This window comes from Nonomuraea sp. NPDC003560 (assembly GCF_042878785.1).
Classification (GTDB): Bacteria; Actinomycetota; Actinomycetes; order Streptosporangiales; family Streptosporangiaceae; genus Nonomuraea.
Genome location: NZ_JBIAOF010000004.1, coordinates 1 through 57138 on the forward strand (window position 1 = coordinate 1; position 57138 = coordinate 57138).

General features: G+C 74.5%; 49 protein-coding genes (1 of these 49 only partly in view). 35 read left to right on the forward strand and 14 right to left on the reverse strand.

Annotation, left to right across the window (positions count from 1 at the left end):
- Positions 1-129 precede the first annotated feature (129 nt).
- Together ACFYUV_RS16295 and ACFYUV_RS16300 are read right to left on the reverse strand one after the other, a co-directional pair.
- Positions 130-507 (reverse strand): hypothetical protein, encoded by a 378-nt coding sequence (locus tag ACFYUV_RS16295; RefSeq protein WP_387669290.1) that lies wholly within the window; start codon positions 505-507, stop codon positions 130-132.
- 58 nt (positions 508-565) lie between these two features.
- The gene (locus tag ACFYUV_RS16300; RefSeq protein ID WP_358286443.1) at positions 566-1525 is read right to left on the reverse strand and encodes a Ppx/GppA phosphatase family protein; all 960 of its coding nucleotides are present in this window, start codon (positions 1523-1525) and stop codon (positions 566-568) included.
- Positions 1526-1723: 198 nt separating this feature from the next.
- Between ACFYUV_RS16300 and ACFYUV_RS16305 the strand changes: the two genes are divergently transcribed.
- The gene (locus ACFYUV_RS16305; RefSeq protein WP_387669292.1) at positions 1724-2998 is read left to right on the forward strand and encodes a glycosyltransferase; all 1275 of its coding nucleotides are present in this window, start codon (positions 1724-1726) and stop codon (positions 2996-2998) included.
- On the opposite strand, the gene ACFYUV_RS16310 is transcribed toward ACFYUV_RS16305, so the two are convergent.
- The 3 genes from ACFYUV_RS16310 to ACFYUV_RS16320 form a co-directional block, all read right to left on the reverse strand.
- A complete protein-coding gene (locus ACFYUV_RS16310; RefSeq protein ID WP_387669293.1) occupies positions 2968-3867 on the reverse strand; it encodes a hypothetical protein in 900 nt (299 codons plus the stop codon). The two genes, ACFYUV_RS16305 and ACFYUV_RS16310, sit on opposite strands and share 31 nt — an antisense overlap.
- A 61-nt stretch (positions 3868-3928) precedes the next feature.
- Positions 3929-4816: a hypothetical protein gene (locus ACFYUV_RS16315; protein WP_387669295.1), complete on the reverse strand. Its 888-nt coding sequence runs from the start codon at positions 4814-4816 to the stop codon at positions 3929-3931.
- Between the two features lie 49 nt (positions 4817-4865).
- Entirely contained in the window at positions 4866-6368 is a 1503-nt protein-coding gene (locus tag ACFYUV_RS16320; protein WP_387669296.1) for a phospholipid carrier-dependent glycosyltransferase, read from the reverse strand.
- Positions 6369-6523: 155 nt separating this feature from the next.
- On the opposite strand from ACFYUV_RS16320, the gene ACFYUV_RS16325 reads away from it, so the two are divergent.
- Positions 6524-7180: a response regulator transcription factor gene (locus ACFYUV_RS16325; protein ID WP_387669298.1), complete on the forward strand. Its 657-nt coding sequence runs from the start codon at positions 6524-6526 to the stop codon at positions 7178-7180.
- The gene (locus tag ACFYUV_RS16330; protein ID WP_387669300.1) at positions 7177-8316 is read left to right on the forward strand and encodes a sensor histidine kinase; all 1140 of its coding nucleotides are present in this window, start codon (positions 7177-7179) and stop codon (positions 8314-8316) included. The genes ACFYUV_RS16325 and ACFYUV_RS16330 overlap by 4 nt, the downstream gene beginning before the upstream one ends.
- Positions 8317-8423: 107 nt before the next feature.
- Here ACFYUV_RS16330 and ACFYUV_RS16335 read toward each other — a convergent pair whose 3' ends face one another.
- Complete coding sequence (locus ACFYUV_RS16335; RefSeq protein ID WP_387669301.1) at positions 8424-11240, reverse strand: NACHT domain-containing protein; 2817 nt, start codon at positions 11238-11240, stop codon at positions 8424-8426.
- 76 nt (positions 11241-11316) lie between these two features.
- The gene (locus ACFYUV_RS16340) at positions 11317-13182 is read right to left on the reverse strand and encodes a propionyl-CoA synthetase (RefSeq protein WP_387669303.1); all 1866 of its coding nucleotides are present in this window, start codon (positions 13180-13182) and stop codon (positions 11317-11319) included.
- A 57-nt stretch (positions 13183-13239) separates the two neighbouring features.
- On the opposite strand from ACFYUV_RS16340, the gene ACFYUV_RS16345 reads away from it, so the two are divergent.
- Complete coding sequence (locus tag ACFYUV_RS16345; RefSeq protein WP_387669304.1) at positions 13240-13878, forward strand: DNA polymerase beta superfamily protein; 639 nt, start codon at positions 13240-13242, stop codon at positions 13876-13878.
- Positions 13875-14633 (forward strand): DNA polymerase beta superfamily protein, encoded by a 759-nt coding sequence (locus tag ACFYUV_RS16350; RefSeq protein ID WP_387669305.1) that lies wholly within the window; start codon positions 13875-13877, stop codon positions 14631-14633. Before ACFYUV_RS16345 ends, ACFYUV_RS16350 begins: the two co-directional genes overlap by 4 nt.
- Before the next feature lie 33 nt (positions 14634-14666).
- Here ACFYUV_RS16350 and ACFYUV_RS16355 read toward each other — a convergent pair whose 3' ends face one another.
- Positions 14667-15602 carry a GNAT family N-acetyltransferase gene (locus ACFYUV_RS16355; protein ID WP_387669307.1) on the reverse strand — a complete coding sequence of 312 codons (936 nt, stop codon included), beginning with the start codon at positions 15600-15602 and terminating at the stop codon, positions 14667-14669.
- Positions 15603-15856: 254 nt separating this feature from the next.
- On the opposite strand from ACFYUV_RS16355, the gene ACFYUV_RS16360 reads away from it, so the two are divergent.
- Positions 15857-16870, forward strand: a complete 1014-nt coding sequence (locus tag ACFYUV_RS16360; RefSeq protein WP_387669309.1) for a hypothetical protein — start codon at positions 15857-15859, stop codon at positions 16868-16870.
- A 135-nt stretch (positions 16871-17005) separates the two neighbouring features.
- The gene (locus ACFYUV_RS16365) at positions 17006-17521 is read left to right on the forward strand and encodes a hypothetical protein (protein WP_358286420.1); all 516 of its coding nucleotides are present in this window, start codon (positions 17006-17008) and stop codon (positions 17519-17521) included.
- 52 nt (positions 17522-17573) lie between these two features.
- Here the strand turns inward: ACFYUV_RS16365 and ACFYUV_RS16370 are convergent, their stop codons facing one another.
- The gene (locus ACFYUV_RS16370; RefSeq protein ID WP_387669311.1) at positions 17574-18368 is read right to left on the reverse strand and encodes a class I SAM-dependent methyltransferase; all 795 of its coding nucleotides are present in this window, start codon (positions 18366-18368) and stop codon (positions 17574-17576) included.
- 124 nt (positions 18369-18492) lie between these two features.
- Here ACFYUV_RS16370 and def point away from each other — a divergent pair, with 124 nt between their 5' ends.
- The 20 genes from def to ACFYUV_RS16470 all read left to right on the forward strand — a co-directional run bounded on the left by def (position 18493) and on the right by ACFYUV_RS16470 (position 45410).
- Positions 18493-19059, forward strand: coding sequence for a peptide deformylase (def, locus tag ACFYUV_RS16375; protein WP_387669312.1), 567 nt, complete (start codon positions 18493-18495; stop codon positions 19057-19059).
- Between the two features lie 7 nt (positions 19060-19066).
- Complete coding sequence (locus ACFYUV_RS16380; RefSeq protein ID WP_364337438.1) at positions 19067-19687, forward strand: XRE family transcriptional regulator; 621 nt, start codon at positions 19067-19069, stop codon at positions 19685-19687.
- Positions 19680-21092 (forward strand): pyridoxal phosphate-dependent decarboxylase family protein, encoded by a 1413-nt coding sequence (locus ACFYUV_RS16385; protein WP_387669313.1) that lies wholly within the window; start codon positions 19680-19682, stop codon positions 21090-21092. Before ACFYUV_RS16380 ends, ACFYUV_RS16385 begins: the two co-directional genes overlap by 8 nt.
- 131 nt (positions 21093-21223) lie before the next feature.
- The gene (locus ACFYUV_RS16390) at positions 21224-21640 is read left to right on the forward strand and encodes a CBS domain-containing protein (protein WP_358286410.1); all 417 of its coding nucleotides are present in this window, start codon (positions 21224-21226) and stop codon (positions 21638-21640) included.
- Between the two features lie 9 nt (positions 21641-21649).
- Positions 21650-22000 carry an MmcQ/YjbR family DNA-binding protein gene (locus tag ACFYUV_RS16395; protein WP_352350971.1) on the forward strand — a complete coding sequence of 117 codons (351 nt, stop codon included), beginning with the start codon at positions 21650-21652 and terminating at the stop codon, positions 21998-22000.
- Between the two features lie 765 nt (positions 22001-22765).
- The gene (locus tag ACFYUV_RS16400) at positions 22766-25132 is read left to right on the forward strand and encodes a vWA domain-containing protein (protein WP_387669315.1); all 2367 of its coding nucleotides are present in this window, start codon (positions 22766-22768) and stop codon (positions 25130-25132) included.
- A gap of 19 nt (positions 25133-25151) precedes the next feature.
- Positions 25152-28283: a tubulin-like doman-containing protein gene (locus ACFYUV_RS16405; protein WP_387669317.1), complete on the forward strand. Its 3132-nt coding sequence runs from the start codon at positions 25152-25154 to the stop codon at positions 28281-28283.
- Entirely contained in the window at positions 28280-30454 is a 2175-nt protein-coding gene (locus tag ACFYUV_RS16410) for a hypothetical protein (protein WP_387669319.1), read from the forward strand. The genes ACFYUV_RS16405 and ACFYUV_RS16410 overlap by 4 nt, the downstream gene beginning before the upstream one ends.
- A complete protein-coding gene (locus ACFYUV_RS16415) occupies positions 30451-31446 on the forward strand; it encodes a hypothetical protein (RefSeq protein ID WP_387669320.1) in 996 nt (331 codons plus the stop codon). Before ACFYUV_RS16410 ends, ACFYUV_RS16415 begins: the two co-directional genes overlap by 4 nt.
- Positions 31443-33233: a hypothetical protein gene (locus ACFYUV_RS16420; protein WP_387669321.1), complete on the forward strand. Its 1791-nt coding sequence runs from the start codon at positions 31443-31445 to the stop codon at positions 33231-33233. Before ACFYUV_RS16415 ends, ACFYUV_RS16420 begins: the two co-directional genes overlap by 4 nt.
- Entirely contained in the window at positions 33233-34921 is a 1689-nt protein-coding gene (locus tag ACFYUV_RS16425) for a hypothetical protein (RefSeq protein WP_387669322.1), read from the forward strand. The genes ACFYUV_RS16420 and ACFYUV_RS16425 overlap by 1 nt, the downstream gene beginning before the upstream one ends.
- A gap of 4 nt (positions 34922-34925) precedes the next feature.
- Positions 34926-35669, forward strand: coding sequence for a hypothetical protein (locus ACFYUV_RS16430; protein ID WP_387669324.1), 744 nt, complete (start codon positions 34926-34928; stop codon positions 35667-35669).
- Positions 35666-37789 (forward strand): hypothetical protein, encoded by a 2124-nt coding sequence (locus tag ACFYUV_RS16435; RefSeq protein WP_387669326.1) that lies wholly within the window; start codon positions 35666-35668, stop codon positions 37787-37789. Before ACFYUV_RS16430 ends, ACFYUV_RS16435 begins: the two co-directional genes overlap by 4 nt.
- Entirely contained in the window at positions 37786-39225 is a 1440-nt protein-coding gene (locus ACFYUV_RS16440; protein WP_387669327.1) for a hypothetical protein, read from the forward strand. Before ACFYUV_RS16435 ends, ACFYUV_RS16440 begins: the two co-directional genes overlap by 4 nt.
- A complete protein-coding gene (locus ACFYUV_RS16445) occupies positions 39225-40100 on the forward strand; it encodes a protein phosphatase 2C domain-containing protein (protein ID WP_387669328.1) in 876 nt (291 codons plus the stop codon). The genes ACFYUV_RS16440 and ACFYUV_RS16445 overlap by 1 nt, the downstream gene beginning before the upstream one ends.
- A gap of 31 nt (positions 40101-40131) precedes the next feature.
- Positions 40132-41430, forward strand: a complete 1299-nt coding sequence (locus tag ACFYUV_RS16450) for a hypothetical protein (RefSeq protein ID WP_387669330.1) — start codon at positions 40132-40134, stop codon at positions 41428-41430.
- Between the two features lie 41 nt (positions 41431-41471).
- A complete protein-coding gene (locus ACFYUV_RS16455) occupies positions 41472-42161 on the forward strand; it encodes a hypothetical protein (protein ID WP_387669332.1) in 690 nt (229 codons plus the stop codon).
- Between the two features lie 64 nt (positions 42162-42225).
- The gene (locus tag ACFYUV_RS16460; protein WP_387669334.1) at positions 42226-43620 is read left to right on the forward strand and encodes a hypothetical protein; all 1395 of its coding nucleotides are present in this window, start codon (positions 42226-42228) and stop codon (positions 43618-43620) included.
- A gap of 15 nt (positions 43621-43635) precedes the next feature.
- Positions 43636-44340 carry a Crp/Fnr family transcriptional regulator gene (locus tag ACFYUV_RS16465; protein ID WP_387669335.1) on the forward strand — a complete coding sequence of 235 codons (705 nt, stop codon included), beginning with the start codon at positions 43636-43638 and terminating at the stop codon, positions 44338-44340.
- Between the two features lie 170 nt (positions 44341-44510).
- Positions 44511-45410, forward strand: coding sequence for a tetratricopeptide repeat protein (locus ACFYUV_RS16470; protein ID WP_387669337.1), 900 nt, complete (start codon positions 44511-44513; stop codon positions 45408-45410).
- 10 nt (positions 45411-45420) lie between these two features.
- On the opposite strand, the gene ACFYUV_RS16475 is transcribed toward ACFYUV_RS16470, so the two are convergent.
- From ACFYUV_RS16475 to ACFYUV_RS16485, 3 genes are all read right to left on the reverse strand, one after another.
- The gene (locus ACFYUV_RS16475; RefSeq protein ID WP_387669338.1) at positions 45421-45990 is read right to left on the reverse strand and encodes a Pycsar system effector family protein; all 570 of its coding nucleotides are present in this window, start codon (positions 45988-45990) and stop codon (positions 45421-45423) included.
- A 69-nt stretch (positions 45991-46059) separates the two neighbouring features.
- Entirely contained in the window at positions 46060-46629 is a 570-nt protein-coding gene (locus ACFYUV_RS16480) for a GrpB family protein (protein WP_387669340.1), read from the reverse strand.
- 185 nt (positions 46630-46814) lie between these two features.
- Positions 46815-47669 (reverse strand): hypothetical protein, encoded by an 855-nt coding sequence (locus ACFYUV_RS16485; protein WP_387670360.1) that lies wholly within the window; start codon positions 47667-47669, stop codon positions 46815-46817.
- A 108-nt stretch (positions 47670-47777) separates the two neighbouring features.
- Between ACFYUV_RS16485 and ACFYUV_RS16490 the strand changes: the two genes are divergently transcribed.
- From ACFYUV_RS16490 to ptsP, 8 genes are read left to right on the forward strand one after another with little or no spacing between them, the layout of a single operon-like run.
- Positions 47778-48539 carry a DeoR/GlpR family DNA-binding transcription regulator gene (locus tag ACFYUV_RS16490; RefSeq protein WP_352350975.1) on the forward strand — a complete coding sequence of 254 codons (762 nt, stop codon included), beginning with the start codon at positions 47778-47780 and terminating at the stop codon, positions 48537-48539.
- Positions 48536-49519: a 1-phosphofructokinase gene (gene pfkB / locus ACFYUV_RS16495; RefSeq protein WP_352350977.1), complete on the forward strand. Its 984-nt coding sequence runs from the start codon at positions 48536-48538 to the stop codon at positions 49517-49519. The genes ACFYUV_RS16490 and pfkB overlap by 4 nt, the downstream gene beginning before the upstream one ends.
- A gap of 32 nt (positions 49520-49551) precedes the next feature.
- The gene (gene mtlA, locus ACFYUV_RS16500) at positions 49552-50727 is read left to right on the forward strand and encodes a mannitol-specific PTS transporter subunit IIC (RefSeq protein ID WP_387669342.1); all 1176 of its coding nucleotides are present in this window, start codon (positions 49552-49554) and stop codon (positions 50725-50727) included.
- A gap of 3 nt (positions 50728-50730) precedes the next feature.
- Positions 50731-51039, forward strand: coding sequence for a PTS lactose transporter subunit IIB (locus ACFYUV_RS16505; protein ID WP_358286402.1), 309 nt, complete (start codon positions 50731-50733; stop codon positions 51037-51039).
- Positions 51032-51457 carry a PTS sugar transporter subunit IIA gene (locus tag ACFYUV_RS16510; protein WP_358011434.1) on the forward strand — a complete coding sequence of 142 codons (426 nt, stop codon included), beginning with the start codon at positions 51032-51034 and terminating at the stop codon, positions 51455-51457. The genes ACFYUV_RS16505 and ACFYUV_RS16510 overlap by 8 nt, the downstream gene beginning before the upstream one ends.
- On the forward strand, positions 51454-52458 hold the full coding sequence (locus ACFYUV_RS16515; RefSeq protein ID WP_387669344.1) for a zinc-dependent dehydrogenase: 1005 nt from the start codon (positions 51454-51456) through the stop codon (positions 52456-52458). Before ACFYUV_RS16510 ends, ACFYUV_RS16515 begins: the two co-directional genes overlap by 4 nt.
- 12 nt (positions 52459-52470) lie before the next feature.
- The gene (locus ACFYUV_RS16520; protein ID WP_387669346.1) at positions 52471-52803 is read left to right on the forward strand and encodes an HPr family phosphocarrier protein; all 333 of its coding nucleotides are present in this window, start codon (positions 52471-52473) and stop codon (positions 52801-52803) included.
- Positions 52796-54385, forward strand: coding sequence for a phosphoenolpyruvate--protein phosphotransferase (gene ptsP / locus ACFYUV_RS16525; protein ID WP_387669347.1), 1590 nt, complete (start codon positions 52796-52798; stop codon positions 54383-54385). The genes ACFYUV_RS16520 and ptsP overlap by 8 nt, the downstream gene beginning before the upstream one ends.
- A gap of 4 nt (positions 54386-54389) precedes the next feature.
- On the opposite strand, the gene ACFYUV_RS16530 is transcribed toward ptsP, so the two are convergent.
- Positions 54390-56894: an ATP-dependent Clp protease ATP-binding subunit gene (locus ACFYUV_RS16530; protein WP_387669348.1), complete on the reverse strand. Its 2505-nt coding sequence runs from the start codon at positions 56892-56894 to the stop codon at positions 54390-54392.
- Between the two features lie 81 nt (positions 56895-56975).
- Positions 56976-57138, reverse strand: partial view of an SDR family oxidoreductase gene (locus ACFYUV_RS16535; RefSeq protein ID WP_387669350.1) — the final stretch only. It continues 482 nt past the right edge of the window; only the last 163 of its 645 coding nucleotides appear in the window; the start codon falls outside the window, past its right edge — the gene reads right to left on this strand; its stop codon occupies positions 56976-56978.

Below are 57138 nucleotides of genomic sequence, written 5' to 3' on the forward strand. Positions count from 1 at the left end.
TCGTGCCTTTATATAATCGCGCCCACCCCCCCGGGGGCGGGGCCAACCAAACCCCCCCCCTGGCCCCCCCCCCCCGGGGCCGGGCCCCCCCCCCCCCCCCCCCCCCGGCCCTTTCTCACTTCTCGTTTCTCAGTGTTCGTTGCCGGAGACGGCGGTCGTGGTGAGGCCGGAATGCCTGCGTACGCGGGCGCTCCGGCCGGGACGGCTCACGTCGGGACGCCGGTCGCCCCCGCGGATCACGGGCGCCAGCCGGAGACGGCGGCTCACCAGGGGCGTGCCGCCGCTCAGCTTGGCCCGCAGCCGCGCGGGCGCCTCGGGGGCGCTGAGTTTCAGCGTCAACCGTGCCCCTCGGCGGGTCAGCCGCCGCCACAACGTGTGCCAGTCGACCATCGTTCCGGCCAGCGCGCCCATCGCCAGCATCGCGACCACCGCGATGACCAGGACGGCCAGGACGATGAGGACGAAGACGATCACCAGGGAGCCGATCGTACCGAGGACTGTCAACATTGGGCGAAAAGTGCCCGCTCACCAGCGAATTATGCCAATTTTTTGGGATATATCGGCCTTACTCGGCGATCCCAGTGGACTGGTCCAGCCGTCCGGGCAGGAGGTCGAGCCGGCGCAGTATCACGCCCTCGCGCAGCGCCCACGGGCACACCTCCAGCCGCTCCACCTCGAACAGGTCCATGGCCGCGTCTGCCACCAGCGCCCCGGCGGCCAGTTGCGCGGCCCGGCCCTCGGACACCCCGGACAGCTCGGCCCGCTCGGCGGAGCTCATGCCGGTCAGCCTGGCCGCCCAGGAGGCCATGTCGGCGCGGGAGAGCGCGCGCGAGACGTACGGGCCCTCGCTGGAGGCCGGCGCGCCGGCGATCCTGGCGAGCTGCTTGAAGGTCTTGGAGGTGGCCACGGCGCGGTCGGGCTCGCCGTACCTGGCCACGTCGCCGACCGTGCGGGCGATCTCCGTACGGACGTGCTTGCGCAGCTTGCGCACCTCCTCGGCGGAGGGCGGGTCGCCGGTGAACCAGTCGCGGGTCAGCCGCCCGGCGCCGAGCGGCAGCGACACCGCGACGTCGGGCTCCTCGTCCACCCCGGCGGCGATCTCCAGCGACCCGCCGCCGATGTCGAAGGCCAGCAGCCGCCCGGACGACCACCCGAACCACCGGCGCACCGCGAGGAACGTCAGCCGGGCCTCGTCGCGCCCGGACAGCACCGCGATGTGCACGCCGCAGCGCTCGTCGATCTCGGCGAGCACCTGCTCGCCGTTGGCCGACTCGCGCACGGCCGAGGTGGCGAAGGCGAGCAGGTCCTCCACCCCCTTGTCCTCGGCCAGGCGCACCGCCTCCTCGACGAACGCGCCGAGCCGTTCGATGCCCTCGGGCGCGAGCCGGTTGTCCGCGCCCAGGTACTGGGTGAGGCGCAGCTCTTCCTTGTGGGAGTAGGCGGGCATGGGCCGCGCGCCCCGGTGGGCGTCGACGACGAGTAAATGGACGGTGTTCGAGCCGATGTCCAGCACGCCTAGTCGCATGGGAAAACGCTACCGGTCTGCGGCTTTTCGGGCGAAGCCGGCACTGCCCCCGGCCGAGCCCGGCGGGCCGACCGGCCGGCCGGGTGCCCGGTCGGGGCGGGGTGGGCGCGCGGTCAGGGCGCGGTGGGCGCGCGGCGAACACGCCCGGCGGCCGGACCGGGCACACGGGCTTCCGCCGCGCGGCCATAGTCTGATCGCATGTCACGAACCCTGCGACTGCTGATCACCGGCGGCGGCACCGGCGGTCACACCTATCCGGCCCTGACGACCCTGTCGGCCGTCCAGCGACGTCAGGTGCCGCACGACGTGCTGTGGGTGGGCACGGAGAACGGCCTGGAGGCCCGGATCACGGCCGAGCACGGCATCCCGTTCAAGGCGATCACCACGGGCAAGCTGCGCCGCCGTCCGAACCTCAAGGAGCTCGGCACCAACATCGCCGACGTGTTCCGCATCCCCGTCGGGGTGTTCCAGGCGGTGGGGCACGCCGCCCGCTACCTGCCCGACGTGGTGCTGTCCACCGGCGGGTACGTGGCGGTGCCGATCGGCGTGGCGGCCAAGCTGATCCGCCGCCCGCTGGTCATGCACGAGCAGACGACCGTGGTGGGCCTGGCCAACCGCATCCTGGCCCGGCTGGCGACCCGGATCGCGCTGTCGCACGAGTCGTCGCTGGAGTACCTGCCGCCGTCGGCGCGGGCGAAGGCCGTGGTGACCGGCAACCCGGTGCGGCCGGAGCTGCTGCAGGGCAACCGGGCGGCGGCCTACGACCTGTTCGGGCTGACGTTCGAGGTGCCGCTGATCTACGTGACCGGCGGGGCGCAGGGCAGCAAGCAGATCAACACGCTGATCGCCGAGATCCTGCCGCGGTTGTTGCCGCACGCGCAGGTCGTCCACCAGTGCGGGCCGGCCTGGATCGACCAGATGCGGGCGGTCGAGGTGCCGCCCGGCCTGGCCGACCGTTACCACCCGGTGCCGTACGTGGGGACCGAGCTGCCCGACCTGTTCGCCGCGGCCGACGTGGTGATCTCGCGCAGCGGCGCGGGCACGGTGTCGGAGCTGACCGCGATCGGCAAGCCGTCGCTGCTGATCCCGCTGATCCCGACCGGCGGCGACGAGCAGCGCAAGAACGCCGGCTACCTGGTCTCGGCGGGGGCCGCGCGGGCGCTGCTGGAGCCGCGGCCGACGGCCGAGCAGCTGCTGGCCGAGCTGATGCCGATGCTGGCCGATCCCGGGCTGCGCGCGGCGATGGGGCAGGCGGCGGGCAGGCTGGGCCGCCTCGACGCCGCCGACGCCCTGTGCGACCTGCTCCTGGAGGCCGCCCACGGCGGCGCCCACCCGCCGCACGCCGCCGGCTCCCCCGCGCCGCACGGCCACGGCGGTCAGAGCGGGCAGGGCTTCGGGGACCAGAGCGGTCAGAGCGGGCAGGGCTTCGGAGTCCAGGGCGGTCAGGGTTCCGGGGGGCCCGGCTCCAGGTAGCGGAAGGCCTCGTGGGCGGAGCTGACGCTCCGCCTCAGCGCCTGGTCCAGGCGGTCGGCGTCCTCGGTCAGGCGGGTCAGCTCGTCCATCGCGCCGTCGCCCGCGCCGGTCTCGGCGACGAGCTCCTCGTACTCGTGCAGCCGCGCGCGCAGCTCGGCGATCTGCTGCCGGGCCCGGTAGGCGCGTTCGGCCTCGGCCACGTTGGCGGCGTACCGCTCCAGCGCCTCCACCCGGGCCACGACGGCCTGCTCGCTGCTGTCCAGCGCCCTGGTGAGGGGTTCGGCCACGGCCGCGACCTCCGGCGCGCTCTCCCCCGACAGGGTCTGCCGGTGCCGGGCGCGCAGGCCGGACAGCTTGGCCAGCAGGCGGGCGATCTCCCACTCCTGGGCGGGCAGCATCACCGCGTTGCGCACGTCGTCCAGCAGCCCTTCGAGGTTGACCCGCGACTGCGAGACCGTGGCGACCGCCCGCTGGGCCCGGCGCAGCAGCCTGCGGGAGGACTCGTCGAGGTCGTCCAGGAGCACGTACCGGCCCTCGTGCCGGACGGCCTGGGCGTGCACCCGGCGTTCGTGCTCGGCCTCCTCGCCCTCCGGCGTCTCGGTGCGGACGAACGTCACGATCATCAGCGGGATGGCGAGGAGCACCAGCAACAGCGGCCCCAGGGAGCGGCCGAGCCCTCCGGCGCCCAGCAGCAGGCCGAGGCAGACGGTCGCCCCGCAGACCGCGCCGAGCCGCCAGTACGGCGCGGCGGGCAGGCCGGGGCCGTCCGGGACCCAGCCCCTGCGCGTCCTGAGCAGCAGCCGCCGGTTGTCCCTGATGAGCCGCGCGTCGGCCGGCGGCACGCCGGGATCGACGATGACGTCGGCCATGATGTCGGATCGGATGGGGATTCACCTCCTGCGAGGGCGGTTCCGCCCGGCCACCGGCATGTCAGCTCTCCAGGTACCGGAACGCCTCGTGGGCCGACCGCACGCTGCGCCGCAACACCTGCTCCAGGTGGTCGGCGTCCTCGGCGAGCCGGTCGATCTCCGGGACGGCCAGCGCGTCGGCGCCGGTCTCGGCCAGCAGCTCCTCGTAGCGCGGCAGGCGGGCGCGCAGCTCCTCGATCTGGCCGCGGGCGTGGTAGGCGCGTTCGGCCTCGGCGACGTGCCCGGCGTAACGTTCCAGGGCCTCGACGCGGGCGATCATGGCGGCCTCGCTGGTGGCCAGGGCCCTGTCCAGCGGCTCGATCACGGCGGCCACCTCGGGGGCGACGCCCCTGGACACCAGGGCGGCGTGCTCGGCGCGTAAGCCCGACAGCTTGGCCAGCAGGCGGGCGATCTCCCACTCCTGGGCGGGCAGCATGAGCGCGTTGCGGGCCCCGTCGAGCAGCCCCTCGGCGTTGACGTGCGAGCGCAGCACCGAACCGATGGCCCGCTGCGCCCTGGTCAGCACGTCCGCGGCGTCCCGGTCGAAGTCCTCGGGCAGCAGGTAGCGGTCCCGGTACGGGCGGGCCCGCTCGTACACCTCGCGGTCGCGCGACACGTCGTGCTCGGGCAGCTCGCTGATCGACGCGATCTTGACCAGGACGATGAAGACGAACGTGCCCAACAACGTGAACCCGGCGGCCGGGTGGGACAGGGCCAGCAGCACGGCCATGAGCGCGACCACCCCGGGCGTGGCGGCCAGCAGGGCGACGCTGGAGACGTTCCTGAACCGGCCCGGACGCGCGTCGGCCGGCGGCACCCAGCCCGACCGGATCCTGGACAGCAGCGCGGCGTTGGCCCGCAGCATCCCCGCGACCTCCGGAGGAACCTCCGGATCGACGACCACACCCACGCTCTGTCCCGGCACCTTGGCGCCCCCAACGCTCGCGATGCAGTGGATATTACGTATTTTTTCGCAAGGATGTCAGCCTCCGAAAGGTCAGGCCCGGAAACCGCCTGGTCCGTGCGCCCGCCGCTGCCCCCGCCGCTGCCCCCGTCGCCCTTCCCGTCGCTGCCCCCGCGACGGCCAGAGCGGCGGACACGCAGGCGAAGGGGATGGCGGGCAGGACGTACCGGTGGTCGAAGTCGAGGGCCGCCACCGGGGCCAGCAGCAGGAAGGCCGCCGTCGCCCATGGCAGCAGGGCGGCGCGCCGGCGTCCGGCCGAGCCGAGGCCGCCGGCCAGGAGCAGCACGCCGAAGACCGTGCCGTGCAGGAACCAGGGGTAGGGGTAGGCGGCCAGGATCGAGGCGTACGGCTCGACGGAGCTCATGCCGTGGATGCCGGGGTCGTACTCCGAGCGCACCTTCGCGACGAGGGCCTGCTGCTCGGGCAGCGGCCAGGAGCCGCGGGGGAAGGTGGTGGACGGGTTCATCCGCCGGGGGTGGGGCACCGGCGACCAGGTGAAGGCGAGTGAGGTGTCCCGGGCCACCTCGCGCAGGTAGTCCAGCGGCTGGGCGGCGATGGCGCGCAGGGCGAACGACCTGGCCAGGTCGTTGTGGGCGAACCGGTCGCCCGGGAGCCGGTTGAGCGAGGCGCCGGGGGCCCAGACGTACTCCGAGGCGGCGTCGGCGACGGTGCCGTTCGGGCAGAGCGGGGCCTCGGCGGGCGGCGGCTTGATGATCGAGCAGTCGGCGAAGGTCATGGTCCTGGCCCACAGGGCGACGCCGTCGGAGCCGCTGAGGGCGAAACGGCCGTGGTGCTGGGCGTACCAGCCGGCGTAGGCCGCCAGTGGCAGGGCGCCGGCCAGCACCAGCGCGGCCACCCGCCGCCAGGGCGCGCGGCGCAGCACCAGCCAGCCGGCCGCCAGGGCGAGCAGCGGCACGGCGGCCGTCCTGGTCAGCCCGGCCAGCGCGAGCAGCAGCCCCGCCACCGCCGCGGCCCGCGCCGACGGCACCCCGGGCCGGCCGCGCGGCGCGCCCGAGGGGGCGTGGCGCCACATCAGGACCACCAGCGCGGCGGTGATCAGGAAGATGACCTGGAGGTCCGACAGCACGGCGTGCTCCAGCCGGAGGAAGGAGGGGTCGAACAGCACCGGCACGGTCGCCAGGGCGGCCCCCCAGCCGGGCAGCGAACGGCGGCGCAGCAACGCGTAGATCATCACGCCGATCCCCAGGCCCATGGCGTGCTGCAGCCCGGCGACCAGCTCCACGCTGTGGAAGGGCCGCAGGGCCCACAGGAACCAGGAGTACCCGGCGGGGTGGAAGGCAGCCTGGGGCCGCAGGTGCACGGCTGTGTCCAGGTACGTGAAGGAGTCGTACCAGTAGAGCTGCGCCGTGTCGTACCCGAGCATGACCAGCACGCGCAGCGCGGCGGCAAGCGCCAGCACGCAGGCGAACAGCCCGTGGCCGCGCGGGCGGCGCGCGGCGGACGCGAGCGGACGCGTCCCGGCCAGGGTGGCTGCCATGACCTTCTCCCCCGTAGCCGACCGGGCCGGTCCCGGTCGTAGGGGAGGCAGTCCAGCGGGACGCCGATAACCTGAGCGTCACCGGAACTGGTTATGCCCGCGTTATGCGGTCTGGTCCAGACTTGCGGCATTTATGATCTTCTTGGGGGCTACAAGTGCGGGTTTTGATCGCCGAGGACGAGCGCATGCTCGCCGACTCGATCGCCGAGGGGTTACGGGGCGAGGCGCTCGCTGTGGACGTCGCCTATGACGGGGAGGCGGCGCTGGAACGGCTCGGCGTGCACGACTACGACGTGCTCATCCTCGACAGGGACCTGCCGGGGGTGCACGGCGACGAGGTGTGCCGGACGGTGGTGGAGCAGGACCGGCTGGTCAGGGTGCTCATGCTGACGGCGTCCGGCGACGTGCGCTCACGGGTGACGGGGCTGTCGCTGGGGGCCGACGACTACCTGCCCAAGCCGTTCGCGTTCGAGGAGCTGGTGGCGCGGGTGCACGCGCTCGGGCGGCGCGCCCGCCGGGCCGACCCGCCGATGCTGGAGCGGGCGGGCGTGCGGCTGGACTGGGCGCACCGGCAGGTGTTCCGCGACGGCGTGTACGTCCCGCTGGCCCGCAAGGAGTTCGGCGTGCTGGCCGAGCTGCTGCGCGCCCAGGGCGCGGTGGTCTCGGCCGAGGACCTGCTGGAGAAGGTCTGGGACGAGCACATCGACCCGTTCACCAACACCGTGCGGACCACGATGATGAAGCTGCGCAAGAAGCTCGGCGAGCCGCAGGTGATCGAGACCGTCCCCGGATCGGGGTACCGCATCCCATGACCGTGCGCATGCGTTTCGCCCTGGCCTGCGCCGGGGTGTTCCTCTTCCTCGGCGCCCTGACGGTGACCGGGGTGTACTTCGTCGTCCGGTCGCAGCTGGAGTACCGGGCGGACCTGATCAGGCCCGACTTCCCCCGGCAGTACTCCTACGGCGACTCCTACGAGTCCGCCTACCGCAACGCGATGCGGGTGCGCGCGGCCTACCAGCGCGAGACGCTGAGCGGCGTGCGCACGGTGGGCGGGCTCATCGTGCTGGCCGCCACGGCCGCGGCGTTCGGGGTCGGCTGGCGGGCGGCGGGCTGGGTGCTGCGGCCGGTCAAGGCGGTCACCGAGACCGCCCGCCGGGTCGCCCAGAGCCACGACCTGACCGAGCGCATCGCCTACGAGGGCCCGCGCGACGAGGTCAAGGAGCTCACCGAGATCTACGACACCATGCTCGGCCGGCTGGCCCGCTCGTTCGACGGGCAGCGCCGGTTCGTCGCCAACGCCTCGCACGAGCTGCGCACCCCGCTGACGATCAACCGCACCCTGGTGGACGTCGCCGTGCGCCGCCCCGACGCCACCGACGACGTCAAGCGGCTCGGCGAGTCGCTGCTGCTGGTCAACGCCCGGCACGAACGCCTCATCGACGGCCTGCTGGCCCTGGCCGAGGGCGAGCAGGCGGTGCTGGACCGGCGGCCCTTCGACCTGACCGACGTCGCCGAGCACGTGCTCGACCAGGCCGGCGAGGAGGCGGCCGAGCGGGACGTGACGATCCACCGGCTGCTGGACTCGGCGCCGACGACGGGCGAGGCGGTGCTGGTCGAGCGGCTGGTGCAGAACCTGGTGGAGAACGCGATCCGGCACAACCAGCCCAAGGGCGAGGTGTGGGTGACGACGCGGCGGCGGGCCGAGCAGGTCGAGCTGGTGGTGGCCAACACCGGGCTGCACGTGCCGCCGTACGAGATCGAGACGATCTTCCAGCCGTTCCGGCGGCTGCACGGCGACCGGCTGCGCTCGGAGCGGGGCAGCGGGCTCGGGCTGTCGATCGTGCGGGTCATCGCCGAGGCCCACGAGGGCACGGTCACCGCCAGGCCGCGCGACGAGGGCGGCCTGACGATCACCGTGGAGCTGCCGGTGGACCGGTCCGCGCCCTGACGCCCCTCACGAGGCCGCCGGTGGACCGGTCCGTGCCCTGACGCCCCTCACGGGGCCGCCGGTGGACCGGTCCGCGCCGTGACATCCGGCGTGCCGCCGCCGGTGGATCAGTCGCCGTCCTGGCGGATCTGCCAGAGTTCCTCCTCCGGCACGCCCGCCTTGACCAGTTGCTCCCAGGTCGCCACGCGCTCGGTCGGGTCGGCCAGCACCAGGCCGAGCAACGGGCGCAGCTCGGCGTGGTCCGCGCCGTCCTCGCGCCACAACGCGCCCAGCGCCCGGTGCACCGCCGGGGACCGCACGGCCGCCGTCTCCACCAGCTCCCGCAGGACGGCCACCCGGTCGTGGAAGCGCAGCGCGCGTCCCTCCCCCACGGCCAGCATCAGCAGGTCGAGCAGCCTGCGGTGGCGGGGCGCGTGACCGGTGGCGGCCGCGACGATGGCGTCGCCCATGGCGGTGCCCTCGCCGCCGCCGAGGATCACCTCCTCCTGGCCCCGCCCGGCGACGCGGTGCGCCGACAGGGCGTTGACCAGGCCCGTCCAGCCCTCGTGCCCGAGCTGGCCCTTCCACAGGTGGCTGAAGGACGCCCAGCGGCCCAGCGGGTCGGGCCCGCCCAGGAGGTGCGAGACGGGCACGGGCTCCGGCGAGGCGGCCACGATGAGCAGCGCCAGGTTGGCCGAGTAGGCGGCCAGGCGGCGGGTGACGGGATGGCGCACCGGCTCGAAGCCGGTGAAGCAGCGGCGTCGGCGCTCGTACAGGGACCGGCGCAGCAGCCCGGCCAGGTGGGTCACGCACCGGGCGCGTACGGCCGCCGGCACCTCGTCCAACAGCTCCAGGATGAACCCGACCGTCGGGCCGCGCTCGGCCAGGCAGGAGAACGACGTGACCGCGTACAGCAGGTCGTCGTCCACGCTCTGGGCCAGGGCCAGGGGCTCGTCCCCGGCCAGGCGGCGGCGCCGGTCGAGGTCGCGCAGCGCGTACACGGTCAGCCAGGCCGTCAGGAACTCGCCGAAGGTGGAGTGGAGGAAGGAGTGGCCGTCGCGGCGGATGAAGAAGAAGCGCTCGGTGGCCCGGCGGGCCCAGTCGACGGGCGGGCGCGGCTCGTCGGGCTCGTCCTCGCCGCCTTCGCACAGGGCGGGCAGGTCGCGGGCGAGGTCCTCCTCGGTGACGACCTGCCGGCCGCGGGCGAGCATGGACAGGGCGACCGTGCCGAGCAGGACGAGCTCGCTGTCGATCACCACCCGCTGCGGGGTGGCGGTCTCGCGTTCGGTGAAGTCGCGCAGCAGCACCTCGTACAGGCGGGCGCGGCCGATCGGGCGGTGCTCGCGCTGCAGGGCGTTGCCGCCGGCGTCGTAGAGCGCGAGCAGCAGCAGGAGCAGCGGCTGCCGGGCCATCTCGCCCTGGGCCAGCGCGGTCGCCGCGGGCAGGGGCTTCAGATCGCGGCGGGCCAGCAGGGCGCGGTTGGCCTGGTCCCAGATGTCGAGCCACTGACGCACCTGGTCGTCCTCGAACGGCTGGAGCTGCAACGCCAGCAGCCCGTCGGGGAACCTGATGCGGTCGGCCACCACGGTCCGGCTGGTCACGATCACCACGACGGGCCGTCCCAGCGCGGCCTCGCGGCGCTGGAACTCCTGCAGGTGCCCGAGGTAGTCGTAGCGGTTGACGCCGCCCTGCAGCAGTTCGTCGAAGCCGTCGAGCAGGATCACCGGCAGCGCGCCGTCGCCCGCGGCGACCAGGTCGGCGTAGGCGACCTCCTCCTCCAGCACGGCGGCGACGGCCTGCTCGATCTGCTCGGCGACCGGCGCGCGCGGCGAGACGCGCGGCAGCTCCACCCTGATCGGCAGGAACTCCGACCTGGCCAGGCGGGCGCCGAGCACCTCGGTCAGCTTGGACTTGCCCGCGCCGGGCTCGCCGAGCACCAGCAGGGGCGCCTGGGTGGCGCGCAGCGAGGTGAGGTGGCCGACGAGGAACGCCTCGGCGTCGGGCAGCAGGCGCTGGTCCCGCCACCAGCCCACGGAGGAGGGGTCGGACTCGCGGGTCAGCTCGGCGACCCGGCAGCGCGGGCTGAGGTAGCCCTCGCCGAGCAGCGGGAGCGAGACGTCCTCGGGCAGCTTGCCGGCGGCCAGCAGGGGACGGTCGAGCGCGTTCGCCGCCATCCTGACCCGGTGGATCATGGGACGGTCGCCGACCCGCGGCGGGGCCAGCTCGGCCAGCAGCCAGGCCACCCGCGACAGGCCGGTGCCCGGCGTCTGGCGGTCGGTGACCAGGCTGCGCACGCCGAACTCGTGGCTGTCCAGGGACAGCGAGCGGAAGTCCTCGTCGTAGATGCGCAGGGCGTGCGCGGGCGGGCCCTCGGCCAGCATCCGGGGTAACAGGAGCTGGTCGTCGACGGGCAGCTCGTCCCACACGCTGAGGCCGCCGACGAACCCGGCCATCGCCTCCGACATGCGCAGGTGGGCGCGTTCGACGGCCTGGCGGGTCTCGGCGAAGGGCACGTGCGGCTCGGGGGTGGGCAGGCGTTCCATGAGCAGACCGGCCACCAGGCGGGCGAAGCGCTCGGGGGTGGGCACGCCGTGCGAGATCTTGTCGGCCCGGTCGAGCTGCTCCAGGGTGAAGGGCAGCTTGGCCTCCCCCAGCGCCTCGAACCAGGCCGAGACGACGATCACGGCGTGCGCGGCGGCCAGGCGCTGGGTGCGGGTGTAACGGTCCACGCCGCCCTTCAGCTCGGGCATCCTGCGGATGACCTCCTCGCCGTAGCGCACGACGTCGGAACGCAGGTCGGCCAGGCCCATGGTGAGCAGCCCGCCCCCGGCCAGCGCCCACCCCGTGCGGGCGGCGGCCGCGGCGAAGCCGACCACCTTGACGAGCCTGCCCTCCTTGCAGCCGAGCACCCTCAGGGCGTCGGCGTAACTCGGGGTCTCGATCATCAGCCTTCTCTCCGGGACCGGGAGGTCCCATCATGCGCCGGGAAGCGCCCCCGGCGCTGCCCGGACGCCCGCTCCGCTATGGGCCTTTCACCGCGTCGGCGATCTCCGGCAGCACGCCGGGGTCCTCGATGGTGGACGGCGTGGCGTACGGCCGGCCGTCGGCGATGTCGCGCATCGTGGCGCGCAGGATCTTGCCCGAGCGCGTCTTGGGCAGCCGGGCGACCACCACGGCCCGGCGGAAGGCGGCGACCGGCCCGACGCGCTCGCGCACCAGGGCGGTCAGCTCGCGCTCGACGTCGGCCGGGTCGCGGTCGGAGCCGGACTTGAGCACCACGAACCCGACCGGCAGCTGCCCCTTCAGCGCGTCGGCCACCCCGATCACCGCGCACTCGGCGACGTCGGGATGGGCGGCGATCACCTCCTCCATCGCGCCCGTGGACAGGCGGTGGCCGGCCACGTTGATCACGTCGTCGATGCGGCCCATGACGTAGAGGTAGCCGTCGGCGTCGATGTGGCCGCCGTCGCCGGTCAGGTAGTGGCCGGGGTAGCGGGACAGGTAGGAGGCCCGGAAGCGCTCCTCGTCGCGGTAGAGGGTGGGCAGGCAGCCGGGCGGCAGCGGCAGCCGGACGGTGACCGCGCCCTCCACCCCGGGCGGGCACTCGCGGCCGTCGGCGTCGAGGACGCGCACGTCGTAGCCGGGGACGGGTTTCGTCGGCGAGCCCGGCTTGATCGGCAGGGTCTCGATGCCGACGCAGTTGGCCGCGACGGGCCAGCCGGTCTCGGTCTGCCACCAGTGGTCGATGACGGGGACGCCGAGCAGGTCGCTGGCCCAGTGGTAGGTGTCGGGGTCGAGGCGCTCACCGGCGAGGAAGAGATGCCGCAGCCCGGACAGGTCCCATTTTTTCGCGAAATTGCCGGTGGGATCTTCCTTCTTGATGGCCCTGATCGCGGTGGGCGCGGTGAACAGCGTGCGCACGCCGTGCTGGGCGGTCACCCGCCAGAACGCGCCGGGGTCGGGCGTGCCGACGGGCTTGCCCTCGTACAGGACGGTCGTGCAGCCGGTCAGCAGCGGCGCGTAGACGATGTAGGAGTGGCCGACGACCCAGCCGACGTCGGAGGCGGCCCAGAAGACCTCGCCGGGGGCGGCGCCGTAGACGTTGGTCATGCTCCAGCGCAGGGCGACCGCGTGGCCGCCGTTGTCGCGCACCACGCCCTTGGGCAGGCCGGTGGTGCCGGAGGTGTAGAGCACGTAGAGCGGGTCCGTGGCGGCCACGCTGACGCACCCGGCGGGCTCGGCGGCGCGCACGGACTCGTGCCAGTCGAGGTCGCGGCCCGGCGTCAGCTCGGCGGGGCCCTGCGGGCGCTGCAGGATCACGCAGTGGGCGGGCCGGTGGGCGGCCTGGTCGAGGGCGGCGTCGAGCAGCGGCTTGTAGGCCACGACCCGGGCCGGCTCGATGCCGCAGGAGGCCGCGAGCACCACCTTGGGCTCGGCGTGCTCGATGCGCAGGGCCAGCTCCCTGGCCGCGAAGCCGCCGAACACCACCGAGTGCACCGCCCCGAGCCGCGCGCAGGCCAGCATCGCGACGACCGCCTCGGGCACCATCGGCATGTAGATCACGACGGTGTCGCCGGCCGTCACGCCGAGCGCCTTCAGCATGCCCGCCGTCCGCGCCACCTCGTCGAGCAGCTCGGCGTAGGTGATCGTGCGGACGGCGCCGGTGACCGGGCTGTCGTATATCAGCGCCGCCTGCTCGCCGCGGCCGGCCGCGACGTGCCGGTCGAGCGCGTTGTGGCAGGTGTTGAGCCGTCCGTCGGGGAACCACCGGCTCCCGTCGCTGACGACGGCGGGCGCGACGTCCCAGTCGATGTCGCGCGCCGCCTGCGCCCAGAACTCCTCCGGGCGCTGGATGCTCCGCCGGTAAGCCTCGTCATAGCCGCCCACTTTTCGATCAGACCAGCCGCCGGCCCCCGAACGCAAGCCCCGTGGGAGGGTGTCCGGATGAATGACGATCTCATCCTGTCCGTCGTGACGGGCTCGCGGGCGTACGGGCTGGAGACCGCGGCGTCCGACACCGACCGGCGCGGCGTGTTCGTGGCCCCCACCGCGGACTTCTGGCGGCTGTCCAAGCCGCCCACGCACCGCGACGGGCCGCTGCCCGAGCAGTTCTCGTGGGAGGTGGAGCGCTTCTGCGTGCTGGCGCTGGAGGCCAACCCGACGGTGCTGGAGTGCCTGTGGTCGCCGATCGTGGAGGTGGAGACCCCGGCCGGGCGGCGGCTGCGCGAGCTGCGCGGGGCGTTCGTGTCGCGGCGGGCGCGGCAGACGTTCGCCGGGTACGCCGTCGACCAGTTCCGGCGGCTCGACCCGGCGGCGCCCAAGTGGAAGCAGGCCATGCACATGCTGCGGCTGCTGCTCAGCGGCCTGCACCTGATGCGGCACGGCGAGCCGCTGGTGGAGGTCGGGGCGCACCGCGAACGGCTGCTGGCGGTCCGGCGCGGCGAGGTCACGTGGGCCGAGGTGGACGCCTGGCGGGCCGCGCTGGCGGCGGAGCTGGCCGCCGAACCCTGTGTCCTGCCGGAGCGGCCGGACCGCGAACGCGTGGAGGACTTCCTGGTGGGCGTGCGGAAGGAGCACCTGTGACCACGCTGCCGCCGTCCGGGCTGCCGTCGTGGCTGCCTGAGGTCCCCGGCGAGCAGCCGTACCCGGTGGCGTTCGCCACGGTGAGCGGCGCCCACCTGTACGGGTTCCCGTCCGTGGACTCCGACGTGGACCTGCGCGGCGTGCACGTGCTGCCGGTCGAGGAGGTGGCCGGGCTGCGCACCGGGCCGCAGACGCTGGACCGGACGTGGACGCGCGAGGGCGTCGAGGTGGACCTGGTCACGCACGACCTGGTCAAGTTCTGCCGCCTGCTCCTCGGCCGCAACGGTTACGTGCTGGAACAGCTCCTGTCGCCGCTGGTGGTGACGTCCTCGCCGGTGCACGAGGAGCTGGTGGCGCTGGCGGCCGGATGCGTGACGCGGCACCACGCCCACCACTACCTGGGGTTCGCGCGTACGCAGTGGCGGTTGTTCGGGCGTACGGGCGAGCTGAAGCCGCTGCTGTACACCTTCCGCGTGCTGGCGACGGGCACCCACCTCATGCGCACCGGGGAGCTGGAGGCCGACCTGACGCGGCTGCTGCCGTACGGGCCGCCTTACCTGCCGGAGCTGGTGGCGGCCAAGCGGGAGGCCGAGCACGGCGCGGCGCCGCAGGTGGCGGGCGTGGCCGAGGACGTGGCGCGGATGACGGCCGCGCTGGAGGCGGCGCGCGAGGGCTCGGCGCTGCCCGAGCGGGCCACCGCGGACGACGCCCTGCACGACCTGGCCGTGCGGGCGCGCCTGGCGTCCCGTCCCTGACGGGGTGCGGCCGGTCAGGGACGGGACAGGCGGTCAGGCGGCGCCGGGGTCGGCCGACAGGACGAGCCGGACCGAGACGTTCTCGTACCCGGCGCGTTCGAACGCCCGCGCCATCGGGACGTTGCCCGCGTCGGTGTCGGCCATGATGCCCGGCACGCCGCGCTCGGCGTGGAAGCGGGTGATCTCGCCGAGCAGCTCGTCGACGTAGCCTCGGCCCCGGTGCGCGGGCACCACGCCGAGGTAGCCGACCACGGGCCCGGCGTCGTTGGCGGAGGGCAGCGCGACGCCGACCAGGTCGCCGCTCTTGTCGTAGGCCAGCCGCCACCAGGACCGCTCGCCCCGCATCGAGCGGTTGTCGCGGACGTCCTCGCGGGCCTGCTCCACGGGGTCCATGGTCATCAGGGCCTGGCGGGTGTGGAAGTCGAGGGTGCCCTCGGCGACCTGGCGGAAGGCGTCCACGAACACCTCGTCGTCGTCATCGCCGCGGAAGACCAGCCGGTCGGACGGCTCGGGCACCGGCGAGCCGGGCGTCCAGGCGTAGCGCAGGCGTTCCAGCTCCTCGGTCAGCCCGGCACGGCCGGCGGCCTCCCAGCGCCAGGCGATGGCCGCCGACGCCTTCGGGTCCTCGCGCCAGCCGTTGGAGACGAAGACGTGGTACTCCGGCGTGCGGCCGAACGCGGCGTGCGCGTGGCGCAGCAGCTCGGCAGCCAGCCCCACACGGTCCTCGACCGAGGGGTGGACGTAGACGCAGTCGAGGGCGAGCGGTCGCTCCTCGCCGGCGAAGCCCCACCAGACGGCGCGGGCCAGGATCTCGCCGTTCTCCTCGGCGAGCCAGATGCGGTCGTAACGGTAGTTGCGGCTCTCCAGGAAGGAGAGCAGCCGGTCGGGATGGGCCCAGCTGATGGATTCGTCGACGACGCAGCCGAGCAGGCGGTCGAGGTCAGCCTCGGTCGCGGGACGGAAAAGCACAGTTCCTCCGAGAAATGAAAATCACACTTACACTGCCAAACATCTCAGTGCCTCCCTTCTCCCGACATTTCGCAGCACTCTAGCCCAGCTTGCCGTCGCCCGCTCGCCGTTTTCCCCGGACGTGATCTTCCCCTCGTGGCCGGAGGACGACGTGAGTACGCTGGACCGCGTCCAGTTTCCGGCGTTTCGCGATCCGGCGGGACGATTCCGATCCGGCCGACGATGAGGACAGGGATGAGGACAGGATGGGCTCCGTGAGGTCCTACGACGACGACACCCTGCCGCTGCAACCGCCGATCCGGCTCCCCGACGCCGCCACCCTGGCCTCCGCGGTCCGCGCCGCGCCGCTCGCGGGCGAGCTGAAGGCCCTGCTCGACCCGCCCGACGACTCCCAGACCGCCCTGCCCGACGCCTCGCAGGCCGAGCAGGGAGACGAGCAGGGGGACGAGCGTGCCGGCGACGCGCGGGTGCTGGAGGCGTGGGCGCGGGTGTGCCGGGCGCGGCTGGCCGCCGACGAGCGGCTGCTGCTGGAGCTCATCCGCATGTTCCTGTCCAGGGAGCCGGTCGCCGGGCGGGTGCCCCAGGCGCTGACCGACCTCGGGCTGGTGCGGCAGGCGGAGCCGTACACGCTGAGCTGGCTCGGGCTGTGGGTGGCGCGGCTGATCATCGCCGAGACCGCCGGGCAGGAGATCCCCGTCATGGGGACGCTGGCCGGCGCCGACGCCGCCACGCTGCTGCACGGCCTGCGCTCCTACCCCGAGGCCGAGCGGAGCGAGGAGCTGGCGGGCTGGCTGGCCGGCCGCGACCGCGAGCCGGCCGCCGCCGAGATCGCCGGGGCGCTGGCCGGGGTGAGCCCGCTGAGCCGGGCGGTCGGCGTGGAGCTGCTGGAGTCGAGCCTCGGCGAGGAGGGCCGCCGGGCGCTGCGCGGCCTGCTGGCGGAGCCCCGGCTGGGCGCGGTGGTCGCGGCCAGGACGGGCCGCGAGGAACGGCGGCCCACCCCCGACGAGATCGCCTGGGTGCTGGTGGACATGGCGGCGGCGCTGCTGGAGTTCGGCGGCGGCGAGGCGGGCGAGGTGATCGACTCGATCGCCATGGGGATGGACGCGGAGGAGCAGGCGGGCACGATCGCGATCCTCGCCTTCGGCGACCACCCGTGGACGGGACGGGTCCTGCGGGTCGTCATCGACCACCACCCGGACGAGCGCGTCACGGCCGCGGCCCGCAAGGCCCTGCGCCGCCTGCGCGGCCTCGCCGACATCCGCACCTGACGGGACACGCCTGCGGGAGGCACGACTCTGCGGGGACACGGCTCTGCGGAGAGGAATGCCAGGCACGACTGCGGGGCCGCGGGTGCGGCGGGCGGGGCCGCGGGTGCGGCGGGCGGGGCCGGTAAAGTCGGCTTGATGACGAAGCATACGATCTCCCCGCAGAGCGGCATCCTGGGCGACGGCTTCGGCTGCGACTGCGGCGCGGTGCTGGCCGGGCGGATGGCGGCCGAGCTGCACGCCGCCGAGAACGGCCGGTGCTCGGCCTGTCTCGGCTCGGCGGTGGAGCAGCTGGCCCCCGACCTGACGCGCGGGTGCACGGTCTGCGCGGCGACCGGAGGCCGCAAGGAGCAGATCACCTGGCAGCTCGCCCACACCGAGGCCGAGGAGCTGATCACGATGACCGTGGTGCGCGGCATCGTGGCGGGGTTCGACGGGCCGTTCCATCTGTCGGAGATCGCCGACACGGTGCGGGCCGGGTTCGGGCTGCCCGCCGGGCGGCTGCCGGTGGGGCCGCGGGTGCGAGACCTGCTGCTCCAGCTCCAGGCGGCGGGCGAGGTCGCCATGCTGTCGGCCCCCGACGAGCTGCTGGGCACCGACCAGGTGCTCTACCGCGACCCCCAGTGGCAACGCACCCGCACCCTCGGCCTCTGACCCACACCACCCGCCCGGCGGATCAGGGGCGGCCCGCCATCCGCCCGCCGGGTCAGGGGCGGCAGAGGATCTCGCCGTGCAGGACGGAGAGCCAGGCGTCGTCGGAGGCGGCCCATTCCAGCCAGCCGGCGGCCATGCGCTCCAGGTCGGACTCGGTGGCCGCGCCCGTGGCGAGCGCCTGCTCGGCCAGCGCCGACCGCCGGACGCGGTCGGCCCACATGCCGCCCCACCACGCGCGGTCCTCGGGGGCGGCGAAGCACCAGGTGGAGGAGGTGGCGGTGACCTCCTGGAAGCCGGCGGCGCGGGCCCAGGACAGCAGGCGCCGCCCGGCGTCCGGCTCGCCGCCGTTCGCGCGGGCGAGGCGCTGGTAGAGGGCCATCCAGTCGTCCAGCGCGGGCAGGCGCGGGTACCAGGCGAAGGCCGAGTAGTCGCTGTCCCTGGCCGCGACGTACCCGCCGGGCTTGGTCACCCGGCGCATCTCGCGCAGCGCCCGCACCGGGTCGCCCACGTGCTGGAGCACCTGGTGGGCGTGGACCAGGCAGAAGGTGTCGTCGGGGAAGTCGAGCGCGTGCGCGTCGGCGACGGCGAAGTCCACGTTGCCCAGCCCGCGCGCGCCGATCTCGGCCCTGGCCAGCGCCAGCGCGTCCTCGGTCACCTCCGACGCCGTCACGTGGGCCACCAGCGCGGCCAGGTCAGCGGTGATCGTGCCTGGCCCGCTGCCCACGTCGAGGACCTTCATCGCGGGCCGCAGGTGCGGCAGCAGGTACGCGGCCGAGTTCTCGGCCGTGCGCCACCGGTGCGAGCGCAGAACGGACTCGTGGTGCCCATGGGTGTAGACGGCGTCCATCGAAAGACTCCTTCACGACGATGTGTACTCCGACCCTAGCGCGAGTCTCATCTGTCGAGAGGATGTGTCTTTCTATATGAGACGGCGTCGTGCGTCCGGCGTCGCTCATAGACTGGTCGCGGCAATGTCTCGGCAAAAGGAAGGCGTGGTCGTGGGAGAGGTCCGGCCGATCGTGCACGTGGGCGATCCGGTGCTGCACAATCCGTGCGAGCCGGTCACCCGGTTCGACGGCGAGCTGGCGGCGCTGGTCGACGACATGTTCGCGAGCATGTACGCGGCCGAGGGCGTGGGCCTGGCCGCCAACCAGATCGGCGTGCCGCTGCGGGTGTTCGTCTACGACTGCCCCGACGCCGAGGGCGTCGGCCACAAGGGCGTCGTGGTCAACCCGGCCCTGGAGCTGCCCGGCCTCGGCGAGCGCCGCCTCGACCCCGACGACGAGGGCTGCCTGTCGGTGCCCGGCCAGTTCGCCCCGCTGCCCCGGCCCGACCACGCCACCGTCCACGGCTTCGACGCCGAGGGGCGGCCGGTCACGGTCGAGGGCACCGGCCTGCTGGCCCGCTGCCTCCAGCACGAGACCGACCACCTCGACGGCTACCTGTACATCGACCGCCTGCCGGCCAAACGCCGCAAGCAGGTGTTGGCAGCCTACGAGCAGACCAAGGCCGCTAAAGAGGACATTTCTCCGCTATAGTGGAGGAATGCAAGGTGAAGGCGTGCTGTCCAGCGGGCTGTCCCTGGCCGAGCTGGGCGGGCGCATCCGCGCCGAGCGGCGCGGGCGCGGGTTGTCCGTCGAGCGCCTGGCCGAGCTGAGCGGCATCAGCCGGAGCATGGTCTCCGACGTCGAGCGCGGCGCGAAGTCGCCGACCGTGCTGGTGCTCGACCGGCTGGCCACGGCCCTCGGCACGTCGATCTCCCGGCTGCTCGACGAACCGGCGCGCGAGGACGTGCGCGTGCTGCGGCACGACCGGCAGCGGGTGCTGCGCGACCCGTCCGGCTGGGAACGGCGGGTGTTGTCGCCGGTGCTGGCCGACGTGGAGTTCGAGTTCATGCGGACCACGATCGGCCCCGGCGTGGACGCGGGCGAGTTCGCCCCGCACGCCCGGGGCTCGCGCGAGTACCTGGCCGTCGAGCGCGGCACGCTGCGCCTGACGATCGACGACCGGCCGTACGAGCTGGCGGCCGGGGACTCGGCCGCCTACCCCGGCGACCACCGCCACGCCTTCGCCAACGACGGTACCGCCGACTGCGTCTTCTACCTGGCCATGGAGCTGAGTGGCGGCGGCCACCACGAGACCTGGAGGGAATCCCCGCATGGATGAGCTGCGCCGCGCCGGCGTCAGGGCTGCCGAGATCGCGGCCGCCCATCTGGAGGGCGTCCCGGCCGGGCCGGTGTGGCGGCCGGTGCCCGCCGCCGAGCGCGCCTGGCTGGGCGAGCTGCCGCTGCCCGACGCCGGACGTCCGCTCGACGCGCTGCTCGACGACGTGGGCGCCCATGTGCTGCCGTACCCGATGGGCAACGGGCATCCGCGCTTCTTCGGCTGGGTGAACTCGCCGCCATCCCCCGCCGGCGTGCTCATCGAGCCGCTGGCCGCCGCGCTCAACCCGAGCTGCGCGGGCGGCGACCACGCGGGCCCGCTGCTGGAGCGTACGGTGGTGCGCTGGCTGGCCGAGCTGGTCGGCTTCCCCCACCCGCCCGGCGGCGGCCTGCTGACCAGCGGCGCGTCGATGGCCACGATCGTCTGCCTGGCCACGGCCCGGCAGCGCGCCGCGCTCGCCGACGGCTGGGACGCCCGTGAGGAGGGCCTGCACGGCCGCCCGCCCATGATCATGTATGTCACCGAGGAGGGCCACAGCTGCCTGCACAAGGCGGCCCAGCTGCTCGGCCTCGGCGCCCGGAACGTCCGCAAGGTGCCGGTGGACGCCTCCTTCCGCATGGACGTCGGCGCGCTGCGCACGATGATCGCCGACGACCTGGCGGCGGGCCTGCGGCCGTTCTGCGTGGCGGGCAGCGCGGGCACCGTCAACTCCGGCGCGGTCGATCCGCTCGACGCGATCGCCGACGTGGCCGCCGAGCACGGGCTGTGGTTCCACGTGGACGGCGCCTACGGCGCGCTCGGCGTGCTCGACGCGCGCTCGGCGCCCGCCTACGCGGGGCTGGACCGGGCCGACTCGCTGGCCCTGGACCCGCACAAGTGGCTCGGCGTCCCGGTCGGCTGCGGCTGCGCGCTGCTGCGCGACCCGGCCGCCGCGCGGGCCGCCTTCAGCCTGGTGCCGTCGTACCTGATCGACGACAGCGCCGACGACCTGGGCTGGTTCGCCGAGTACGGGCCCGAGCAGACCCGTCCGTTCCGGGCGCTGAAGACCTGGGCGACATTGTCGTACCTGGGCAGGGAGGGCGTCACGCGCCTGGTCGAGCACACCGGCGGCCTGGCGCGCACGCTGGCCGCCATGGTCGAGCAGGCCCCGGACTTCGAGCTGCTCGCGCCGGTCGCCACCTCCATCACGGCCTTCCGCCACACGCCCGCGACGATCGGACCCGGCGGGCTCGACGCGCTCAACCGGGCCCTGCCGGGCGCGGTCCAGGCCCGCGGCAACGCCTTCCTCACCGGCACCCGCCTGGGCGGCCGGGACGCGCTGCGGGCCTGCTTCCTGCATCCCGACACCACCGAGGACGACCTGACGATCCTGCTGGAGGAGATCCGCCTGGCGGCGAAGACGCTCTGAGGCCCGGTAAAGGGCTTCCCTGCGGACGTACCGGACACGCATGGCCGGACGCCGGGATCCGACAAAGCCCTGTGAGCTCTCCCCCGGCCCGGGTAGTAAGCGGCCGGGACGTGAGCAATCAGGAGGATCCCATGGCAGAGACCGTGGCAGACGTGATGACTTCCCACCCGGCGACGGTCGAGTGCGACCAGCCGGTGTCGGCCGCCGCGGCGCTCATGCGCGACAACGACGCGGGCGCGGTGATCGTCAACGAGAACGGGCGCATGAAGGGCATCGTCACCGACCGGGACATCACGATCCGGGTGGTGGCCGCCGAGCGGGGGCCGGAGACGCCGGTCAGGGAGGCGTGCAGCCCGTCGGTCGAGGCGGTCGGGCCCGACACGAGCATCGACCAGGCCGTGCAGATCATGCGCTCGCACGCCGTGCGCCGCCTTCCGGTCGTCGAGGACGGCCGTCCCGTCGGCATCGTGAGCCTGGGCGACCTGGCGGTGGAGCGCGACCCGGACTCCGCGCTCGCCGACATCTCGTCCGCGGAGGGCAACCGCTAACGTGGTTGTGTGATCACCGTCGAGGACGTCCGGCGCTTCGCGCGCACCCTTCCGCGCTCGTCCGAGCACCTGATCCGGGACCGCGTCAAGTTCCGCGTCGGAAAGATCGTCTACGTGGCGTTCTCGCGGGACGAGACGCTGATGGGCTTCGGGTTCCCGAAGGAGGAACGCGAGGCCCTGGTGGCGGCCGAGCCGGACAAGTTCCTCATGCCCGGCGAGTCCGATCTGCGCTTCAACTGGGTGGTCGCCCGCATGGACGCCCTCGACGCGGCGGAGATGCGGGAGCTGGTGCTGGAGGCGTGGCGCATGTGCGTCCCCAAGAAGGTCCGCCTGGAACAGCAACTCCAGACCGGCCCCTGACCCGTTCCGCCCGGTCCGTGAACCACCTCTGAGGCGCGCCGCCGGCCTGTTCTGCCGGTGCGCGTCCCTTCCGGCGTGCTGCCGGTGCGCGTCTCTTTCGGCGTGGCCGATCCGGCGAGCGGTGACCCACCCCGCCCCGCGCCGGCCCACCGTGACCCCCGTGCCCCCCGCCGGGCCGCGGCATGCCCCCGGCCGATCGCGCGACGCGCGCCGGCCCGGCGAGAGCGCCGCGGCATGGGCAACGATGCGTCCCAGCGGAATGGGACCCCTGTGGCACAGCCCCCTTTCGGGAACGAATCCCACAAAAAGGGCAGACGACTGTAAGTCAGATAAGTCCCCCTTCTCCGCATATTTCCGTTGAGTCCGTAGCCCAGGGCGAGAACCCGGCTTCTTCAATTCGGATTCAACAGGCAATTGTTGGCATCAGTCCCACCAGCACCACCAGTAACACCTCCAATCCACCCGATTCGCGCTATACACCGCTTACCCGCATTGCTGCGGGTTGGCAGGTCACGACGTGCGTCAGCATTCCAGGCGCGACCCTCACCCGAAACCGATTCACATTACCGACAATCCGGACAACATCCCCCAAAGGCTGCACCTTCCCTGGAATTTAGTTCGGATCACAGTGAAGTAACAAACCCCTCTAAATGGCATCTAATTCGGTCAGCATGGCCGCTAAAAATGAGAGGGCTACGCGTCTCGAACGGGCGAGACCCATTCATGCCCTCCTCTGGCAACGCCTTTCCACCGAAGGACTCGGATATGACATCAGCCTTGCGCTGCCGGGCGACGCGCGCTCTCGTCGTCATGGCGGGGGCGCTGACGCTCGCGCTGCCGGTACCGCCGCACGCCCTCCCCGCCCGCGCGGCGGCGGCCGCCGCCCCGGAGACGCTGCCCCTGGACATGGTGGTCGCGGTCGACGAGTCGGGGAGCCTGTCGGCCGGGGCCGTGTCCCGGGAGATCGAGGCCACCTCCACGATCGCCCAGAGCGTGCTGAACCCGCAGAGCAGGGTCACCGTGATCGGCTTCGGCAGCAACAACGGCCGGCCGGGGCAGAACGCCGTCGACCAGGTGTGCCGGCCCACCGTCGTGGGCGACGGCGTCAGCCTGCAGTACCTGTCGGAGTGCGTGAAGGGCCTGCACCGGCGGACCGACGAGGAGGGGAACGACACCGACCACGTGGCGGCGCTCACCCAGGCGCTGGCGACGCTGCGCGACGGGTCGCCAGCCAACGCGCTGAAGGTGGTCTTCCTGCTGACCGACGGCCACCTGGACGTGCCGCGCAGCCCCGCCTACGGCAGCGGCTCCGAGACCGACCCGGTGGTGCGGCAGCGCCGCAACGAGGGCGCCGCGCAGCAACTCGGCGACGTGATCGGGCAGACGCAACGGGAGGGCGTGCAGATCTGGCCGCTGGGCTTCGGCGCGGGGGTCACGCAGGAGAACCTGGACAGGTTCGCCGCCGGCGGCTCGCGCGCCGGGTGCGACACCCGCGACGAGTCGCGGCCGCGGGCCCGCATCGTCCGCGACGACAGGGACGTCACCCGCTCGCTGTTCGAGGCGTACGCCGCGGCCACCTGCTCGGGCCTGACCCCGACGGACTCCACCACCGTCGAGGACGGCCAGGTGCGCGAGCTGAAGGTCGAGATCCCGCTGATCGCCACCGACGGCACCATCACGGTCAGCAAGAGCGACCCCCGGGTGCTGGCCGAGTTCGTCGACCCCCGCGGCCGCACGGTGACGACCGGCACGGCCGGCGACTCCACCTTCGCCCACAGCGGCGCGAACACCGCGACGGAGGCGCTGCGCATCGTCAACCCGCTCAACGGCACGTGGACGGTCCGGCTGAAGGCGCCCCAGCGGCTCAGCCGGCGGCTGGTGAGCGCGACCGCGCTGTGGCAGGGCGCGGTGCAGGCCGCGATCGTGCCGGAACCGCCCTCGGCCCGCGCCGGGCAGGAGGTCAGGATCCGGCTCTCGCTGGTCACCCGCAGGGGCGCGATCACCGACGAGGAGGCGCTGCGCGGCCTGACGTTCTCGGTGACCGCCACCGGGGGCGGCCTGGCGCAGCCGCAGACCGTCCAGGTCAGGGACGACGGAAGCGCCCCGGACGACAGGGAGCACGACGGCCGGTACGCGGGCGTCTTCGCCGCACCGCAGGGGCCGGGCGACGTCACCCTGACGGGGGTCGTCGCGGGCACCGGCATCAGGGCCGAACGGGTGCCGACCACCGTCACGGTGGGGGCCGCGGAGACCGTCGTCCAGGGCCAGATCGAGTTCGACGGCGACGGCACCGTGCGTCAGGGGGAGGTCGTGCGCGGCCGGGTGACCGTGCACAACGGCGCCTCCTCGCCCAGACGGGCCCGGCTGGCGCTCCGGAGCGTCGCCGGGGTGCGCGCGACGCCGGCCCCCGACGGGCCGGTCACGCTGCCGCCCGGCGACTCCACCACCCCCTTCACCATCCGCTTCGGCAAGGACGCGGCGCTCGGCGGCGCGTCCTTGGAGGTGCGGCTGGCCGACGCCGGCGACCCGGCCGTGGCGTACGCCTCCGGACTGCTCACCGTCTCGGTCGAACGTCCGCCCACCTGGTGGGAGACCTACCGCAGGTACATCGCGGCGGCCGCGCTCGTCCTGCTGCTGGCGGCCGTGACGCTGCTGCTGGTCCGCGCCGCGCGCCGGCGCAGGGTGAACGTGCGCGGCCTGTCGGTCGCGCTGACGCTCGACGGTGAGCGCACCGGCGCGGAGCTGAAGGCGCCCAGCAGCTGGTCCCCCCGCTTCCGGTTCGCGCTGCGCGGCGACACCTACGCCGCGCGTCTCGTGCCGCCCGGTCCCGACGACGGCGACCAGGTGTTCACCGTCTGCCGGGCCGGCGCGGGCGTCACCGTCGAGACGCCCGAAGGCGACCGCTACCCGCTGGGGATGGGGGTGGAGAGCGAGCCGCTGCCGAGCGGGCACCGGCTGGTCTTCCGGGACGCGGCCAAGCGGCGCGGCACGGCCCGGCGCGCCGGGCTCCGCCGCCCTGCCAACCCGGCCCCGCCGGCCCCCGACCCCGCCCCCGACCCCGGCGGCGAGCCACGGGACCGGGAGGACTCCTGGCAGCGGACCGCCCCCGACTACGACAGCCCCTGGCTCTGAGGCCGCGAGGAGACACCCCATGAAGCTCTACCAACCCCTGCTCTTCGTCGGCCTCGGCGGCACCGGCTGCGCGATCGGCGCCGGGCTGGAACGCAGGCTGCGCGAGGAGATCTGCGGCCCCGACGGCAGCCTCTTCCAGCGCAAACGCGAGGACGCCCAGCGCTACCAGCTCCCGGCCTGCCTGCAGTTCGTCTACGCCGACGTCAACCAGGCCGAGCTGGACCGGCTGCCGCTGAGCGTCGTGCCCGGCCCGCAGCACGTGCACACGGCGCAGCTCACCGCCCACTACGTGCGCGGCCTGGTGCCGCAGGTGGACTCCTACCCCCAGGTGGCGGTGAACCTGCGGCTGGCGGCCGGGGAGGCCGTGCGCGGCTGGCTGCCGCCCAGCCACGGGGAACCGCGGGTGCTGCCCCTGCAGAAGGGCGCCGGGCAGATGCCGACCGTCGGGCGGGCGGCCCTGTTCGAGACCTTCCGCGACGGGATCGGCCCGGCGATCCGCGACATCGACGCGGCCATCGGCAACCTGTCCGGCAACCAGGCGGCCACCGACCTGTTCCGGCTGGCCGACGGCGCGACGATCAACCCGAGGGCGGTGGACGTCTTCGTGGCGTTCTCCGTCGCCGGGGGCACCGGCGCGGGCATCTTCTACGACTACCTCCACCTGATCAGCAGGCAGTTCCAGGAGACGGACCTGAAGCCCAAGATCTACCCGCTGGTGCTCATGCCCTCGGCCTTCGAGTCGGGCGCGGGCGGCGGACGACCGGCCGAGCTCAACGCGGGCCGGGCCCTGCTCGACATGTTCCAGCTGGTGGACCACCAGAACACCGCCGACGCCGTCCGCCACCTGCCCGGTCTGGAGGGCGACCAGGGCGACCCGGAGGAGATCGCGGTGCGCTACCCGCTGGAGGGACGCGTGGCGATGCGGCCGGGCGTCGCCCAGACCGCGTTCCTGTTCTCCCGCCCGACCGGCGCCAAGCCCGGCGACCTCCGGCGCTCGGTGGTGTCGCTGGTGATGTCGCTGATCGGCACCGAGCTGAGCCCGAAGGTCCGCAACGACGGCGAGCAGCACCAGTCCTTCGCCGACAGCTTCATCAATTCCGTCGCCCAGCGGCAGACCATGGCCGAGAACGGCGTGGGCAACCGCGGGGTGTCCACGGCGCTGGTGACGTCGCTGACCACGCCGGTGGAGGAGCTGGCCGACGTCGTGGCCGGACGGCTGCTGCGGGCCGCCGTCGAGGAGCTGCGCGAGCCGTCGCCGGGCGCGGAGAGCAACCGGGCGCTGATCGAGGAGTTCTTCACGCTCTCGCACATCCACCAGGTCTTCGCCCGGCGGCAGGTGGAGTACGCCGAGCCCGAGCCGGCCACGGGCGCCCGCGAGGTGCTGGCGGCGCTGGCCGACCGCCTGGCCTCGATGCGGATCGGGCTGAACGAGCTCCGGGCGCAGCTCGACCAGAGCGTCCCCGCCATGGTGAGCCAGTTCGACCCGGGCAGCGCGGTGCTCGGGCTGCTCGGCACGATCGACCCGTTCCGGGTGCGGCGCGTGCTGTTCGGGCACGCCTCGCTCGCCGACCCGGTGGACCAGTCCGGGGCCAAGGGCCTGATGCAGCGCCGCAGCGTGCCCCCGCCGCCGCCGCCGGGCATCCGCGAGGCGCCGCCCGCCCTGCCCCAGCTGCGCGACCGCTCGCTCGGCATGGTCAAGGTCAAGTGGACCGACGACGCCCCGGCGGAGGCCCGGCAGCAGCAGGAGATCTGGTACAGCTGGCGCAGCCGGGTGTTGTGGACCGAGCCGTGGGCGTCCCAGCACCAGCGCTGGGAGCGCGCGCTCGGCGTGGCCGAGGACCATCTGCGCGCGCTCAACCAGACGCTGCACGACCTGGCCCGGCAGGACCCCAACCGGTTCAGGGAACGTTCCGAGCACCTGTACCGGCCCCGGGTCGGCGTGGTCTTCCACCTGCCGACCGGCAGCCTGGAGCAGTTCTACCGCAACGCCGTCACCCGCATCCGGGAGCGGCTGATGATCGAGCCGACCGCCGACGACGCCGAGGTGCTGCGGCGCCTGATGGGCCAGGACGGCTGGCAGCGGATCTACCGCCAGTCGATCGAGACGACCCCCGAACGGGCGGTCCACGAGCTGCGCGAGCGGATCAAGACCGACGTCAAGACGTACCTGCAGGAGGAGACGCAGGGGCGCGCGACGCTGCTGCCCAAGCTGCGCGACCTGCTCGACCAGGCGGCGGGGCTGGGCTCGGACCGTCCCCGGTTCGGGGAGACGGAGCTGGAGGAGTTCCGCAGCCGGCTCACCGGCCTGGTGCCGGCCAACTTCACGCCGCAGGGCACCGGGCCGCTGAAGGTGCTGGTGTCCTACCCGGGCGCCGAGAACCAGGCCATCGCCGCCTACCTGCGCACGTCGTTGCAGCTTCCCGAGGGACCCGGCATCACCTTCGAGTTCACCGGCACCACCGCCGAGTCCGTCTCGGTCGTGCTGTTCCGGTCCTCGATGGGCATCACCGACGTCAAGGAGGTCCGGCACGTCCTGCGGACTTGGGCGGACGCGGTGCACCGGCCGCGCCGGGACGACTTCCTGCCCTGGCGGCAGCGCACCGGCTACGACTTCGGCTACCTCGCCACCCGGGAGGAGCACCGGGTGCTCATCCTGCACCGGCTGCTGTGCGCGATGTGGAACGGCGACGTGCGGGTGCTGGGCGACCCGGCCTCGCCGTCCCAGGCGGAGGTCCGGCTCAACGAGGTGGCCATGTCGCTCGGCCTCAAGGCGCTGGAGGACGCCTCCTCCTGGGGCAGCCTGCTCCAGGCGTACGAGCTGTGGGCGCTGGCCGACAACGACGACGCCGCCCGGGTGTTCTGCGCCCAGCTCATGCAGGCGGCGCCGTACAAGCTGGACGAGGGCACGCATCCGCCGTCGAAGCTGTTCGAGCTGGTCGTGGGGCTGGCCGGGGAGCAGGTCGACTGCCTGGACCGGATGCTCGTCGAGATCGCCCCGGCGAACCGGGCCAGGGCCCGGATGCTGCGCCGGTTCTGGCACGAGACGCTGCCCGCGGCGATGGCCGTCACGTTCGAGCTGCCCGGCGCGACGCGGGAGAACCTGCACGCCCTGTACGAGGCGTACAAGCGCCGGACGGGCGGCGCCGCGTGAGCGGGCGGGTGGTCCGGCTGAACCTGCGGGGCCTCGGCGAGGGCGCACTCGGCGAGGTGGCGGCGCTGCTGTCCGACGACGGCCAGGAGGACCTGACCTCGCTGCTGGTGGTGGACGACGTCGCGGCTCTGGCCGGGCACCGCCGCGCCTACGAGATGCTGCTGGCCTCCCGCTACACCGACGAGGTGCTGTGCGTGGCGGTGGGCCGGCCGCAGGGCGAGCCGCACCGGATCGCGCTGCCGGGCAGCCTGACGCAGGCGGCCGGGGTGTTGTGGGTGCCCGATCCGTACGGGATCGACTGGCGGCCGGCCGCGGCGGCGCCCGCGGTACGGCGGGACCGGGCGGAGGGCGCCGAGGCAGGCCTGCTGCGCCTGCTCGACGTGCTGTCGCTGAGCGAGGTGTTCCACGAGGCGCTGCGCCGGGTCGAGCGCATGCCCGGCCGCATCGCCAATCCGGGCATCAGGCTGGCCTGGACGGGCGCGGGCGGCGGCGACCTGCGCCAGGCGCTCGCCGCGGCCGGCGGGCGGCTGCTGGCCGCCGGCGGGGGCGAGCCGCCCGAGCCCGCCGCGGCGCCGGCCGCTCCGCCGACGGCGCCGCCCTTGCGGCTGGCCCCCGGCGGGCCTCTGGCGAGCCTGGCGGACCAGGCGCGGGCCGCCCTGGACGAGGCGGCCGCCCTGGGGGACGAGCTGGGCGACGACGTGTCCCTCATGGTCGGCCCGGTCCCCGCGGGAACGGCGGCGACCGCCGCAGGGCAGGCACTCGGCCGGCTGCGGGAGCGGCTGGAGGAGCTGTTCGTCGCGGCCCACAGCGGCGCCAGGCCCGACGCCGGCTCCCGGGCGGCCGTCACCGCGGCCGGGATCGTCCCCGCCGAGCCGGAGGAGTTCGACGCCGCCCGCGTCCGCGCCTCGATCGGCCGGTACCTGGACGCCGGCCTGCGGGCCGGCACGCCGCTGCCCCGCCTGGTCGAGGGCCTGGACCGGTGGCAGACGCGGCTGATGCCGCACGGCAGCCGGGCGCTGGTGCCCCGGCTGCGGGAGGTCTGCCCGGACGCGCTGGTGGCGGGGCTGCGCGATCCCGAGCCGATGGCGGGTCCGCAGCCGTGGCTGCCGGCCGTCGGCCTGGTGAGCGCGGCACTGGCCGGGCTCACCCCGTTCGGGGTGGCCAGCGGGCTGGTGATGGCGCTGCTCTGGACGCTGTCGGTCACGCTGACCGTGCTGCGCGGGCCCGGCGGGCGGCCGGGCGGGCACCTCGGCGCGCTCGCCGCGAACGCCGCCGCCGCCGTGGTGGGCGGCGCCGCGGGCGGGCTGGCCGGTGCGGCGCTGGAGGCGGCGGGGATCCTGCCGCAACCGGCGTGGGCGCTGGTGCTGATCGTGGCGCTGGCCGGCGCGGCGTGGGCGATCCGCGGCTCCTGGCGGCGGCGTACGGCGGCCTGGGCGGCGGCGCGGCGCTTCGACGCGGCCGCGAAGGCGGTCGACGACCTGCTGTCCGTCGCCGGCGCGGCCGACCGTGAGTGGGCGCGGGCGGGGGCGCGGGTGGACGCCGCCGACGCGACGGCCCGGGTGAGCGCCGCCCTCGCGCACGTCGCCGCGGTCGTCGCCGAGCGCACCCGTCCGCCGGGCGGCGCGGCGCACGACGTCCCCGGGCGGCGGGACCGGCGGGTCGAGCACTTCCTGGCGGACCTGGTGCGTGAGGCGGCGGCGCCGGCGCTGCGCGGGCTGGCCGCCGGCTCGACCGCCGAGCACGGCGAACGGGCCGGTGGCAGGGCCGCCGAGCTGTTCTCGGTCTGGGAGAAGCACGTCGCCGAGCACGGCATGGACGATCCGCCGCCGTTCGCGACGGAATGGGCGGTCGAGGCCGACGGCGCCGCGCCGGAGGAGGACCTGCCGGAGCTGGCCTCGGCCGCGGGCCACGACGTGTCCGCCGTCATGTGGCAGCTCTGCCTGGCCCGCGACCTGTCGCTGCTGGACGTCGGCGCCGGGCCGCCCGCCGCTGTGCGCTTCGCCCCGCGCCCCTGCCGGGCCGCGCTGGAGGAGTCGCTGCCCGCCGGGACGGTGTGGGTGCCCTCGGCGCGCCACGCCGGGACGCTGCGCCTGGTCCCGGTACGGCCGGGCGTCGCCCGCCAGACCTGGGCGGACGAGCCGGAGCCCGTCCAGGAGGGCGAGCGCCGATGACCGCGCCCATGACCGCGCCGATGACCGAACCGGGAACGGTGCTGCGCTTCCGCGACCGCCACGGCGCCTCCGCCGAGGTCACGGTGACCGGCCGCCGCGAGGACCCCGTCCCGCCCGCGCCGCCGCTGCGTTCCTGCCTGCTCGCGCTCTCCTGGCCCGACGGGAGGCAGCGCGAGGCCCGCCACGTCGGGCCGGCGGCCGCGGGGCCCGGGGCCGGGTACGACGCCCTCGACAACGAGATCCTGGCGGGTCTGCGGCTGAGCAGGATGTGCGGTTCGGCGCCGTACCCGCCGCAGGTGTCCCGGCTGATCGGCTACGAGGCGGACGGCGAGCTGCCGTTCGTCCTGCTGGAGCCCTACCGCGGCAAGCCCGTCGGCGGCACGCTGGGCCGGATCCTGCCGAGTGAGAACCTGCCGTTCCAGCGGAGCCTGCTGACCGGGCTGCGGTGGACGAGCGCCGCCGGGATCGCGCACCGGGCGCTGTCGCCCGAGACCGTCCACTGGGACACCGTGTGCGCGCAGATCACCGGCTTCGCCGAGGCCGCCCTGGCCGGGACGCCCCGGTCGGTGGCGGGCGCGCCGCCCTGGTGGGCGCCCGAACAGCGGCCCGGCCAGACCGCCGGCGTCGTGACCGGCGAGGACGACGTCTGGGCGGCGGGACGGCTCATCTTCTGGGTGGCGACCGGCCGCGCCCCGGAGCGGGCCGACCTGGCCGACGCGCCGTCCGACCTGGCGCGCCTGCTGCGGGGCGTCTTCGGCCCGCCCGAGGGGCGTCCGTCGGTCCGCGAGCTGCTGCGGCGGCTCGACGTCCCCGACCCGGTGCCGCGCGGGATGTCGCCCGACGTGGCGCTGGAGCGCGGCCGAGCGGACTTCTTCGCGCTGCGGGCGCTCAAACACCCGCAGACCGCGCCGGTCGCCGAGCCGGTCCCGCCCGCCCCGGCCGCCCCCGAAGAGCCGGCCCGGCGCGGGCGCCCCTGGAGGCGGCGCAGATGAGCGTCCTGCACCAGGTCACCTACGGGTGGCAGCGCTCGGCGTCGGGCCCGGCCTTCGGCCCCACGGCCTCCACGCTCAGGCCGGACGAGCTCGCGCGGCTCCACCGCCAGGTCGAGCACTGGCTGCGCACGGACCCCGGCGGCTCGCCGGGGGTCAGCCACGTCTACGCGATCTTCGACCGGCAGGCCGTGCTGGTCCGGCGCGAGCAGCCGCGCGGGGGGCGCAGCGCGCTGGCCCGGCTGCTCGTGGGCGCGCCCGCGCTGCTGACGCCCCGGCTCGCGCTGGAGCTGCGCGACTGGCGCTGGCTGCGCGGGCCGGGAGGGCGCCTGATGCCGCTCACGGTGCGCGGCGTCGAGCCGTACCGGGCCGGCCTGGACGCCGAGGCGCGCTCGCCGGAGCCGTTGGCGCAGCTCGTGCCGCTGCTGTCGCACGTGCTGGCCGGCGCGGAGGGCCCGATCGAGCTGCCGCCGTCGCAGTGCGCGCACGCGCTGCTGTGGGGGCTGGACGCCGTCCTCGGCGCGGCCGCCGGCGAACCGTGGGACACCCTGCCGCCGCTGGCCTTCGAGACCTACGACGACCGGGCCAGGCCGCCCAGCCATCCGGGGCTGCTCGTCCGGTTCCGCGAACGCGCGGGGACGCTGCCCGCGCATCCCGTCCACGACAGCGTCGCCGGCCGGCTGGTGGCCGACTACGCGCGCAGAGCCAACGGAGCGCCCATGCCCCCATCCGCACCGGCCGGCCCGGCCGCCCGCGAGGCGAGCGGCCCCCTCGTGCCGTGCCCGATCTGCGCCGCGACCCTGACGTGGGACGAGCGCGAGCTCTACCGCTACGACCGCGGCGAGGGCGCCTACGTCGCGCTGACGATCCCGGACAGCGCGAGCCCCACGCAGCGGGCGGTGCTGCGGCGCACGGCCTTCGTCCGCTGCCCGGGACCGGCGGAGGACGGGCCCGGAGCGGCCCACTACCTCCCGCTCGCCTACGGCGGGCACGGCACGCCGTCGGTCTACGGGTTCGTCGGCGCGACCAACTCCGGCAAGACGCACCTGCTGATCTCGATGATCGCGCAACTGGAGAAACACGGGCTCGGCCCCGGCCTGAGCCATCAGGCGATCAGCCTGGCGGCCCACCAGAGCCTGGTCGACGAGCAGGTCAGTCCGTTCCTCAACGACTCGCGGGTGGTCGAGCACACCCGGCCGGGAGCCGTCGGCCTGGTGGACGTCTTCCTGGTGCGCGAGGCGGGCGGGGACGCGCGCCCGGTCGCGCTGTTCGACGTGGCGGGCGGCGACCTGCTGGAGATCGAGTCGGCGCGCCGCTTCCTCGACGTGGCCGACGGGCTGATCTTCGTGGTGAACGCCGCCGAGCTGGGCCGGGACGAGCTCGGCGACCGCACCTTCGCCACCGTGCTGGAGCTCCTGCAGGGGTCGGGCCGCCTGGCCGAGCTGAGCACGGCGATCGTGCTGGGCAAGGCCGACCTGCTGCGCTTCGAGGACCCGATCGCGTGGTGGCTGCGGCAGCCGGACCGGGTGCTCGACCCGGAGTCCTCGCTGCGGGAGAGCGCCGACGTCTACGCCTACCTCCGGGCCAGGCAGGCCGACGCCTGGACGCGGCCCTACCGCGAATGCCGCAGGGCCACCTTCCACGTGGCCTCGGCGGCCGGCTCCGACACCGTGGCGGACAAGACGTTCGTCCGTGGCGTGCGGCCCTGCCGGGTGCTCAATCCGCTGATCTCGCTGATGGCGATGACCGGCGTGCTCACCTCCCCAGAAGCCCGGAGGATCGGAATCTGATGAACGCGACGTCAGTCGACCAGGTCGAGTTCCGCTGGCGGCCGGGCAAGGATTTCGGGCCGATCGCCTGCTCCACCGAGGATCCGCGCGTCCACCACGCCTCCCGGCTGATCCTGCCCATGGCCACGCTGCCGCGGGGGGTGACCTCCGGTCATCGCAGCCTGGTCTACCTCGTCCTGCCCGGCGACGAGCTGGCCACGATCATCGAGCGCTCGTACGACCCGGACGCGCTCGTCCTGACCGCGCCGTCCTCGCGGGCCGGCGGCGGCCGTCATCCGCAGGTGGCGCGTGCGCTGATCGGGCCGTGCGCGGCGGTGAGCGTCGACCTGGCGCTGGCCTGCCTGTGGCAGGGGCTGGGCGCGCTGAGCCTGGGAGAGCCGCCCGGCCAGGTCCCGCAGGGCCGGACGCTGGCCAGGCTGCCGGCCGCCGACCACGAGGAGCTGACCGCGTCCTTCCTCGCGCGCGCCGCCGGCCGGCCGCAGCCCGTCCAGGGCCTGACCGCCCTGGTGGCCGCCGTCCTGCGGCAGCCGGGACGGCCCCTCGCGGCGATGCTCCCGGCCACCGACCCCCAGGCGCCCGTCCCGGGCGCTTACCTGCGGGGGCTGCGGTTCACCGCCGCGGTGCTGCTCCAGGGGACGGCGCACGCCTGGCGTCCGTCGTTCTCCACCTTCGAGGCGGCGCAGGGCGACGACCGCGGCGGCCTGCAGCCGCACCTGGTCTTCCGCGTGGCCCAGGCGCACGGCGGTGCGCCGCCCACCCAGCCGCGGGAGGAGAACAGGATCGCTTTGTGGGAGGAGCCGCGGGCGCCCGCCGACGAGTGCGACACGCTCGCCCGCTGCCTGGTCAGGGCCTACCAGGAGCTGGGCGGGACGGGCGTGGCCGGGCGGCTGGAGGCGGTCGTGTCGCAGTACCGCACGCTGGAGGCCCGGCTGGAGGCGGCGGCCGTCTGCCTGCGCCAGTACGCCGACCCGCCCGCGTCGGGCTACGTCTTCGCGGTGCAGAAACCGGCCTCGCCCGCCACCACCGGGGCGCACCGCGCGCCCGGCGGCGCGGACCCGGTGAGCGCCCCGCCCGCCGCCCCGGGCGGCCCGCAAGAGACGGACGGCATGGACGGAAAGCTGCTGGCCGAGCTGTACCGGATGTTGCCCGCCCAGGACGGCGACGCCTTCTTCCAGCTCGTCGAGTGGATCTGCGCCGCCGCCGGCCGCCGGGTGAGGGTGCCGGAGGCCGAGGCGGCGCAGATCGTCGAGCAGCTCAACCACGCGGACTGGCACGCCGCCCGGCTGACCGGGCACTACCGCGACCTCGCGCCCTCGCGGCTGGCCGGCCTGCTGCAACCGCTGCTCGGCCCGCGGCTCGACCGGGGGCAGCCGATGCGCTGGCTGGCCGCGCGGCTGGCACGGGAGGACGGCGCGGAGGTGTGGGCCCGGGCCGGCGCGCTCATCTACGCCCGGCTGGACGATCCGCGCCAGGCCGCCGTCCTGGCCGACCGGCTGCTGCCCGACCTGCTGCACCGGATGGCCGAGCCCCGCCAGGAGACGGCGCCGCGCCTGCCTGCGTCGCGTCCGGCACAGCCGCCGGGCCTGCCGCCCGACTGGTGGCGGCGGCCGGCGCGGGTGCCGCGCTGGCTGCTGGCCGGCCTGGTCCTGGCCGTGATCGTGCTGAGCCTCCTGCTGGTCTGGTGGTGAGCGCATGGGCCACGATTTCGAACGCAGGCTGGTGCTCGCGGTGCGGGCGCACGGCTACGACACGCGTACGGCCAGGATGCAGGGGCTGATCCGGGAGGGACTGAGCGGCGCGCTGGACGTGGCGGCCCGGCGTGCCCGGCTCGACCGGCCGTCCTGGGGGCGGGTCGGGGAGGTCGGGGGCGAGCTGGCCGTGCTGCCGCCGGGCGAGCCGGAGCCGGTGGTCTGCGACGCCTTCGTCCACCAGGTGCTGGCCGCGGTGCGCGAGCACAACCGGCTGACCGCGCCCGACGGCCGGCTGCGCCTGCGGCTGGCGATCAACTTCGGCATGACGGCCGGGGAGGCGGCCGGCGGGTACACCGGGCCGGGCCCGGTGGTGGCCAGGGAGCTGGCCGGTTGCGCCGCCGCGCGGGCCGTGCTGGAGCGCGGCACGGCCGAGCTGGTGGTGGTCATGTCGGCGGACGTCGTCGAGGACACCATCGCCGGGCAGCTCACCTCGCTGGAGACCAAGGACCTGCGCGAGGTGGACGCGGGCGGCCGGCGGGCGTGGTTGTGGCTGCCGGGCGGACCTCCCTGGCCCGGCGATCCGGCGGGCGCCGGCCCCGCCTGCGACGCCGCCCCCGCCCCTGACGCGCCGGCCTCCGGCGCCCCCGCGGCCGGGTCCGGCGGCGGGGCCTTCGCGGGGGCCCACATCATCGCCGATTCCGTCGCCGGCCGCGACATCCACCATCACTACGGAGACAGGACATGAGCGACAAGGAACCGCCGCACCAGGAGGAGCCGAAGAACCCCGACCCCCAGAGCCCGGACGTCGAGCCCGAGCCGGGCGAGCGCAAGCCGCACGACCTGGGCCGCGAGATCTCCGCCAGAGCCGCCACCCCCGGCGTCGTGCAGGACCGGCTGGGCACCGAGGCGGACGCCTTCTCCAGCTTCGGCGGCGCCGACGTGCGCGCGGGCCAGGCGGCCGGCCGCGACCTGTACATCACCTACCACGCGGTGTCGGCGGCCAGGGACGCCCCGCGCGTGTGGCAGCTGGGACCGGCCGACCTCGAACACGCGGACAAGAGGTTCGTCGCCCCGGCCGACTTCGACGCCCTGGTCGAGGCGGCCGGGACGCGCCCGGTGCTGTTCCTGCGGGCCGACCCCGGCAGCGGCAGGTGCATGGCGGCCACCAGGCTCCTGCTCGGCTGCGCGGCGGTCTACCGGCTGCACGCCGACACCCGGTTGAGCGCGCTCACCCCCGACGTGCTGGCCAAGGGATGCGGCTACATCCTGGCCGACCTGCCGGGCTCCGCCTGCCGCGAGCTCACCGCCGACGACCTCGGCCAGCTCGCCGACGTGTTCGAACGCGCCAGCGCGCGGCTCGTCGTGACGATGTCCGCCGGCGGCCGGATCACCGGGGCCGGGGCCGGCGCGCTGGTCATGGAGCTGGGCGAGGTGACCGACCGCGTCGAGGTCTTCTACCGGCACCTGAGCCGCGACCTCGACGACGAGGCCACGGAGCGGGTCTTCGGCGACCGGGAGATGATGGCCCTGCTCCGGAGCGAGCTGGACAAGAACTCCTCGCCCGCGCACGCCGCCCTGGTCGCGGCGTACGCCGCCGAGGCGTACAAGGCGGGCGAGCCGCTGGCCGAGACCGTGGGCGACCGGCTGGCGATGCTGGACGCGGCCGAGTTCGAGAGGTGGGCCGAGGGCCTGCCGGACCTGCCCACCCAGAGCATGGCGGTGGCGGTGGCGGTGCTGGGCGGGGAGCCGTACGAGACGGTCTCGGCCGCGGCCGAGCTGATGCGCGAGAGCCTGGAGCCCGAGCGCCCGCTGGAGAGCGCGGAGCCGGCCAGGGACGCCCCGCTGGTCGCGCGCAAGCGGGCCCGGTTGCGCGCGCTGCGCGCCCACGTCGTCCGCTCGACGGTGCAGACCCGGCACGGCGGCGCGCCCACCGAGGTGGTGCGCTACCGCGACCCGAGCTTCCAGCAGAAGTACCTGCTCTACTTCTGGAACGAGTACGACCAGGCGCGGCCCACCCTGCTGGCCTGGTTGCGCGTGTGCGCGCGGCACGAGCTGGAGTCGGTCCGGGTGCGGGCGGCGGTCGCCACCGGCGTCCTCGGGGCCCGATCCTTCGACCACGTCCGGGCTCTGGTGATCAGGCCCTGGGCCGAGGGCGACGACCCCGACCTGCGGGACGCCGCCGCGCGGGCCCTGCGGCACGCCGCGATGGCCGACCCGGACCTCGGGCCGCCCGTCCGGAACCTGGTGCGCGCCTGGTCGGCGGACGAGTCGCCGGAGCTGCGGGCCACCGCGGCCCGGTGCTGGCGGATCGAGTACGACGCGGCCGGCCCCGCCGCGGCCATGAAGGCCCTGGAGGAGCTGGCCTCCTCCGCCGACCTGGACGTGATGACGGCGATCTGCAACAGCCTCACCGAGATGTGGGAGGTCGACGGCGAACGTCTGGAGGCGCCCGCGCTCCTGCTGGGCTGGCTCGGCAAGAGCTCGCGCAAGCCGATCGCGCGCCTGGCGTTCCTGCTGGCCGCGGCCGACCTGGTCCGCCAGGTGGGCGGCGCCACCTGGCCGGCCCTGCTCCACATCGCCACCCGGGATCCCGTACGCCACCGGGAGATCGCCTCCCTGTGGCGGGACGCCGTCACCGCGCCCCACCTGAACCCGCACGCCAAGGAGATCCTCGCCGAGTGGGCGCACAGCGTCGACGCCCATCCCCTGGCCCGCAGGTCGTTCGCGCGTCTCATGCAGGCGGTCGCCGAGACCCCGCGCAGCGCCACGATCCTGGCCCACGAGGCCGGCAAGTGGGCCAAGGGCTCGCGTCCCGCGCCCGCCACCGCCGCGGAGGTGCTCCGCCTCGTCCGAGAAGAGAGATGACCGCAGTGAACCAGCCCATGCCTCCCCAGCCCCTGCCCGGGAACGGCGGCCCGCCCCACAACGGCGCCGGCCCGCAGCCGGTGCCGCCCGGCCCGGCCATCCCGCCGGACTACCCGGCCGGGATGACCGGCCCGCTCCCCCAGGGCCCGCCGGTGCCGCCGCACTCGCGCAGCCCCCGCGAGCACCTGCCCCAGCACGCCCCCGAGGACATCTGGGGGCCGCCCGCCCCGCCGCCGATCCCGCTCATCCTGGTCGAGCAGACGGTGCAGGAGGCGGGCCGCGCGCCCATCCAGCCGGGACGGGCGCTGCTCTACAGCGACGACTCCGGCCAGGTCTTCCATCTCGCCAAGCCGCCCGGCATCTTCACCCGCCGCTACCGGTGGCGGTACGAGGTGGACATGTCCGACCACTACTCCGTGCTGCACCTGGAGCTGGCCAGCAGTTCGCGGGCGGCCAGATTCCGGCTGCGGATCGACGTGGGGTGGCGGGTCACCGATCCGGTCAAGATCGTGACGTCCCGGATCCAGGACGGCAACGCGCTGGTGCAGTCGCGGATCCGCGAGGCGGTCTCGCCCGTCTGCCGCGGCTTCGACATCACCCGCGACGCCGACCTGGAACGGCAGCTCATGGCGGACTTCGGCAACGACCGGGTGCAGCAGTACCCGCAGGAGGGCATCCTGCTGTTCCGCTTCGCCGTGCAGGTCAGCCACGACCGCAAGGCGGCCGGCTGGATGGCCGCCCAGGCGGACGCCCGCATCGAGGGCCAGCTGGAGGCCGAGGGCATCACCGGCCTGCGGCACCAGATCACCTCCGAGGACGACCTGATGCTGCTGCTGCTCCACCGCGCGCCCGAGCGGGTGGCCGACGTCATCGGCGACATCCGCAAGCGCAAGGAGCTGAGCATGCAGGCCCGCATCGACCTGTTCAACAAGCTCGTGGACAACGACATGATCCAGGAAGCGGAGATGGACACCATCCGCAAGCTGATCATCGAGCCCATCGAGGGGATCGCCAGCGCCGCGCCGATCGGGGCGTTCGGCATCGAGCAGATCGGCGCGCGGGAGCCGCGGCCCGCCCTGCAGCCCCCTCCCCCGCCGGAGGCCGGCCCCCGGGACGACGGCGAGGACGTGCTGCCGTCGCAGGTGGTGCCCGGATCGGTGGACCACGTCACCGGCTGGCACCCGGCTCCCTGGCAACGCGGCCGGCACACCGGCACTCCGCAGGCCACGCCCGGCGGCCCCTCGCCCGGCCCCGCGTCCGCGCCCACCCCAGCGCCCACCCCAGCGCCCGACGCCGCGCGCAACGGCCGCCACCACAACGGCCACGCCGCCGCCCCCCGCTCCGCCGACGGGTTCGACGACGGGTTCGACAGCGGGTTCGACGGCGGGTTCGACGGCGGGTTCGACGGGGGCCCGCACGTCGTCGGGGAGCCGTGATGCCCTGGCCCTTCCGCAAACCGCCGCCTCCCGTCCCCGCCCCGCCCGCGGCGTCGGCGTCGGCGTCATCGCCCGCCGCGCGGCTGCCCTGGCGGCTGCCGGACGAGCCGGCCCTGGCCGGGATCGCCGCGGACGCCGTCAGCGTCGGCGGCCTGACGGTGCGGGCGGTGTCGCTCGTGGGCCCGGGCCACCGGTGCGCCGAGCCCGCCGTGCCCCGGCAGGACGCCTACCGCCTCGGCAGGGACACCGCCAAACGGCACCTGATCGTGGCGCTCGCGGACGGCATGTCCGACAGCAGGCAGTCGCACCTGGGCGCGAACGTGGCGGTGACCGCCCTGGTCGGCCGGGTCAGAGCGGACCTGGACCGCGGCGGGCCCCTGAGCGCCTGCGACGTCTTCCTCGACGCGGCCCGGCAGATGGCCGGCTCGGCGGTGCGGCACGGCGTCACCGAGCACGACGTGCGGGCGGCGGCGCTGGTCGCCGTCGTCCCGGTGAGCCCGGACCCCGGCGGGCGGCGGACGGCCAGGCTGATGGCGCTGGCCGACGTCGGCGGCTGGCTCCGGCTCCCGCGGGGCTGGCGGCGGCTGATCGGCGAGGAGAAGTCGGGGCTCGACGCGGGCCGGCTGACGGAGTTCCTGCCCTTCCATCCCGACCAGGTCACGAGCGTCACCGTCGAACTCGCGCCGCGCGCGGTGCTGGCGCTGGCCACCGACGGCCTGGGGGACGCGCTGGCGCCCGGCGACCCCCTGGCGGGCTGGTTCGCCGGCCGGTGGAGCGCGCCGCCGCCCATCGCCGAGTTCCTGCGGGACGTCGGCTTCGAGTCCCCCGGCAGGCTCGACGACCGCACCGCCGTCGTCGTGTGGTGCGCCCCATGACCGGCAGGCGGGCGGAAGGGAGGTGCGGGTCGTGAGGACATGGTCGGACAGCCCGTTCGAGGCCGTCACGCCGATCGAGGAGGTCGCCGAGCGCGGTGCGGTGATCGCGGCCGAGAACGGCGAGTCGGAGATCGTCTACGAGTGCGCCGCCCACCCCGGCTGGCTGGTGAAGCTCTACCGGCCCGGCCACGCGGCCGCGGCGGGCGGGGCGGCCGGCGTGCTGGCACGGCTGATCGCCCTGCCGGCCGGGATGCCGGCGGCCGATCGGGCGCTGATCGACCGGAGCGTGTCCTGGCCGGTCACCCGGGTCGTGGACGGCGGCAGGACGGCCGGGGTCGTCATCGCCAGGGCCCCGGCGGAGTTCAGCGTCCCGATGCGGATGATCTCGGGCTCGACGACGGTCCGGCTCCTTGAGGTCGACCATCTCGTTCAGGCCGATCCGGGGTTCTTCGCCCGGCGCGGCTGGGAGACGCCGGGCCCGGCCGAGCGGCTGGCCGTCGCGCGCAACCTGGCCGCCGTGGGGGCCCTGCTGGAGCGGCACGACGTCGTCTACGGCGACTGGTCCTACGCCAACGCCTTCTGGACGCGCCGCAGCGGCCGGGTGTTCGTCATCGACGTGGACTCCTGCGGGCTGACGGACCGGCCGTGGGTGGAGTCCAAGATGTGGGACGACCCCCGCGTGGCGCCGGGTGACCGGCTGACCGTCCGCACGGACCGGTACAAGCTGGCGGTGCTGGTCGTGCGCTGCCTGACCGGGGTGCGCGGACCGGACCCCGAAGCGGCCCACGCCGCCCTGCCGTCGGCCGTGCGCGACGGACCGCTCGGCCGGGCGCTGCACCGGTCGCTGACCGCCGCCGACCCCGCGGGGCGTCCGGCCGTCGCCGACCTGCTGGCCTTGCTGGAGACGGCGCGCCCGGACGAGTTCGTCCGGATTCCCGTCCCACGGCCGCCGCTCGGCCCGGCCGCGGGCGTCCCCCACGACCGCCACGCCTCCCCTGCGGACCGGACCGCCGCCCCCGCGGATCGGAGCGCCTCCCCTGCGGACCGGACCGCCGCCCCCGCGGATCGGAGCGCCTCCCCTGCGGACCGGACCGCCGCCCCCGTGGACCGGAGCGCCTCTCGTGCGGACCGGGCCGCCGCCGCGCCCGCCGGGCGGGCAGCGCGGCCGGAGCCCCGCCCCGCGGACGCCGCCCCTTCCGAGGACCGGCGGGGGGCGTCTCCTGGCGGGGTCCTCTCCCCGGGACGTCTGCTGCCCGTGGTGATCGTGGTCTGCCTCGCCGTCCTGGTGCTGCTGGCCGGCGCCGGGCTCGTGGCGTCCCTGTTCGCCTGAGCCGGCGTCCGGTCCCCAACGACGTCAGATCTGGAGCCCCCGTGAACGATCCAAGCCCCGGCCAGGCCGGGCCGCAGGTCCTGCCGACCTATCTGGTGCTCGACGTGTCCAAGTCCATGAAGCCGCACGAGAGCCTGCTCAACCGCACCCTTGAGGACATCGTCAACACGCTCTACTCCAGCCCGCGCATCTCGGAGTTCGTCCATCTGTCGATCCTGACCTTCAGCACCAGGCCGCACGTGGTGCTGGCGATGACGGAGATCGCGGCGCTGACCGGCCTGCCGACCGTGGAGTGCCGCGGGTCCACGTACTTCGGCCCGTTGTTCGAGACGCTGCGCGACCGCATCGAGCTCGACCTGTCGGCGCTGGCCGCGCGGGGGTCGCGTCCCCTGCGGCCCGTCGTGTTCCTGCTGACCGACGGCGCGCCCGCCGACACTCCCGCGCAGAGATGGGTGGAGGCGTTCGAGTCGCTGACCGACCCGCGGTGGCGTCCGCATCCGCACGTCCTCACCTACGGGTTCGGCGAGGCGGTCGAGGGGGTGCTGCGGCGGATGGCCACGGTCGCGGCCTTCATCGCCGAGCCCGGCGCGGCGACCGACACCGAGGCGATCACCTCCGCGCTGAACACCATGCTCAACTCCCTGGTGGCCACCGCCGCCGGCAACACGCTGCAGGTCCCGGAGCGGGTCGCCGGCTTCCGCGAAGTCCCCCTCGACCACGTCGAGTTCTGATGACGGGCCGTGCTGACGGGCCCTGTCCCCGGCCGGATCGGAGGCTTGCGTGGACGGTGTGTGCGTGACCGCCGGCATCGACGAGCGCGCCCCCGGGACGGCCGCCGCCCGGGTCCGGCTCCAGACGGCGCTGGCCGCGGCCTTCCGTTCCGCCTCCCGGCTCGGCACCGATGGCGGGGGCGGGGGCGGGGAGCAGCACCGGTTACCCGCCCACGGCGTGCACCTGCTGCTGCCCGCCGGCGGCGACTCGCTGACCGTGCTCTCGCGCCTGCTGCGGGAGGTCGGCGCCGCGCTCGACGACGCCAACCGCGCCTGCGGCGCCCGGTCCGGGATCAGGCTGCGGCTGGCGCTGGCCCGCGGGCTGGTCCTGCCTCCGGGGATCGCGGGCCACGCCGTCGCCGAGTGCCTCCGGCTGCTGGACAGCGACGCGGTCCGGGCCACGGCGGCGAACCTGACCGTGGTCGCCTCGGACTCCTTCTTCCAGAACGTGGTGGCCCGGGGGCTGCTGGAGCACCGTCCCGAGGACTATCGTCCCGTCCGGATCGGCGGTGGCGCGTCCCCGATCGCCTGGCTCCATGCCCCGGACGTCCCCGTCGTGGACGTCCCCGTCGTGGACGTCCCCGTCGTGGACGTCCCCGTCGCGGACGGGCCGTCCCGTCTGCGGGCCGGGGAGGTGGCGGCGGAGATGGCGGCGGAGATGGCGGCGCGGGCCGGGCGGCTGCTGGGGCGGGGCGAGTACCGGCAGGCGATCCTGGACCTGGAGGAGACGCTGCGGCTGCTGCCCGGCGCGGACGGCCCCGACGCCGAGGAGTCGCTGCTGCGGCTCGGCGACTGCCACCGGCGGCTCGGCGACGTCGAGGCCGCGGCCCAGACGTGGTCGTTCCTGCTGGCACGCAGGCCACTGTGCGCGGCGGTGTGCCAGCGGCTGGGCCGCCTGGAGCTGGAACGCCACCGCACCCACCTCGCGCTGGCCTACCTCACCGAGGGGCTGCGCCTGGTCCGGAGCCGCCCGCTCCCGACGGGAACGGCGGGCACGGCGGAAACGGCGGGAACGGCGGGCACAACTGGGACGCCGGCGCCGACGGGGACGACGGCCGACCGGCTGACCTGCGCGCTGCTGCTGGACCTGTCCTGCGTGCGCAGCGCGCTGGGTGACCTCGCCGTCGCCGACGCCTTCCTCAACGAGGCGGCCGAGGCCGATCCCCGCAGCCCGCTGCCTCTGGTGCCGCTCGCCTTCCGGGCGGCCCGGCGCCGGGACCTGCAGACGACCCGGCGGCTGCTCGGCACCGCCCTGATCCGGGTTTCCGGTGAGGACAGAAAGGACTTCCTCCGGGAAGTTTGCACAGGTGCCGCATCCCGGGAAGGCGGCGACGTCATAATCAGGGTTCTCCAGGAGCACGGCCTGTACCCGACGGCCTCCCCCTGGACGACGAACGTCCCCCGCCCCCCACCCGCATGATCCGAGGTGATGCGCATGCCTCCCGACCTGTGGCCCAAGACCTCCTTCCTCGGCGCGCTGGACGAGCTGACCCGCAACGCGCTGCTGCGCCTGGGCCGCGTCAAGACGTACTGCTCGGGGGAGGCCGTGGTCCACCAGGGCGATCCGGGCGAGGCGGTCTTCCTGCTGCTCACCGGCCGGGTCAACGTGCACGCCACGGTCGAGAACGGCGCGGAGACGCTGCTCGCGATCCGCCATCCCGGCGACATCCTGGGCGAGATGGCGGTGTTCGGGGACATGCCGCGCACCGCCACGGTGACCGTCCGGGTGCCGGCCACCATGCTGGTGGTGGCCGGTGAGGCGTTCAAGCAGTTCGTCGGCGCGCAGCCGAGGGCCGCGGTGGCGCTGACCGCCAACACCGCCGACCGGCTGCGGCAGGCCAACATCTTCCGCGCGGACGCGGCCGGCTACGAGGTGGACCAGCGGCTCGCCCGTGCCGTGCTCTACCAGGTGCAGCGGTACGCCAACGTCGTGGACGGCCACTGGGCCGCCGACCTGCGCCAGGCGGAGCTGGCCATGCTGATCGGCGCGAAGGAGGGCACGGTGCAGAAGGCCATCGCCGCCATGAAGGAGCTGGTCGTCAGCCAGCGCGGCCGGGTGGTCATCCTGGACGTGGCCGGGCTGGCCGCGCTGGCCGACATGGACGTCCCGGACCACCTCCTCGGCGATCCCCCACGGTGAGCGCCGGCAGAGGCCGCCCGGGACCCCCTCCCGTCCCGCCGGCCCCTGCGCGGCGGGCCGAGCTCCCCCCAGGATCGCCGCTGTCCCGGCGGGCTTCCCCGCACCAGTAGGGGTTGCCCGTCGCGGGCCCCCCGGACAATGACCTCGACCATCGACAGGAGAGGACGCGCATGTCATCGCCGCGAAGAGTGCTCTGCGGAGCCGTCGACATCAAGGGCTGGAGCGGACGGCCCGTGCCCGAGCAGATCCGCGCCCAGCAGAGCCTGGTCACGGTCGTGTACGCGGCCTGCCGGGCCGCCGGGCTGCCCGAGGAGATCGTGCAGAGCAGCGGCGACGGCGTGCTGATCATGCCTCCGAGCGACATCGACGAGACGGCGGTCGTCCCCGAGCTGGTGCACGGGCTGACCGTCGCGCTGCGGCAGGAGAACCGGCTGCTGAGCGAGGGCGCCCGGATCCGGCTGCGGTTGTCGCTGACCAACGGCGTGGTGTCCACCGGGCCCACCGGCTTCAGCGGCCCGGCGATCATCGAGTGCTTCCGGCTGCTCGACAGCCCGGCGGTCAAGTCCGTGCTGGTGGACCATCCGGCCGCCGAGCTGGCGGTGGTCGTCTCCGACCATCTCTACCAGGACGTGATCCGGCACGGCTTCCGCTCCTTGCGTCCCGAGGAGTTCTGGAGGGTGGACGGCACGATCCCGGAGCGGGGCTTCTCGGCGACCGCGTGGGTGTGGGTGTCGGAACGGGCGCAGGCCGGCGTGCCCGGCGCCGCCGACGGGGTCGCCTCGCTGGAGGAGCTGCTGCGGGCCGAGCCGGCCCCCTCGCCCTCCACGTTGCTGCGGCTGGGCCGCGCCCAGCTCGACGCGGGTGAGGCGGAGGCGGCGCGGCTGACCTACACGTACCTGATCGAGCGCGCGCCGCGGGAGGCCACGGCGTATCTGGAGCTCGGCCGGCTGGAGCGGCTGGCGGGCCGGCCCGCCGCCGCCCGGCACTACTTCGCGACGGGGGCCGGCCTCCTGGACGACGGCGGGCTGCTGTCGCGGCTGGTGCGGGAGCTGCTGGAACTGTCGGCATGACCGGCGGCGGTCAGAGGTTCTGCACCACCGCGACGACGGCCATGACGGTGAGCATCGCCAGGCCGGCCAGCAGCGCGCCGAGCGCCAGGCCGGCCCAGCGGTACTTCTTCCTCGCCACCCCGGCGTTGGCCCAGATCTGGTGGGCGATGGCGGGCACGAGCGCCTCGGGCCGGGCGACCAGGCCGCTCAGCTCGCCCACGTACGTCTCGGGCCGGGCGCCGAAGCGCGTGGCGACGTGGTGGTAGTGCAGCACGTTGGTGGGCTCGCTGCGCACCCTGGGGATCAGCGCCAGCGCGGCGGCGAAGGCCGCGGTCAGGACGCACGCCGCGCAGGCCACGGCCGCCAGGCCGAAGGCCACGCCGGTGCGGGGCACGCTCCTGATGAGCGTGTAGACGAGGCCGCCGACGACCCCCGCCGCGGCCAGGGTGAGGCCCGCCTTGGTCTCGGCGTGCTTGACCAGGTCCACGACGAGCGTGAGCGCCTTCCAGGCGTGTTCGGCCCCCGGCTCGGCCGGCGCCCCGGCGGGCAAGGCGGCGGGCACGGCGGCGGGAAGCGACTTCTTGACGGGAGCCCGCTTCATGAGGGCGTTCCCGACCGCGGGTGCGCGCGCCGGCCGGGCCGCCGGGGCTGTCCGGGACGGGTCACGGAGCTAGGTCACTTTCCAGCCGGTGCGGGCCGCCCAGTCCTCGGCGGTCGCCACGATCAGGTCGACGACCGGGTTCTTCATCTCGGTGTAGGCGGCGCCGTCGGTCACCGCCTCGGCCAGGGACCGCTTGAAGGCCGCGTAGGCGGGCACCGCGGCCGGATGGGCCCGGAACCAGTCGCGAAACAGCAGGGCGAAGCGCTCCCCCGCGCCGCCCGCCGCGCGGAGGTGCAGGTTGACGTCGGGCCCGGGGTGGCCGCGGCGCATCCAGAGCCGCTTGCGCCACAGGTCGGGCGGGCCGGCCGAGCCCGCGGGGACGTGGTCGTGGAAGTAGGCGGTGCGGGCGAAGCCCAGCGCGTGCAGCGCCTCGGCCAGAGCCTCCTCGGCGGCGTCGAGGTCGGGCACGCTCACCTGGAGATCGAAGATCGGTTTGGCGTCCATGCCGGGGATGGAGGTGCTGCCGATGTGCTCCACCCGGAGCGCCGGCGGCGTCAGCGCGTCGAGCAGCTCGGCGGCGAGCGCCTTTCCGGCCGATTCCCAGGCCGGATCATTCCTCGCGATGTCCACGCTAGGCACAGACAAATGGTAACGCCGCCGGAACGGCACACCTAGGGTTTTTCTCTTTTCACGTTCGACGTCATTTTCCTACAGCTGTGACCAGGGGTTTCATCAGAAAATAACCGCCTCAGAAAAGGCGGCCCGACAGCCCGCGGGAACGATTTCCCGGCGGGCTCCCGGCATTTCCCGATGCATTCAGGGCGTCACGACACCGAGCGATACAGGGCTGCCGTCAGGTCGGTGACGCGTTTGACCGAGCCGCTCCACGCGCTGCCCGCCGGGTGGGCGGTGAGCACCGCCATGACCAGGCGGTCGCCGGCGCCGGCCAGGCCCGTCGTGTGCAGCACGGGCCGGCCGTAGTCGGGCACGCCCGAGCCGGTCGCGCGCTGCGCGATCCACGAGACGGGCGCGGCCAGGGCCTTGGGGTCGCACGTGCCGGGCGGCGTCGCGCCGAACCCCGACCAGCCCTGCTTGACCGCCCACGGCCTCGGCACCGCGCGCGGGATGCCGAAGGTCTGGTCGAAGCCGTCGGTGCCGCACGGTGTGGAGGCGCGCAGGTGGCCGAGGACGAGGTCGCGCACCCGGGCGTCGGCGGTGTCGAGCAGGTAGCGGTAGGTGCGGACGACGTCGTACGCGCTGAGCGAGGTGTAGCCCCAGAAACCGGGCTTGGACGCGGGCGGCGGGGTGGTGTCGGCCAGGCCGAGCCGGCGGGCGGTCCGGACGATGATCTGCCCCTTGCCGCCGCGGTCCCAGAACGCCGAGGCGGCGTCGTCGTCGCTGGAGCGCAGCATGATCTTCAGCAGCCGGGCGTCGGCCGGGGGCACGCTCTTGCGCCGCTCCAGGTAGTCGATCGCGATGAGGATCTTGACGACCGACGCCGAGCGGAACTTGCGGTGGGCGTTCCGGACGGCGACGATCTTGCCCGCCTTCCTGTCGAACACCACCCAGGCCGCCGTGGTGCCCGGCGGCACCCGGATCGGGCGGGCGACGGCGGCGTGGGCCGGCGTGGCCAGGGCGACGACGGGGACGACCGCCGCCGCGGCGGCCAGGAGCTTCATTCGCACCCGCCTATAACTACCAGATTGTGTCGTCCACCCCTTGACCGTCCAACGAAAGCGGGTATAAACACAGGAGAAACCAAACAGAAACGGCGGTGAACCAACATCATGTACGCCGAGGAGCGGCAGCAGGAGATCCTCCGCAGAGCGCGGGACGCGGGCCGCGTGGACGTGGTGCGGCTGGCCGCCGAGCTCGACGTGACCACCGAGACGATCCGCCGCGACCTGACCGCGCTGGAGCGGGCGGGCGTGCTGCGCCGGGTGCACGGCGGCGCGATCCCCGTGGAGCGCCTGGGGTTCGAGCCCGCGCTGGCCGCCCGCGACGAGGTGATGACCGCGGAGAAGGAGCGCATCGCCAAGGCGGCCCTGGCCGAGCTGCCCGAGGACGGCTCGGTCATCATCGACGCCGGCACCACCACCGGCCGCCTGGTCCAGGCGCTGCCCGCCGACCGCGAGCTCACCGTGATCGTCAACTCGCCGCCGCTGGCCACCGTCCTGGCCTCGCGGGCCAACCTCCAGGTGATCGTGCTGGGCGGGCGGCTGCGCGGCAAGACGCTGGCCACGGTCGACGACTGGGCGCTGCGCCCGCTGGCCCACCTCAACGTCGACGTCGCGTTCATGGGCGCCAACGGCTGCTCGCCCGCCCGGGGCCTGACCACGCCCGACCCGGCCGAGGCGGCGATCAAGCGGGCCATGGTCCGGGCCGCGCAGCGCAGCGTGCTGCTGGCCGACCACACCAAGTTCGGCAACACCTACCTGGCCACGTTCGCCGAGCTGGGCGAGATCGACGTGGTGATCACCGACGCCGGGATCGACCCGGCGCTGGCCGCCGACGTCGCCGCGGCCGGGCCGGAGGTGATCCGCGCGTGATCCTCACGTTGACGCTCAACCCGAGCCTCGACCGCACGATCGAGATCGCCGCCCTGGCCAGGGGCGCGGTGATCCGGGCCGCGCGGGCCCGGCTCGACCCGGGCGGCAAGGGCGTCAACGTCTCGCGGGCGCTGCTGGCCAACGGCGTCGCCGCCCGCGCCGTGCTGCCCTTCGCCGGGGACGAGGGCGCGCAGCTCGTCCGCCTGCTGGCCGCCGAGGGCCTGGACATGGTCACCGTCCCCGTGGCGGGCACGACCCGGTCCAACGTCACCCTCGCCGAGCCCGACGGCACGGTCACCAAGATCAACGAGCCGGGGCCCGCGTTGTCGGCGGCCGAGCTGGACACGATCGCCGAGACCGTGCTGGCCGCGGCGCGGGAGGCGGACTGGGTGGTGGCCTCGGGCAGCCTGCCGCCCGGGGTGCCCGCCGACGTCTACGCCCGGCTCTGCCGCCGCTTCGCCGCCGCGGGGCTGCACGTCGCCGTGGACACCAGCGGCCCGGCTCTCGCCCGTGCGCTGGAGGCCGGTCCTGCGCTGGTCAAGCCCAACCTCGACGAGCTGGCCGCGGTGACCGGCCGGCCGTTGTGCCGGGTCGGCGACGTGGTCGAGGCGGCGGCCGGGCTGCGCGCCGCGGGCGCCCGCACGGTGCTGGCCAGCCTCGGTGCCGACGGCGCCGTCCTCGTCCAGGACGACGGCGTCTGGTACGGCGAGGCCGCGGTCACCGGGCCGCGCAGCTCCGTCGGCGCCGGCGACGCCATGCTGGCCGGGTTCCTGGCCGCGGGCGGGCACGGCGTCCCCGCCCTGGCCGAGGCGCTGGCCTGGGGCGCGGCGGCGGTCCGGCTGCCCGGCAGCAGGATGCCCGGCCCCGCCGACATCGACCGCGCCGGGGTGCGCACGGGAGCCCCCGACCCGGCCCGCCCGCTCACCGTCCCGCACGCGCCGCCCGTCCCGGAGCCGGTCGCCCCCTCACCGCACGGCTGATCCACTGCTCATCCCCCCGAAGGAGCACGTCCATGGCCGACAGTTACACCCCTCCGGTCTACGGCACCGGAGTCAAGGCCACCATCCAGCGTCTAGGCGGCCATCTGGCCGGGATGATCATGCCGAACATCGGCGCGTTCATCGCCTGGGGCCTGATCACCGCGCTGTTCATCCCCACCGGCTGGCTGCCGGACAAGGAGCTGGCCGCGCTGGTCGACCCGGTCATCAAGGCCCTGCTGCCGATCCTCATCGCCTACACCGGCGGCCGCATGGTCCATGGGCAGCGCGGCGCGGTCGTCGGCGCGGTGGCGGCGATGGGCGTGGTCGTGGGCTCGGACATCCCGATGTTCCTGGGCGCGATGATCGTCGGCCCGCTCGCCGCCGTGATCCTGAAATATGTGGACAAGTTCACTGAGCAGCGGACCCGGGCCGGGTTCGAGATGCTGGTGGACAACTTCACCGCCGGCATCGTGGGCGCCGCGATGGCCGTGGCCGGGGTGCTGGGCATCGGGCCGGTCGTCCGGGTGGTCACCGACGCGGCGGGGCAGGCGGTCGAGTGGCTGATCACCAACAACCTGCTGCCGGTGGCCTCGGTGCTGATCGAGCCGGCCAAGGTGCTGTTCCTGAACAACGCGGTCAACCACGGCGTGCTGGGGCCGCTGGGGGTGGCCGAGGCGGTGCGGCAGGGCAAGTCGATCCTGTTCATGCTGGAGTCGAACCCCGGCCCCGGGCTCGGGCTGCTGGTGGCGTACCTGCTGTTCGGGCCGCGTCCGCTGCGGCCGAGCACGCCCGCCGCGATGATCATCCACTTCTTCGGCGGCATCCACGAGATCTACTTCCCGTACGTGCTGATGAAGCCGCGGCTCATCCTGGCCGTCATCGCGGGCGGCGCGGCCGGCGTGTTCACCTTCATGATCACCGGTGCGGGCCTGGTCGCCACGCCCTCCCCCGGCAGCATCTTCGCCTACCTCGCGGTGACGCCGCGCGGCGGCTGGCTCGGCTCGATCGCCGGGATCGCGGTGGCCGCGGCCGTGTCGTTCGCCGTCGCCGCCGTGCTGCTGGGCTTCGGCCGGGGCGAGAAGGAGCCGGCGCCGGACGTCCCCGGCCCGCAGGACGCCGTCGCGGACCCGCCGGCGCCCGAACCCGCGAGCCCCGAGCCCGCGAACACCCGACCCGTCAGGACCGAACCCGTCAGCAAGGAGGCGTGAGCCGTGGCCGGCATCGACAGCAAGGACATCCACAAGATCGTCGTGGCCTGCGACGCGGGCATGGGCAGCAGCGTCATGCTCGCCTCCCAGCTCCGCAAGCAGCTCAAGGAGAGCGGCGTCACCGTCGAGCACACCCCGGTGAACTCCATCCCCGCCGACGCCGACGTCGTCGTGTGCCACTCCGGGCTGGCCGCCAGGGCCAGGGCCGCCGCGCCGGGCAAGGCGCTGGTGTCCTTCCAGGTCTTCCTCGGCGACCCGGCGGTGACCGCGCTGGTGAACACCATCAGGAACGGCGGCGCCGTCGATGCGTGAGGACCTGCTCGACGCGCGGGCGATCCTGCTGCACGAGAGCGCGGCCTCGCGGGAGGAGGCCGTCCGCCGGTGCGGGCGGGTGCTGGTGGAGGTGGGGGCGGTCGCGGAGCCGTACGTCGAGGCGATGCTCGAACGCGAGCGCACGATCTCCACCTACGTCGGCGAGGGGGTGGCCGTCCCGCACGGCACGGCCGCCTCCAAGCGGGACGTCACGCGCGACGCGATCTGCGTCGTGCGCTTCCCCGGCGGGATCGACTGGGACGGCGAGCGCGTCACGCTGTGCGTGGGCATCGCCGCCGCCGGCGACGGGCACGTGCCGCTGCTGGCGGCGCTGGCCGAGATCCTGCTCGACCCCGACCGGGCCAGGGCGTTGCGCGAGGCGACGGAGCCGGGCCAGGTGCTGAAGGAGCTGACGTGAAGGTAGCCAGGTTCCACGCCCCGGGCGACATCAGGATCGAGGACGCGCCGGAGCCGCAGGCCGGGCCGGGCGAGCTGAAGATCCGGGTGCGCAACTGCTCGACCTGCGGCACCGACGCCAAGATCTTCCGGTACGGCCACCACCACATCAGGCCGCCGCGCGTGATGGGCCACGAGATCGCCGGCGAGGTCGTGGGCACGGGGGCGCGGGTGCAGGTGATCGCCGCCATCCCGTGCGGGACGTGCGCGGAGTGCCGCCGGGGCCGCCTGACCGTCTGCCCGCGCCAGGAGTCGATGGGCTACCACTACGACGGCGGCTTCGCCGAGTACGTGGTCGTCCCGGCCAAGGTGCTGGCCGTGAACGGCGTCAACGCCGTTCCGGACGGCGTCGGGTTCGCCGAGGCGTCGGTGGCCGAGCCGCTGGCCTGCGTGCTCAACGGCCAGTCGCTGGCCGGGGTGGGCCCGGGCGACGACGTCGTGGTGATGGGCGCGGGCCCGATCGGCTGCCTGCACGTACGGCTGGCGCGGGCGCGCGGCGCGTCCCGGGTCTTCCTGGTGGACGTCAACGCCGACCGGCTGGCGATGGCGGCCGAGCTGGTGCGTCCCGACGCGGTGATCGACTCCGACGCCGTCGGGCAGGTGCTCAAGCTGACCGGCGGCCGCGGCGCCGACGTCGTGATCACCGCGGCGGCCTCCGGCGCGGCCCAGGAGCAGGCGGTCCGGATGGCCGCCCGGCAGGGCCGCGTGAGCTTCTTCGGCGGGCTGCCGAAGGACGACCCGGTCATCGCGCTCGACGCCAACCTGGTCCACTACCGGGAGCTGACCATCGTGGGCGCGAACGGCTCCAGCCCCGCGCACAACGCCGAGGCCCTGCGCCTGGTGGCCGAGGGCGCCGTCGTGGTGTCCGACCTGATCACCCACCGGCTGCCGCTGCCCCGGGTGCTCGACGGGATCGACCTCGTCAGCACGGGCAAGGCGATCAAGGTGACGATAGAACCCTGAAGGAGGTTGGCGATGGCGAGTCGAACGGTGGCCGTGGCCAGCGCCGGCGGCCTGCACGCGCGTCCGGCGAAGGAGTTCGTGCGGGAGGCGGCCCGGCTCGGGGTGCCGGTGCGGGTGCGGCTCGGCGAGCGGTCGGTGCCGGCCGGCAGCATGCTGGGGGTGTTGTCGCTGGGCGCGACGCAGGGCACGGTGGTGACGCTGGAGGCCGAGGGCGCGGGGGCCGAGGAGGCGCTCGACGCGCTGGCCGCCCTGCTGTCCCGCGACCTCGACGCCGTCCCCGCGCCCGGCGCGACCGCGGCGGAGTCAGGGGCTGCGACCGGGGCCGGTGAGGCGCTCGATGGCTGAGGCGACGCTGAAGGGGGTGGGGGTCAGCCAGGGCCGCACCGCCGGGCCCGTGGTGCGGATGGCGGCCCCGCCGGTGCTGCCCGCCCCCCGCCGGGTCACCGACCCCGGCGCCGAGACGGCCGCCGCCGCGAAGGCCCTCGACGCCCTCGCCGCCGACCTGGAACGCCGCGCCGCCCACGCCGGCGCCGAAGGGGCCGAGATCCTGGAGGCGCTGGCCATGATGGCCGCCGACCCGGAGCTGCGCGAGCAGGCCGAGGCGCACGTGCGCGACGACGGCCTGGACGCCCCCCACGCCCTGGACGCCGCCTTCTCCGCGCACCAGGAGGCCCTGGCCGCACTCGGCGGCTACCTCGCCGAGCGGGCCGCCGACCTCGACGACCTCAGGTCCCGCGCGGTGGCCGCCGCCCTGGGCCTGCCCATGCCGGGCGTGCCCGACCCCGGCCATCCGTTCGTGCTGGTGGCCGCGGACCTGTCGCCCGCCGACACCGTCGGCCTGGGCCCGCGGGTGCTGGCGCTGGTCACCGAGCGCGGCGGGCCCACCAGCCACACCGCGATCCTGGCCCGCGGCCGCGGCCTGCCCGCCGTGGTGGCCTGCGCGGGCGTCACGGACGTCCCCGACGGGACGGTGGTCGGCGTGGACGGCGTCACCGGCGAGGTCACGGTCGGCCTCACCGGCGAGGAGGCCGACCGCGTACGGGAGTCCGATCGGCGCGACCGCGAGCGGCTGGCCGCAAGCGCCGGACCCGGCCGGACGGCCGACGGCCACCCGGTGAGGCTGCTGCACAACATCGGCTCGGCCGCGGACCTGCGGCCGGGCGCGGAGGGCGTGGGCCTGTTCCGCACCGAGTTCCTGTTCCTCGACCGCAGGCTGCCGCCCTCCCACGAGGAGCAGGTCGCCGCGTACGCGGAGGTGTTCGCCGGGGGCGGGCCGGTGACCGTGCGCACGCTCGACGCCGGCACCGACAAGCCGCTGCCCTTCCTCGGCCTGCCGGCCGAGCCCAACCCGGCGCTGGGCGTGCGCGGCCTGCGCGTCGACCGGGTGCTGCCCGGCGTCCTGGACGCCCAGCTCGACGCCATCGCCGAGGCCGCCCGTGCCACGGGCGCCGACGTGCGGGTGATGGCCCCGATGGTGACCACCGCGGGCGAGGCCGCCGACTTCGCCCGCCGCGTGCGCGCCCGAGGCCTCGCCTGCGCGGGCGTGATGGTCGAGGTGCCCGCCGCCGCCCTCCAGGCCGACGAGCTGCTGGCCGAGGTGGACTTCCTCAGCGTCGGCACCAACGACCTGGCCCAGTACACCTTCGCCGCCGACCGGCAGCATCCCGGCCTGTCCGACCTGCTCGACCCGGCTCAGCCCGCCCTGCTGCGGCTGGTCGGCATGTGCGCCGAGGCCGGGCTGCGGGCGGGCAAGCCGGTCGGGGTGTGCGGCGAGGCCGCCGGCGACCCGGCGGTCGCGCCGCTGCTGGTGGGGCTCGGGGTGTCCAGCCTGTCGATGGCCCCCGTGTGCGTGCCCGTCGTCCGCGAGGCGCTGGCGGCCCTCACCCTGGAGGAGTGCCGGGAGCGCGCCCGCCTGCCGCGGCGCTGACCGGTCAGCCGACCGGCTCGGGGTTGTGGGCCCTGAGCCGGAGCCGGTCGTCCTCGACGTCCACGGTGACCTTGCCGCCCTCGGCCACCTCGCCGGTCAGCAGCATCGTGGACAGGCGGTTGTCCAGTTCCCGCTGCACGGTCCGGCGCAGCGGGCGGGCGCCGAACTCGGGCTGGTAGCCGCGCCGGGCCAGCCAGTCCTTGGCCTCGTCGCTGACCTCCAGGGTGACGTTCTGGCCGCGCAGCCGCTGCCGGGTGCGCTCCAGCAGCAGGTCCACGATCTGGCGCAGCTGCTCGCGTTCCAGCCGCTTGAAGACGATCACCTCGTCGATGCGGTTGAGCAGCTCGGGGCGCAGGGAGTGGCGCAGCAGGTCCATGAGCTCGTCCTGCAGGCGCGGGGTGTCGCCCTCGGCGTCCAGGATGAGCTGGGCGCCGATGTTGCTGGTCATGATGACGATGGTGTTGGTGAAGTCCACCGTGCGGCCCTGGCCGTCGGTCAGGCGGCCGTCGTCGAGCATCTGGAGCAGGATGTTCATGACGTCGGGGTGGGCCTTCTCGATCTCGTCGAGCAGGATGACGCCGTGCGGGCGGCGGCGGACGGCCTCGGTGAGCTGGCCGGCCTCCTCGTAGCCGACGTACCCGGGGGGCGCGCCGATCAGGCGGGAGACGGTGTGCCGCTCCTGGAACTCGCTCATGTCGATGCGCACCATGTGGTCCTCGCCGCCGAACAGCGCGGCGGCCAGCGCCCTGGCCAGCTCGGTCTTGCCGACGCCGGTCGGGCCGAGGAACAGGAAGCTGCCGATGGGCCGGTTGGGGTCCGACAGGCCCGCCCTGGCCCTGCGCACGGCCTCGGCGATGGCGGTGACGGCCTCGTCCTGGCCGATGACCCGCTCGTGCAGGTGCTCCTCCAGCCGCATCAGCCGCTCGCGCTCCTGCTCGGTGAGCTGGGTGACGGGGATGCCGGTACGCCGGGAGACGACCTCGGCGATGTCCTCCACCATGACCTGCGGGACGGTGTCGTGACCCTGCCGGGCGCGGTCCAGTTCGGGACGGAGCTTGTCGATCTGGACGGTGAGCTCCTTGGCCCGGTCGAAGTCGTCGGAGGTGACCGCCTGGTCCTTGTCGCGGCGCAGCGACTCCAGGCGTTCCTCCAGCTCGCGCACGTCGCTGCCGGGGGTGCGCGAGCGCAGCCGGACCCGGGCCGAGGCCTGGTCCATCAGGTCGATGGCCTTGTCGGGCAGGAAACGGTCGGAGATGTAGCGGGCCGAGAGGTTGGCGGCGGCGTCCAGGGCCTCGTCGGTGATGCGGACCTGGTGGTGGGCCTCGTAGGCGTCGCGCAGCCCGGCCAGGATCTCGACCGTCTGCTCGACGGTGGGCTCGCTGACCAGGATGGGCTGGAAACGGCGTTCGAGCGCGGCGTCCTTCTCGATGTTCTTGCGGTACTCGTCGATGGTGGTGGCGGCGATGACGTGCAGCTCGCCGCGGGCCAGGGCCGGCTTGAGGATGTTGGCCGCGTCCATGCCGCCCTCGGCCGAGCCGGCGCCGACCAGGGTGTGCACCTCGTCGATGAAGACGATGGTCTCGTCGGCGTGCGCGCGCACCTCGTCGATGACCTTCTTGATGCGCTCCTCGAACTCGCCCCGGTACTTCGACCCGGCGACCATGCCGGTCAGGTCGAGCGCGACGACGCGGCGGTCCTTGAGCGTGTCGGGCACGCTGCCGTTGACGATGCGCTGGGCGATGCCCTCGACGATGGCGGTCTTGCCGACGCCGGGCTCGCCGATCAGGCACGGGTTGTTCTTGGTGCGCCGCGAGAGCACCTCGATGGCCTGCTCGATCTCGTCCTCGCGGCCGACGACCGGGTCGATCCTGCCCTGCCTGGCCTCCTCGGTCAGGTCGCGGCCGTACTCGTCGAGCGCGGGGGTGTCCGTGGGCCGCCGCCCGTCGCCGTGCTGCTGGCGGGACGCGCCGGACATGATGGCCTGCTGCAGCTCGTTGGCCGAGACGCCCTGCTCCTGGAGCAGCCGGGCGGCCGCGGAGTCGGGGTTGGCGGCCAGGGCGAGCAGCAGGTGCTCGGGTCCGATGTAGGAGGACTGGAGGGCGCGGGAGATGCGCTGGGCGTCCAGGACGGCGCGTTTGGCCGCCGGGGTGAGCGTGGTGGGCGGCTCGGCGCCGGTGCCGGGTCCGGCCAGGGCGTCGATGCGGTCGCGCAGCCTGCCGAGGTCGACGCCCGCCGCCTGCATCAGCGGGCGGGTGGCGTCGGACTCGGTCAGCGCGTCGAGGACGTCGAGGACGTCCATGTCCTGCGCGCCGCGCTGCCCGGCGACCTCCAGGGCCCGGCTGAGCACCTCCCTGGCCGAGGCGCTGAGCAGCTTGCCCACGTCGACCCGCTGCACGCTGGGACGCGACGGCGGCCAGCCTTCCATCCCGCCGAACACCCGCCCGGTGAGCTCCTCGAACCCCCTGAACGGATCTCCCCCGAAGAACGACCTGAACGGCATGTCGGACATTTGATCTCCCCCTAGTGCATCAGGGGGACATCTAGCCGAAGAAGCCGCAAGTCATAGCCAGCAATCGGCAAAGGGGACGCATTACTCGGTGGCTATGAGGTCGATCACCGGCGTGTCGCCCGAGACGAGCTCCAGCGTGCGATGCGCGGTGCCCGGGTTCTCCAGCAGCGCCATGACGACGGCGGCCACGTCGTCGCGCGGCACCGAGCCGGGCGGCACCTGCGGGGCCAGCCGGACCAGGCCC

Bases quoted from the DNA above. Each gene is read 5' to 3' on its own strand.
- ACFYUV_RS16295 (WP_387669290.1), bottom strand. From the start codon at position 507: ATGTTGACAGTCCTCGGTACGATCGGCTCCCTGGTGATCGTCTTCGTC.
- ACFYUV_RS16300 (WP_358286443.1), bottom strand. From the start codon at position 1,525: ATGCGACTAGGCGTGCTGGACATCGGCTCGAACACCGTCCATTTACTC.
- ACFYUV_RS16305 (WP_387669292.1), top strand. From the start codon at position 1,724: ATGTCACGAACCCTGCGACTGCTGATCACCGGCGGCGGCACCGGCGGT.
- ACFYUV_RS16310 (WP_387669293.1), bottom strand. From the start codon at position 3,867: ATGGCCGACGTCATCGTCGATCCCGGCGTGCCGCCGGCCGACGCGCGG.
- ACFYUV_RS16320 (WP_387669296.1), bottom strand. From the start codon at position 6,368: ATGGCAGCCACCCTGGCCGGGACGCGTCCGCTCGCGTCCGCCGCGCGC.
- ACFYUV_RS16330 (WP_387669300.1), top strand. From the start codon at position 7,177: ATGACCGTGCGCATGCGTTTCGCCCTGGCCTGCGCCGGGGTGTTCCTC.
- ACFYUV_RS16335 (WP_387669301.1), bottom strand. From the start codon at position 11,240: ATGATCGAGACCCCGAGTTACGCCGACGCCCTGAGGGTGCTCGGCTGC.
- ACFYUV_RS16345 (WP_387669304.1), top strand. From the start codon at position 13,240: ATGAATGACGATCTCATCCTGTCCGTCGTGACGGGCTCGCGGGCGTAC.
- ACFYUV_RS16365 (WP_358286420.1), top strand. From the start codon at position 17,006: ATGACGAAGCATACGATCTCCCCGCAGAGCGGCATCCTGGGCGACGGC.
- ACFYUV_RS16370 (WP_387669311.1), bottom strand. From the start codon at position 18,368: ATGGACGCCGTCTACACCCATGGGCACCACGAGTCCGTTCTGCGCTCG.
- def (WP_387669312.1), top strand. From the start codon at position 18,493: ATGTCTCGGCAAAAGGAAGGCGTGGTCGTGGGAGAGGTCCGGCCGATC.
- ACFYUV_RS16380 (WP_364337438.1), top strand. From the start codon at position 19,067: ATGCAAGGTGAAGGCGTGCTGTCCAGCGGGCTGTCCCTGGCCGAGCTG.
- ACFYUV_RS16385 (WP_387669313.1), top strand. From the start codon at position 19,680: ATGGATGAGCTGCGCCGCGCCGGCGTCAGGGCTGCCGAGATCGCGGCC.
- ACFYUV_RS16390 (WP_358286410.1), top strand. From the start codon at position 21,224: ATGGCAGAGACCGTGGCAGACGTGATGACTTCCCACCCGGCGACGGTC.
- ACFYUV_RS16400 (WP_387669315.1), top strand. From the start codon at position 22,766: ATGACATCAGCCTTGCGCTGCCGGGCGACGCGCGCTCTCGTCGTCATG.
- ACFYUV_RS16405 (WP_387669317.1), top strand. From the start codon at position 25,152: ATGAAGCTCTACCAACCCCTGCTCTTCGTCGGCCTCGGCGGCACCGGC.
- ACFYUV_RS16415 (WP_387669320.1), top strand. From the start codon at position 30,451: ATGACCGCGCCCATGACCGCGCCGATGACCGAACCGGGAACGGTGCTG.
- ACFYUV_RS16420 (WP_387669321.1), top strand. From the start codon at position 31,443: ATGAGCGTCCTGCACCAGGTCACCTACGGGTGGCAGCGCTCGGCGTCG.
- ACFYUV_RS16425 (WP_387669322.1), top strand. From the start codon at position 33,233: ATGAACGCGACGTCAGTCGACCAGGTCGAGTTCCGCTGGCGGCCGGGC.
- ACFYUV_RS16430 (WP_387669324.1), top strand. From the start codon at position 34,926: ATGGGCCACGATTTCGAACGCAGGCTGGTGCTCGCGGTGCGGGCGCAC.
- ACFYUV_RS16435 (WP_387669326.1), top strand. From the start codon at position 35,666: ATGAGCGACAAGGAACCGCCGCACCAGGAGGAGCCGAAGAACCCCGAC.
- ACFYUV_RS16440 (WP_387669327.1), top strand. From the start codon at position 37,786: ATGACCGCAGTGAACCAGCCCATGCCTCCCCAGCCCCTGCCCGGGAAC.
- ACFYUV_RS16445 (WP_387669328.1), top strand. From the start codon at position 39,225: ATGCCCTGGCCCTTCCGCAAACCGCCGCCTCCCGTCCCCGCCCCGCCC.
- ACFYUV_RS16465 (WP_387669335.1), top strand. From the start codon at position 43,636: ATGCCTCCCGACCTGTGGCCCAAGACCTCCTTCCTCGGCGCGCTGGAC.
- ACFYUV_RS16470 (WP_387669337.1), top strand. From the start codon at position 44,511: ATGTCATCGCCGCGAAGAGTGCTCTGCGGAGCCGTCGACATCAAGGGC.
- ACFYUV_RS16475 (WP_387669338.1), bottom strand. From the start codon at position 45,990: ATGAAGCGGGCTCCCGTCAAGAAGTCGCTTCCCGCCGCCGTGCCCGCC.
- ACFYUV_RS16485 (WP_387670360.1), bottom strand. From the start codon at position 47,669: ATGAAGCTCCTGGCCGCCGCGGCGGCGGTCGTCCCCGTCGTCGCCCTG.
- ACFYUV_RS16490 (WP_352350975.1), top strand. From the start codon at position 47,778: ATGTACGCCGAGGAGCGGCAGCAGGAGATCCTCCGCAGAGCGCGGGAC.
- mtlA (WP_387669342.1), top strand. From the start codon at position 49,552: ATGGCCGACAGTTACACCCCTCCGGTCTACGGCACCGGAGTCAAGGCC.
- ACFYUV_RS16510 (WP_358011434.1), top strand. From the start codon at position 51,032: ATGCGTGAGGACCTGCTCGACGCGCGGGCGATCCTGCTGCACGAGAGC.
- ACFYUV_RS16520 (WP_387669346.1), top strand. From the start codon at position 52,471: ATGGCGAGTCGAACGGTGGCCGTGGCCAGCGCCGGCGGCCTGCACGCG.
- ptsP (WP_387669347.1), top strand. From the start codon at position 52,796: ATGGCTGAGGCGACGCTGAAGGGGGTGGGGGTCAGCCAGGGCCGCACC.
- ACFYUV_RS16530 (WP_387669348.1), bottom strand. From the start codon at position 56,894: ATGTCCGACATGCCGTTCAGGTCGTTCTTCGGGGGAGATCCGTTCAGG.